The sequence below is a fragment of the Arenibacter sp. S6351L genome (genome assembly GCF_023016025.1).
Taxonomy (GTDB): domain Bacteria; phylum Bacteroidota; class Bacteroidia; order Flavobacteriales; family Flavobacteriaceae; genus Arenibacter; species Arenibacter algicola_B.
The window spans coordinates 1-57,671 of sequence record NZ_JALKBB010000019.1 but is presented as its reverse complement, the minus strand read 5'-3'; the positions used below and the strand labels follow the sequence as shown (position 1 = coordinate 57,671).

Annotated in this window: 46 protein-coding genes (1 of these 46 running past the window's edge); 22 read left to right on the top strand and 24 right to left on the bottom strand. The window is 38.2% G+C overall.

Annotated elements, in window-relative coordinates; genetic code table 11:
• From MWU82_RS15385 to MWU82_RS15335, 11 genes are all read right to left on the bottom strand, one after another.
• Positions 1-748, bottom strand: partial view of a hypothetical protein gene (locus MWU82_RS15385; protein WP_247097049.1) — the 5' portion only. The gene continues 92 nt to the left of window position 1, outside the view; 748 of the gene's 840 nt are visible here — the first part of the coding sequence; it begins with the start codon at positions 746-748; its stop codon lies off the left edge, out of view.
• An 80-nt stretch (positions 749-828) separates the two neighbouring features.
• Positions 829-1,776 carry an L-histidine N(alpha)-methyltransferase gene (egtD, locus tag MWU82_RS15380; RefSeq protein WP_215949056.1) on the bottom strand — a complete coding sequence of 316 codons (948 nt, stop codon included), beginning with the start codon at positions 1,774-1,776 and terminating at the stop codon, positions 829-831.
• Positions 1,773-2,924 (bottom strand): ergothioneine biosynthesis protein EgtB, encoded by a 1,152-nt coding sequence (egtB, locus tag MWU82_RS15375; RefSeq protein WP_247097048.1) that lies wholly within the window; start codon positions 2,922-2,924, stop codon positions 1,773-1,775. The genes egtD and egtB overlap by 4 nt, the downstream gene beginning before the upstream one ends.
• Entirely contained in the window at positions 2,924-3,652 is a 729-nt protein-coding gene (locus MWU82_RS15370; RefSeq protein ID WP_247097047.1) for an FAD-binding oxidoreductase, read from the bottom strand. The genes egtB and MWU82_RS15370 overlap by 1 nt, the downstream gene beginning before the upstream one ends.
• A 10-nt stretch (positions 3,653-3,662) precedes the next feature.
• Positions 3,663-4,517: an SDR family oxidoreductase gene (locus MWU82_RS15365; RefSeq protein WP_247097046.1), complete on the bottom strand. Its 855-nt coding sequence runs from the start codon at positions 4,515-4,517 to the stop codon at positions 3,663-3,665.
• A gap of 3 nt (positions 4,518-4,520) precedes the next feature.
• Positions 4,521-5,144 (bottom strand): ferric reductase-like transmembrane domain-containing protein, encoded by a 624-nt coding sequence (locus tag MWU82_RS15360; RefSeq protein ID WP_247097045.1) that lies wholly within the window; start codon positions 5,142-5,144, stop codon positions 4,521-4,523.
• A 1-nt stretch (position 5,145) separates the two neighbouring features.
• Entirely contained in the window at positions 5,146-5,343 is a 198-nt protein-coding gene (locus tag MWU82_RS15355; protein WP_215949061.1) for a hypothetical protein, read from the bottom strand.
• A 93-nt stretch (positions 5,344-5,436) separates the two neighbouring features.
• Positions 5,437-6,876: an alkyl/aryl-sulfatase gene (locus MWU82_RS15350; RefSeq protein ID WP_247097044.1), complete on the bottom strand. Its 1,440-nt coding sequence runs from the start codon at positions 6,874-6,876 to the stop codon at positions 5,437-5,439.
• A 255-nt stretch (positions 6,877-7,131) separates the two neighbouring features.
• Complete coding sequence (locus MWU82_RS15345; RefSeq protein ID WP_247097043.1) at positions 7,132-7,995, bottom strand: helix-turn-helix transcriptional regulator; 864 nt, start codon at positions 7,993-7,995, stop codon at positions 7,132-7,134.
• A gap of 148 nt (positions 7,996-8,143) precedes the next feature.
• Positions 8,144-8,734 carry a CPBP family intramembrane glutamic endopeptidase gene (locus tag MWU82_RS15340; RefSeq protein WP_247097042.1) on the bottom strand — a complete coding sequence of 197 codons (591 nt, stop codon included), beginning with the start codon at positions 8,732-8,734 and terminating at the stop codon, positions 8,144-8,146.
• A 296-nt stretch (positions 8,735-9,030) separates the two neighbouring features.
• A complete protein-coding gene (locus MWU82_RS15335) occupies positions 9,031-9,888 on the bottom strand; it encodes an alpha/beta fold hydrolase (RefSeq protein WP_215949065.1) in 858 nt (285 codons plus the stop codon).
• A 54-nt stretch (positions 9,889-9,942) separates the two neighbouring features.
• On the opposite strand from MWU82_RS15335, the gene MWU82_RS15330 reads away from it, so the two are divergent.
• Complete coding sequence (locus MWU82_RS15330; protein WP_247097041.1) at positions 9,943-10,572, top strand: TetR/AcrR family transcriptional regulator; 630 nt, start codon at positions 9,943-9,945, stop codon at positions 10,570-10,572.
• Here MWU82_RS15330 and MWU82_RS15325 read toward each other — a convergent pair.
• From MWU82_RS15325 to MWU82_RS15295, 7 genes are all read right to left on the bottom strand, one after another.
• Complete coding sequence (locus MWU82_RS15325; protein WP_247097040.1) at positions 10,542-11,150, bottom strand: hypothetical protein; 609 nt, start codon at positions 11,148-11,150, stop codon at positions 10,542-10,544. The genes MWU82_RS15330 and MWU82_RS15325 overlap by 31 nt on opposite strands.
• Before the next feature lie 70 nt (positions 11,151-11,220).
• Positions 11,221-11,790, bottom strand: a complete 570-nt coding sequence (locus MWU82_RS15320; RefSeq protein ID WP_247097039.1) for a Crp/Fnr family transcriptional regulator — start codon at positions 11,788-11,790, stop codon at positions 11,221-11,223.
• A 162-nt stretch (positions 11,791-11,952) separates the two neighbouring features.
• Entirely contained in the window at positions 11,953-12,603 is a 651-nt protein-coding gene (locus tag MWU82_RS15315) for a hypothetical protein (protein WP_247097038.1), read from the bottom strand.
• Positions 12,587-13,078, bottom strand: coding sequence for a sigma-70 family RNA polymerase sigma factor (locus MWU82_RS15310; RefSeq protein WP_215949070.1), 492 nt, complete (start codon positions 13,076-13,078; stop codon positions 12,587-12,589). Before MWU82_RS15310 ends, MWU82_RS15315 begins: the two co-directional genes overlap by 17 nt.
• A gap of 31 nt (positions 13,079-13,109) precedes the next feature.
• The gene (locus MWU82_RS15305; protein WP_247097037.1) at positions 13,110-13,550 is read right to left on the bottom strand and encodes a hypothetical protein; all 441 of its coding nucleotides are present in this window, start codon (positions 13,548-13,550) and stop codon (positions 13,110-13,112) included.
• 136 nt (positions 13,551-13,686) lie between these two features.
• The gene (locus tag MWU82_RS15300; protein ID WP_247097036.1) at positions 13,687-15,060 is read right to left on the bottom strand and encodes a Gfo/Idh/MocA family oxidoreductase; all 1,374 of its coding nucleotides are present in this window, start codon (positions 15,058-15,060) and stop codon (positions 13,687-13,689) included.
• 230 nt (positions 15,061-15,290) lie between these two features.
• On the bottom strand, positions 15,291-15,866 hold the full coding sequence (locus tag MWU82_RS15295) for an RNA polymerase sigma-70 factor (RefSeq protein ID WP_247097035.1): 576 nt from the start codon (positions 15,864-15,866) through the stop codon (positions 15,291-15,293).
• 134 nt (positions 15,867-16,000) lie between these two features.
• Between MWU82_RS15295 and MWU82_RS15290 the strand changes: the two genes are divergently transcribed.
• The 5 genes from MWU82_RS15290 (at position 16,001) to MWU82_RS15270 (ending at position 25,926) form a co-directional block, all read left to right on the top strand.
• Complete coding sequence (locus tag MWU82_RS15290) at positions 16,001-17,164, top strand: FecR family protein (protein WP_247097034.1); 1,164 nt, start codon at positions 16,001-16,003, stop codon at positions 17,162-17,164.
• 207 nt (positions 17,165-17,371) lie between these two features.
• Positions 17,372-20,725, top strand: a complete 3,354-nt coding sequence (locus tag MWU82_RS15285) for a TonB-dependent receptor (RefSeq protein WP_247097033.1) — start codon at positions 17,372-17,374, stop codon at positions 20,723-20,725.
• Positions 20,726-20,753: 28 nt separating this feature from the next.
• Positions 20,754-22,043 carry a RagB/SusD family nutrient uptake outer membrane protein gene (locus tag MWU82_RS15280; RefSeq protein WP_247097032.1) on the top strand — a complete coding sequence of 430 codons (1,290 nt, stop codon included), beginning with the start codon at positions 20,754-20,756 and terminating at the stop codon, positions 22,041-22,043.
• A 424-nt stretch (positions 22,044-22,467) separates the two neighbouring features.
• The gene (locus MWU82_RS15275; RefSeq protein WP_247097031.1) at positions 22,468-24,129 is read left to right on the top strand and encodes a sulfatase; all 1,662 of its coding nucleotides are present in this window, start codon (positions 22,468-22,470) and stop codon (positions 24,127-24,129) included.
• A gap of 315 nt (positions 24,130-24,444) precedes the next feature.
• The gene (locus MWU82_RS15270; RefSeq protein ID WP_247097030.1) at positions 24,445-25,926 is read left to right on the top strand and encodes a sulfatase; all 1,482 of its coding nucleotides are present in this window, start codon (positions 24,445-24,447) and stop codon (positions 25,924-25,926) included.
• Positions 25,927-26,453: 527 nt separating this feature from the next.
• Here the strand turns inward: MWU82_RS15270 and MWU82_RS15265 are convergent.
• Positions 26,454-27,419 (bottom strand): tRNA-dihydrouridine synthase family protein, encoded by a 966-nt coding sequence (locus MWU82_RS15265; RefSeq protein WP_247097029.1) that lies wholly within the window; start codon positions 27,417-27,419, stop codon positions 26,454-26,456.
• A 460-nt stretch (positions 27,420-27,879) separates the two neighbouring features.
• Between MWU82_RS15265 and MWU82_RS15260 the strand changes: the two genes are divergently transcribed.
• From MWU82_RS15260 to MWU82_RS15245, 4 genes are all read left to right on the top strand, one after another.
• Positions 27,880-29,601 (top strand): hypothetical protein, encoded by a 1,722-nt coding sequence (locus MWU82_RS15260; RefSeq protein ID WP_247097028.1) that lies wholly within the window; start codon positions 27,880-27,882, stop codon positions 29,599-29,601.
• Positions 29,601-31,085: a mannitol dehydrogenase family protein gene (locus MWU82_RS15255; RefSeq protein ID WP_247097027.1), complete on the top strand. Its 1,485-nt coding sequence runs from the start codon at positions 29,601-29,603 to the stop codon at positions 31,083-31,085. Before MWU82_RS15260 ends, MWU82_RS15255 begins: the two co-directional genes overlap by 1 nt.
• A gap of 528 nt (positions 31,086-31,613) precedes the next feature.
• The gene (locus MWU82_RS15250) at positions 31,614-32,261 is read left to right on the top strand and encodes an adenylate/guanylate cyclase domain-containing protein (RefSeq protein WP_247097026.1); all 648 of its coding nucleotides are present in this window, start codon (positions 31,614-31,616) and stop codon (positions 32,259-32,261) included.
• 41 nt (positions 32,262-32,302) lie between these two features.
• Positions 32,303-32,878, top strand: a complete 576-nt coding sequence (locus MWU82_RS15245; RefSeq protein WP_247097025.1) for a helix-turn-helix transcriptional regulator — start codon at positions 32,303-32,305, stop codon at positions 32,876-32,878.
• Between the two features lie 324 nt (positions 32,879-33,202).
• Here MWU82_RS15245 and MWU82_RS15240 read toward each other — a convergent pair whose 3' ends face one another.
• Positions 33,203-34,399 carry a HAMP domain-containing sensor histidine kinase gene (locus MWU82_RS15240; protein WP_247097024.1) on the bottom strand — a complete coding sequence of 399 codons (1,197 nt, stop codon included), beginning with the start codon at positions 34,397-34,399 and terminating at the stop codon, positions 33,203-33,205.
• A gap of 568 nt (positions 34,400-34,967) precedes the next feature.
• Here MWU82_RS15240 and MWU82_RS15235 point away from each other — a divergent pair.
• From MWU82_RS15235 to MWU82_RS15190, 10 genes are all read left to right on the top strand, one after another.
• A complete protein-coding gene (locus tag MWU82_RS15235; RefSeq protein ID WP_215949093.1) occupies positions 34,968-35,690 on the top strand; it encodes a FadR/GntR family transcriptional regulator in 723 nt (240 codons plus the stop codon).
• Positions 35,687-36,607: a dihydrodipicolinate synthase family protein gene (locus MWU82_RS15230; protein WP_247097023.1), complete on the top strand. Its 921-nt coding sequence runs from the start codon at positions 35,687-35,689 to the stop codon at positions 36,605-36,607. The genes MWU82_RS15235 and MWU82_RS15230 overlap by 4 nt, the downstream gene beginning before the upstream one ends.
• 131 nt (positions 36,608-36,738) lie before the next feature.
• Entirely contained in the window at positions 36,739-40,005 is a 3,267-nt protein-coding gene (locus MWU82_RS15225) for a SusC/RagA family TonB-linked outer membrane protein (protein WP_247097022.1), read from the top strand.
• 25 nt (positions 40,006-40,030) lie between these two features.
• A complete protein-coding gene (locus MWU82_RS15220) occupies positions 40,031-41,476 on the top strand; it encodes a RagB/SusD family nutrient uptake outer membrane protein (RefSeq protein WP_215949096.1) in 1,446 nt (481 codons plus the stop codon).
• Positions 41,477-41,558: 82 nt separating this feature from the next.
• Entirely contained in the window at positions 41,559-42,731 is a 1,173-nt protein-coding gene (locus MWU82_RS15215; RefSeq protein ID WP_247097021.1) for a sialidase family protein, read from the top strand.
• Between the two features lie 276 nt (positions 42,732-43,007).
• Positions 43,008-44,783: an arylsulfatase gene (locus MWU82_RS15210; protein WP_348646996.1), complete on the top strand. Its 1,776-nt coding sequence runs from the start codon at positions 43,008-43,010 to the stop codon at positions 44,781-44,783.
• 28 nt (positions 44,784-44,811) lie between these two features.
• Positions 44,812-46,476: a sialidase family protein gene (locus MWU82_RS15205; protein ID WP_247097019.1), complete on the top strand. Its 1,665-nt coding sequence runs from the start codon at positions 44,812-44,814 to the stop codon at positions 46,474-46,476.
• Positions 46,469-49,147, top strand: coding sequence for a sodium/solute symporter (locus MWU82_RS15200; RefSeq protein ID WP_247097018.1), 2,679 nt, complete (start codon positions 46,469-46,471; stop codon positions 49,145-49,147). Before MWU82_RS15205 ends, MWU82_RS15200 begins: the two co-directional genes overlap by 8 nt.
• A gap of 49 nt (positions 49,148-49,196) precedes the next feature.
• Positions 49,197-50,015 (top strand): aldolase/citrate lyase family protein, encoded by an 819-nt coding sequence (locus MWU82_RS15195; RefSeq protein WP_247097017.1) that lies wholly within the window; start codon positions 49,197-49,199, stop codon positions 50,013-50,015.
• Between the two features lie 120 nt (positions 50,016-50,135).
• A complete protein-coding gene (locus tag MWU82_RS15190; protein WP_247097016.1) occupies positions 50,136-51,347 on the top strand; it encodes a hypothetical protein in 1,212 nt (403 codons plus the stop codon).
• Positions 51,348-51,428: 81 nt separating this feature from the next.
• On the opposite strand, the gene MWU82_RS15185 is transcribed toward MWU82_RS15190, so the two are convergent.
• Together MWU82_RS15185 and MWU82_RS15180 are read right to left on the bottom strand one after the other, a co-directional pair.
• On the bottom strand, positions 51,429-52,196 hold the full coding sequence (locus MWU82_RS15185) for a polysaccharide deacetylase family protein (protein WP_247097015.1): 768 nt from the start codon (positions 52,194-52,196) through the stop codon (positions 51,429-51,431).
• A gap of 2 nt (positions 52,197-52,198) precedes the next feature.
• A complete protein-coding gene (locus MWU82_RS15180; protein ID WP_247097014.1) occupies positions 52,199-54,046 on the bottom strand; it encodes a hypothetical protein in 1,848 nt (615 codons plus the stop codon).
• A 548-nt stretch (positions 54,047-54,594) separates the two neighbouring features.
• Between MWU82_RS15180 and MWU82_RS15175 the strand changes: the two genes are divergently transcribed.
• Positions 54,595-55,914: a prolyl oligopeptidase family serine peptidase gene (locus MWU82_RS15175; protein WP_247097013.1), complete on the top strand. Its 1,320-nt coding sequence runs from the start codon at positions 54,595-54,597 to the stop codon at positions 55,912-55,914.
• Between the two features lie 111 nt (positions 55,915-56,025).
• On the opposite strand, the gene MWU82_RS15170 is transcribed toward MWU82_RS15175, so the two are convergent.
• Positions 56,026-56,397 (bottom strand): DUF3316 domain-containing protein, encoded by a 372-nt coding sequence (locus tag MWU82_RS15170; RefSeq protein WP_247097012.1) that lies wholly within the window; start codon positions 56,395-56,397, stop codon positions 56,026-56,028.
• A 198-nt stretch (positions 56,398-56,595) separates the two neighbouring features.
• Here MWU82_RS15170 and MWU82_RS15165 point away from each other — a divergent pair, with 198 nt between their 5' ends.
• Positions 56,596-57,087, top strand: a complete 492-nt coding sequence (locus MWU82_RS15165) for a heme-binding domain-containing protein (RefSeq protein ID WP_215950001.1) — start codon at positions 56,596-56,598, stop codon at positions 57,085-57,087.
• Between the two features lie 60 nt (positions 57,088-57,147).
• Here MWU82_RS15165 and MWU82_RS15160 read toward each other — a convergent pair whose 3' ends face one another.
• Entirely contained in the window at positions 57,148-57,450 is a 303-nt protein-coding gene (locus tag MWU82_RS15160; RefSeq protein ID WP_247097011.1) for a hypothetical protein, read from the bottom strand.
• Positions 57,451-57,671 lie beyond the last annotated feature (221 nt).

The following is a 57,671-nucleotide window of genomic DNA, read 5'->3' as shown; positions in this document are numbered from 1 at the left end:
TACCACCTTGTGAAATGGCCTTATTGTTGTAGCGCCCATCTTTTCCGTTATATTCATTTGAAATGTCAATAGCGAGTTCCCAAACTTCAATCAATTTTGGATTTGTGATTTTATCCTTCCACTGGGTGTATTCTGCTGACAGAAACCCAGGTGTCCCATTACCAACGACATTGCCGTCCGGTATTTTATGATAATCGGTGTTTTTCTTTACAAATTCAAGATCCTCTGGAGAGGTAGATTTTTCATTCCAATCAGAATGTTGTACCACATGTATATTTTCGGAGGTGTTTATTTCTGGTAAATTGGCTTGAATGGATTTAATAAGTTCTGCGGTAAAATCTGATTGGCCCGCCTCGGCTATCCATACATCACCTTTATTTAAAAGGGTTGCAGTAATTTTGGACTTTACTTGTTCCACTGCGGTTTGTGTATTATTATGTGCATCCGTCCAATTGTCTTTAAAAGCCAGTTCCATTAATGGATTGGGAGGAACGTATAAGCCACTCTGAATACCATAGGTGCCTGCAACGGCGTGATAATTAATTTTAGAAAAATTGGGATCGGACATGAGGGTAAAAAAGGCAGCTATAGTATGCAGGTCATCTACATCGGTTTTACAATCATACTGAACTAATAGGAAGTCTTTTTCTATATTGAAACTGCCCGATTGAAATGCGCCATTATCCAAGTCATTATTTTTGCAGGACAATAATATTATCGTTATAATAATTAATGTTCTTGATACCATTTTCAACCATTTTAATTAGTTCCAATTTACGTTTTTTTGACGAGGACAAGTTCTTGTAAGCCAAATTTTTATTGTTTAGATTATTGTTTCTCAATAATATAATCGGCAAAATAGTTTTGAGAATCTGTGATCTTACCAACAATTTTTAGCCCCGTATGTAAACAGATGGTCTGAATGACAGTGTCGTCGTATTTTCGTGAAATTTCGGTGTGTATCTTCTCTTCCTTTTTAAAAGTGACTTTCATGTCCAAAACTTTAATCTCCACCTCTTGATTCACAATACTTTTAATTGCGCTTTTGGCTACCCCTTCCTCTTCGTCATACATAGGAGTATGTTCAAACAAATCGGTGTTAAAATCGGCATCCAGTTCGCTGTTTATTCTGCTTAATAAATTTAGGTTAAATGCACTGGTTACACCCTGACTATCGTTGTAAGCAGGTAGCACAATGTCCTTACTTTTCTTTAGATCTACCCCAAGTATAATTTTATCGCCTTTGGATAAGTTTTCACTAAGATGGTTTAGGAAGGCATTGGCTTCAGTATTTTCCATGTTTCCAATATTAGAGCCAAGGAACAGTACGACTTTAGGAAGGGGAGAGGGCTTTAATTCATGAAGGATATGAAAATAGTCCCCTAGTTTGGGGCTTATTTTTTTCTTTGGAAATTGCCGTTGGATATTTTCTTCGATTTGATGTAGGGCTTTTGCGGAAATATCGATTGGGGTGTACAGGTATTGAAAATTGCAGGTGTCCAATGCTCTAAGCAATTCAATGGTTTTGTACCCATCACCAGCACCAAGCTCGATAAGGTCGAATTTTTTTTCAGTGGTGAGTCCTAATAGTTCAATAATTTCAGAAGCTTTCTTTTGAAAAATTTCAAACTCTGCATTAGTCAAATAATACTCGGGCAATTTCATTATTTCAGAAAACAGTGCAGAACCCTTTTCGTCATAAAAATATTTTGAGGACAGCCTTTTAGGGGTTTTACTTAGACCCTCTTTAACATCGATGGCGAATTGTTTGTTCATTTTGCTAATCGTATTCCGGTATATTGCCATTGGGCACTTGGGTAAAAAAAATTGCGATAAGTGGGCCTGCTATGTTTTGGTGAAGTAGCCATGGAGGCACCACGAAGCACCATTTGATTAATCATAAATTTGCCGTTGTACTCGCCAATAGCACCATCGGCTTTTTTAAAACCAGGGTAAGGCAAATATGCACTATTGGTCCATTCCCAGCGCTGCCCCCAATTAAGTTGGCCTGAAGCTATTTCCCACTCAAATTCTGTGGGCAACCGCATACCTTTCCATTCAGCAAAAGCCATGGCTTCATAAAAACTTACGTGTTTTAAAATGTCGTTTTCGTTTATTTTCTGAAATCCTTTTAAGGTATAATGCATCCATTGGCCATCTACCTCATGCCAATACAAAGGCATTGAAACTTGGTTTTGCTTTAACCATGTCCAACCTTCATCCAACCACAAATTAAAATCTGTATAGCCGCCAGCTTCAATAAACTCAAGGTACTCGCCGTTGGTTACCAAGCCTTTTTGAATCTCAAAATCGTGCAAAAATACTTTGTGGACTCCCAATTCATTATCAAAACAAAAACCTTCTCCCTGGTAACCAATGGTGTATACACCTTCTGGGATTTTCACGATACCTGTTTCTATATTCCTTTCTTGGCCCAGTAAACTAGTGTCGGAATCATAGGCAGGAAATAGTGGGTTTTGTCCAAACATGTATTTGATATCGCTCAGCAATAACTCTTGATGTTGTTGCTCGTGATGCAGGCCTAAAGTGACCAATTGAACCATGTCGGCATCCAACTTTTGATGCAATAATTGCCACATGGCAGTATCCACATATTGTCGGTAAGCATAAACTTCATCTATTGTCGGTCTGGTAAGGTTACCGCGTTTCGCCCTTAAGACCCTATCTCCTGCATTGTTGTAATAACTATTGAACAAGAAGGGAAAATCCTTATTGAAAAGCTTATAATTCGGGAGATGGGGAAGCAGCACAAAGGTTTCAAAAAACCAACTGCTATGTGCCAATTGCCATTTTGCCGGACTGGCGAATTCGGCAACCTGCACCACATAATCCTCGGTTTGGAGTGGTTTGCAGATCTGCTCCGTATAAGTACGAACTTCTTTGTACTGGTCCAATATATCCATTATTCAAGTCCTTTTTTATCTGGATTCCAGAAGGGTTTGGTTTTGATTTGTTTGGTTTCCCAATGCAGTTCCTGTCTAAAAAACCGGTTTAAGGCCACACAAAGTCTACTATCGCCTGCTATGTATGCCATTTTTTCACCTTTAAAAGTAGAGACTTTTTCTCTTACCATGGTAATAATATCTTCGGAAGGGTTTTCTGGCAATTCGTAAAAATCGAATGGGAGGGTACCGTCAACATCAGGAAATAGGTCCTGTTTGTCTTGGCTGTACAAAATGCTTTCCACCTGTTTGTCTTTGCCTATATTTCTACGAATCATATAAAGGTGTGATAGCGCAGAGAGGTCGCCTACCATCATGTAGCTATCTGCAGAATCTTCCGCTAAAAAGTTGCCCTTTTTGGTTTTAAAATAAATCTTTTCGCCCACATTGCATTCTTTTATCCATTGACTGCCAATACCATTGCTGTGGGTAGCAATGGCTACATCTATATACGACTTGTCTTTGTTGATATCCCAAATGCTATAGCTTCTCATTTTGTCCTTTAGCGACAATTCGTCTTTGCCAATACCGAGTCCCATACGTAGGAAAGAACCGGGTATAAAGTTGATCTTGCCTATGGTTTCGTTTTTTAGACGAATTTTAAAAGCCGCCTCGGAAAGTTTCACTTTTTCAGTGATTAGGGCATCTTTTAATACTACGGATTTTAATATGGACTCAATTAAACTCATGCTTTTGTTTTTATGAATGCTTTTTATGATAATTCTCTATCATGGCCAAAGGCGATTTATGTGGTCTTCCGACAGCTTTTTCATAATCTGAAACCACCTCGTTGGCACCATTTCTAATGCCTTCATAAATACCTGCAATGATAGTTCCTAGGAATTCTCCCAAGGCAGCCTGGCGTTCTTTTTTATAGTCTTCAACGGAAACTGTATTATACTTTAAATTGGTTTTATACACCTGATTGATATATTCCGCCAATTGAGTTTGGGTAATGGCTTCTCCAACAAGATTTAGGGTTTGTCCGTTAAGCCTATCATTTAAAAGTAGTTGTGCGTAGGCAAAACCCAATTCTTCACGACTGGTATATGTACATTTTCCGTCTGCCGCACAATTAGTAATGCTTCCTTCTTTTACATAGGTATCCATATATTCCAAGTCGGGTTCAATATAAATGCCGTTTCTGCCAATAATCCATTGTAAACCAGAGTTGCGCACATCTTCTTCCGTTTGGCGATTGCTTTGCACCACCGGACTAAATGCCGTATTTTTTTCATCGCCTACAATACTGGTGTACACTATTTTTTGAACTCCATTTAGCTTTGCGGCTTCAATCACGTTACGGTGTTGCTGAATTCTCTTTTGAGGATGGTCCATTCCCGAAACCAGTAACAATTTATCAACTCCTTTTAAGGCTGTATCAAAATCTTCACGACTATTGTAATCGCCTTTTCTCACTTCCACACCTAGGTACTTCGCCTTTTCAGGTGTGCGTGCAATGCCTATTACGTTTTCTTTACCAATTTCCTGAATCAATGCTTTTGCTATTGAAGCCCCTAATTGTCCGCTAACGGATGTTACTGCAATTTTCATGAGTTATATTTTTTTAATTTGTAATCGATATGCCATAATGCTTTCTTTAATAGGGGTTATTCTTATAATAAATCCCAAGCCAACAATTACCGCATAGATCAGCCAGGATTTATCTAAAAGAGCTACATGAAGTAAACTCAGAATTATGGCAACATACGCCAAACTTTGCAATTTTTTCCACTTCGCCTTTAATCGTTTCATGGATTTTCTATTGGATGTATACAACAATGGTAGCAATATAAGTACCGCTATAAAGCCAGCAATGTAGTTGGCTTGGGTAAATGTTTCCAAAAGACCTTCGCCCCATACAAAAATGATGAAGTGCAGGATGCTCCATACCGCTGTAGCTATACCCATGGCTTGGCGTACAAAAAGGTTATTGACCCCAAATAGTATAAAGAAGGGGGTACAAGTAAGAACAGCTGTCATCCAACGTATTGCAAATTCACCGGAAATATGATACAACATTTCCAAAGTGGATCTTCCTTCACTTCCAGCACCTTCAATCAAGCTAATGGACAACCCATTGGAAAATTCGATATTAAACATACCAAAAATGATAAATAGGGGCAAGATGGCCAAAACGGCTACAATCATCCACCCGTAGTTTCGTTTTATAAAATTCATTCTATTTGTTTGTCGTTAAAACTTCCAATTCCTTTTCTAAGGATTCGGCTTTTTCCTTAAATTTTTCCACTGCCTTTTTAAGCTGAGCTACTTTTTTAAAGACTTCGGCATCTTGAATGGCTTCAAAAGTAAGCTGGCCATCTATTTCTTTTATTTTGGATTTGCCCCCACAGCTTGGGCAATTGGCTACTTGACTCATAGTTGTTTTTTTACAAAATTGCCATCGATTTGGCTATTTAAAAAGGTGAATGTATAAAGGATAATGGTGATTCTGAAACCGCCTATAAAACTGTTATAAGGCGCTTTTTTCCAAACTCTTCTCCAATTCATAAGAATAGGATAGGTAATAGTTTCTTGCTGGGGCATTTATTTGCTCTGCTGCCAAAGCTCTTAAAAGCGCTATCTTAACTTTTGTGACTTTAACTTTTTCATAGTCTGTTTTTAGTAGATAGTCGGCCAACTCTAATCCCCACTGGTAATCACTTTTTTCTAATGCTTGGCTCAGTTTATGAAACATTTTTTCCTCTCCACCTGCCAATTCAACCATATGTTTGGCCTCTTGTGATGAAGAAAGGGGATAAAGGTTGGTAGGGTTACCATCAAACCAGCCTACATAGTGCAAAAATATAGAACGAACGCCCCATGGCACAGACCCGTAAAACTCCTGTAAGTTGGGTTGCTCTATTAACGAATCGGCCAACCTTACGCTGTCAACGGTTTGTTGTAGCGTATAGCCCTTGTTCATGGCATCTATGGTTTGTTGGTATACACTTAAAATAGCTGTTGAGTAGTTTTTTAAATTGCTATGGACAAGAGTTTTTCCTGAAACAGGACGGGTATGCCCCGGTACAAGGTATTCCACTGGGTAGGTACTCATTTTTTGAATGGATTCGCCCCATGATTTTACATCCCTATATTGCGAACCCCGAATAGCATAAAGGTTTGGAAATGATTTGTAGTAATTATCTCCGGCAAATAATGTTTTCAGATCGGGAATCCAAACAAAGAGCTCGTCATTTGTTTCCCCATCAGCGGCATGCAATTCAATATCTATGCCGGCCAGGTTAAGGGTTATAGAGTCTTGAAATGTAAGGTTAGGTGCAATATACCCTTTTCCGGCCCTATCAGTTGGAGTAATACCTGGGGCCACACCTCTGTTAATGATATCTTTAGCAGGTAAATCGCGCCCAAATTGACGTATGTTTCTCTGTTTTAATATGGGCTCTACCGGTGAATGCTCCTCTAACTCATCCTTAAATCCCTCCCGTGCAATGATCTTTACGTCTTTGTTATTGCCTGTAAAAGCTGATGTGCCCCCAGTATGATCCAGATGGCCATGGGTATAAATTAAAGCTTCCACAGGTTTATCGGTTATGTTCCGGAACTCTTCCGCTACCTTTTCCGCTGCACCCAAGGCACGTAGCGCATCAATGATCACTACCCCTTGTTCTCCAATAACCATAGAGGCATTGGAACCATCATAGCCTACGGCCACATATACCTTTTCGTTCAATTTGATGATTTCTGGAATAAATTCGGCATTCTGACTTTTTAATTTGGTGATATTCGGATGTTCTTCATCCTGCACTTGGGATGTATTTTGTTTGGGTGAATTTTGACATGCCTGCATCAAAATAATTCCCAAAATAAGCAAAGCACCTTTTATAATTGCTTGGTTCCTGACTGTTTTAAAGGAGTATGTAACCGCTATTTGACTTTTCAATTTGTTCATATTAATAGATTTAATTTGAAGACTTGTTTAATTCCTTACAAAATTCGCAATAATAGAAACCTTGGGAAAGGTGAATGTTTTGATAAAAATGGTAAATGTGAAACCAGAGTTTTAGCGGCTTCATAAATGGAATAGGAGCAGGGTTGTTTTTTTTTGGAATAGTGTAAATGAGAGTCGACAAAAATTTATCTTACTAAATCAAAGTAACAACGCGGAAAATCTTAGGGTAAGAATGGTAAATACGGAACCACATTTTTATATTCCCGCTTTAAATTGTTTGGGCGTAGTGCCAGTATGTTTTTTAAAGAATTTGGTAAAATTGGTCACTTCATCAAAACCTATGGCATATCCTATTTCCTTTAAACTCGAACTTGTACTGGCTATGGCCCTTTTTGTTTCAAGCGTTACAAAATCATCAATAAAATGTTTGGCCGTGTTCAAGGTAAATTCCTTTACGATCAGGTTCAAATGTTTGGTAGAAACCTGTAGCATTTTTGCATAGTCCTTTACATTCCGGGTTAGGGTATATTGTTTTTCTACCAAATTCTTAAAATCAAGAAACATAGAATAATGCTGATGGTTCTGCTTTGGCAGTTGGGCAGAATCTGTAAGTCTTTCCAATCTTAGCAGATATAACTCTAGAATGGCGCCTACAATGTTCCTTTGGGCGTAGGTGTTTTCTGCCTCCAATTCAACCAGTGTCTCCTCTATGAAGGCTTCATTTAAATTTCCCCCATGCACTAGTGGTCTGGAAATATGATAATTATACAGATGGGAAATAAACTCGATAGAAGATTTGGAAAAATAATTCAGGACAAATTCCTCGGTAAACAAAATAAGGAATCCATCATAATTAGGGTTTTCCTGAAAGGCATGTACTTGAACTTTGGCTATTTTTAAAACCGTCCCTTTTTTTAACGGATACTCCTTCAGGTCAATTTGATGACTTCCTACGCCGTTGGTAACAATCAACAAGGCAAAAAAGCTGACCCTATGTGGCAAGTGGGGATTATGTTCCAAACCTGCCTTAATTTTGGCAAACAACTTGGATAGATGAAGGAACTCGAATTCTTTTTCGTTTTCTTCGCTCTCGAATGATATGTTGGGGATTGTATTCACAGGGTTGAGTAAATGATGGATTTGGTATTAATGATTCCCAATATAGGAAATATTCATAATTGCTCAATTATGGCCTTGAACTCTCTTGCCATATCCGGGGGCGGGTAATGCTTTGATACATGGTATTGGTATAAATCGCAATTGTATTTTAACCAAATGGTGTCCCAATGACGTGAAAGACTAGATCAAAGGTAATATGTGACATAATAGCGATCAATAATCCCCGTTTCCAAAATATCCACCCGAATGTTGACCCTGTTATTAAGTTTCCTATCATTGTTGTACCAATAGTAAAAGGCGTTGGCACCACAAAATTCTTTGACAATGGTAGATGAACAAGGCCAAATACTATTGCTGAAATTATAATGCCAGTCCATATCATTTTATTCGACGGATTTTCTGCCTTTTTCAAATATTGAATGACCGTAATTATTAAAGACATCAAACCTAACCTAAATATTATTTCTTCGCTAATTCCGGCGGAGAAGGACACAAGGGCATAAAAGGGTTTGGATGGGCGTGTTAGTTTATGCGAAACTGGATAAAACTCTTTTTGCACTTCAAATAATATCAATAGGAGTAAGGCTACTATTGTTGCTAATAGAATACTTGAAAGTAAGGCTTTCCAATGTAATGTTTTGTGTGTAGGTTCCTTGGAAAAATAACTGGCCAGAAGAGGAGCTCCCAGATTGGCTCTTGATGAAACCCATAAACCAATAAAAATCAATATTGTACCCAAAACAAGACTACTAATGCCAATGGTCAACAGTTCATCATAAATTGATCCCTTCAGATTAAGGTTTGCCAAACCGGCCTCCAATTTCAATCGTTTGACTTCCCTACTAAAAGGTATGTTTATCAAGGAACCAAGTATGAAGAGAATTAGTAAGGTTATTGCAATTTGCCACCGATACCTTTTCTTCCCTTCCTTGCCCTGGACGATTGATAATGTAAAAAAATCCTTCAATTAACTTTGGTTGCCCTAATACAGGTTTATGTTAAATATGAGTGTTATGTAAATATACATGCAGCACTCTAATTTTTCAATATTATATTTTCAATGGCATAATTATCCGTCCTGTTTTGCACATGTTTGGAGTTTTCCAGCATTACTACTTTTTTTAACGAAGGAAAAATCTTTTTGGCGCGTTTTAGCATTTTCGCACCTGGAAACATAATATCCTTTTTAGCGGCAAACAGGGTGATCGGAGTACTTATTTGTAAGGCCTCTTCTTTAGTTATAACGGGAACAGGAGTAAAATCCATTCTAAATTGAATAAAGACTTTTGCCAAATATTTAAGAGCAAAATTATCTGGCTCGGTAAATAGGGTTTTTAAAAAGTTTTCAAGGTATTTGACCTTTTGGGTTTTTATATAAAGCTTCATAGGAAGAAACACCCTGAATAATAAAATTAGTGGATTTCCATTGACTATAAAAGCAGGGGCCGACAAAAATACTTCTTTGATATTTTTTTCATTCTGAATCAATGTTTTAAGTATGATCAGTCCCCCAAAGGAAAAACCGGCCATGGTAACATTATTAAGCTTTAGCTGATTTATAATATCATTGATCCATACGCCATAGCTATTGTCTTTCATACTCAATCTAGTTTCTGCGCTTTTATTTGGTTGGGCAAGAACATCTATGGCAAATACTTGAAAATCTTTATACAGATTGGGATAAGTTTCCAATGCTATGGGAGCACAGCCATTGGAACCGTGTATCAACAAAATAGGGGGTTTTGTTGAATCTCCTGTGACGATAATATTGGTTTTCCCAAATTCAGTATTAATAATTTTGTAATTATAATCTATGTCTAAATCCTTTATTTTTTGCTCATAAAGATTTATGATCTCTTTTTGACCTATTTCGGATTTGTATAATGATTTCATTTTGTAATTTTAGGACAAATTTACTAATAATATATTTTTAGGACAAGTTTACTAATGAGTAAAAAAAAGAAATCGATTTTGGAAGCCGCCAGGACTTTATTTAACGAAAACGGCTATCATGATGTCACTATAAGAATGATTGCTTTAAAAATGAATATGAGTTCAGGAAACTTAAATTATCATTATAAAAAGCGGGAGGATATTTTTGAAGCTTTATATTTTGAAATGGTTTCTGAATTCGATCAAAGGGTTGATGTATTGCCCAATATAGACGTATCCATGGAACAGCTAAGAAATGATGTTGAGAGCAGTATGAAGAGAATGTTGGATTATACCTTCTTTTGGACCGATTTATACAATCTTCTGTCCATAAGCGATAGGGTGAGGGAACATTTCCAAGAAGTTTACAAAAAAAGGATAAGTGGGTGTTTTTTGTTATTCCAAAAATTGAAACAAAAAAACTTGATGAGGGAAGCATCATTTGAAAAGGAGTATAACTTTCTAGCAGAAAGAATGATTAATTATGGTAATACTTGGCTGTACTCCAGTCGACTTTACTCAAATAAGTTGGATACCCATAATATAGATTATTACGTGAATGCCTACTTAAGTATATTATTTCCCTTTCTTACATCTCAAGGGAAAAGCGAATTTCAAAATTTATTGCCAGAGCTTTTTGGGTGATGTGCTGTTGCTAGTTCTTTGTTCCGCTCAATAATTTTTATTCCTAACCATTTAATAGTATAAATTAAAATGGCTATCCAGGCAATTGAAGTCAGTACTCCTTTTAAAACGGTAAAGGTACTTGATATAAGGACTATGGTTTCGGATGTCTCGATTGATTTCGTAATCATTAATATGACACATATATTTTCCGCGTAATCAAAGATCATCGCCAGGAATGGAACAACCAACAGTATTGATGTTACCTTACTAGTTGTTTTGGTTATTTTAAATAGTCGAAACAAAAGGCTACTTAAGAATAGTGCCAATAAAAAAGGATACAATACATCCAATAGTGTTAATTGCGGGAAAAGGTAAAGTGCAGTAGTCTCATCATTTAAATTGTTCACAATAGATTCTGCTACGGAAACATCATATCCAAAGGTTTGGAGATCGAAAACTTGGGTTCCAATTTGATCATTGATCACCGGCAAAGTAAATACCATCATCAGGAGCAGGACCAAGTGACTTGCAACGAATGAAATACACATTTTCTTTACCGAGGAAGTCTTTAGAAGCAAGGAATTTAAAATTGACATAAGGAATGTTTTTGATTAGAAAACAAAGGTTAGCAATTCAATATTATATTCCATTAACAAATGATAAGCGTTAAGATTGTGTTCTTAATCTACTTAAAGAAATAGTGGTTACCCCTAAATATGAAGCTATGTCAGAATGTGGTATGAGGTTTTCTATATTCGGAAAATTATCTCTCAGTAGCTGTAACCTGTCCTTACCTTTAAGGGAAGCCAATGCTATTTCTTTTTGAACTTTGCCCATTAATTCATTTCTTAATACAGTATTGCCGAAATGTCTGATTTCCAGATCTTCCAGCATTAATTGTTCAAACTCTTCTGCATTGATAGTTGCTATTTTTGTATCGGTCAAAGCGCGTATATTGATAATGGATTTCCCGTCTTTATGTCTTGTTGTATAAGGGGATATTATTGAGCCCGACATAAAGAATGAAATTGTTACATCATCTCCTTCCGGAGTGTATAGAAAACTTTTACAGATTCCCTCAAGGATAAAATACTCCAGATTATTATTTTGTCCCACGGCGGTTATTAGTTCTCCTTTTTTTACATCAATGAATTCCACCAACTCTTGGATTTTTGCCAATGATTTACTCGAAATAGGGGATACAGAGTTAATAATTGCACTAAGCTTTTGATACATCTCTAAAAGTTAAAATAATGGCCTTACACCTTAATAATATAATTTGAGGGGGTTTTAACGTCTGAACTGGTAAGTTGTAAGATAGCATTATTTAAAAAACTAACCCCTGAAAACCCTTTATTTTCTCATTAATTGTATTCAGTGTATTCCGCATTTCTCTCCTTAGGATAGGGGGTGTTCATCTCTCAATTCCTCCATTTCAGCAAGGGCCAAGTCGAGCTTTCTCAATATTCCCCCATAAATCGTTTTTACATCCTTACTATGAATTGCCTTACTGAAAATGCCCATCAGAACAGCCGCAATTATAATGATAATCGTGGTGTAGATATGTAGCCCGAACACCATATCATTTGAGTTGGCTGCGACCATTTCCCGCTTGCCAGCAAATATATCGGAAAACCAGATTCCAAAGTAGAAAACAAGTATTAGGACAGGATATACTACCCTATACATTTTTCCATACCTATCTATAGATTTGGATATCCAATCCTTAAAGGATTTTAAAAAAGTATAACTGCTTTGCCCTTTATCTATCTTTTCCAAAGCCTTTAATTCATGGTAAGCGGTGTATGCAACCCAGAGCATCATTATTAGTACAATACTGCCGGCAAGCAAAGCTCCTGCAAAATAGGACGCAATAAATAGCAGGGAAGAGCCAATGATAATTCCCCATATATTGATCAAGAACAATTTTTGGAATTTATCGATGATATGAATCGACTTCATGTTGTAAATGTCGTTTACCTTGGGAGCAATTAATGCATCCCTATTTAGGAAACCTTCTTTCCAAATGGTTTCAATTGATTTTTCCATCTAAGATTTTTTTTAATCGTACTTTAATTCGTTTTATCCGCACCCCAATATTATTTGGGTTGGTGCCAATGATATCTGCAATTTCTTGGTAGGTTTTTTCTTCCAGATAAAGCAAAATCACCCCTCTGTCCACCTCGGACAGCTGCCGAATTGCAGCATAAAGCTGCTCAAGGGAATCGTCGATAAAAATACGGGGCTCATCCGATATATCTGAGGGTAGCTTATCCGAGGCTATACGCTGACGGTTGTTTTTCTGTTTCTTCAACAAGGTCATGCATACATTAAGAGATAGTCTATATACCCATGTAGACCACTCGGAACGTGCCTGAAAGTTATTTCTGCTTTTCCAAATTTGTAAGCACACCTCTTGATAATAATCCTCGAAATCTTGCTGGGTATTGGTATATGCCCTGCATATCTTTATGATAATTGCGGCATACGGCAAAATGGAAGATGTATAAAAATCGTTGCTCACTCTTCTAGTTTATTGGCTTGGTTAAAGGGTATTATATCATCTTCCCTGCATCCTTGGCCCGCGAATCCAAATTACGTCCTACGACTAGGCCGATTAGCATTCCGAGGGCAATGCCGAACGATATACCCAGAGACCGCTCAAAATTCGAAAGTACTGCTATTCCAAAAATAATTCCAAATGATGATCCCAATCCTATACCAAGGTTGGTGTAATAGCCTTTAGGGGTTAAGGAAAAAGTATCCTTCAAATATTTTAGAAACTGTTTTAGTGCTTTTTTATTTTTTGTTGTAGTTGCATTTAAATGAAGAACATCTAGTTGCTGTTCAATAGATTGAATTTCAGAGTCCAACAAGTCACTGTTCTCTAAACTCGTCAATATCTGAATGAACTTTCGGTAAATCTTAATTTCAGACTTTTTAGTCGATTTGGATTCCAAATTTTTGAAATGGTCAAGTGCATTTTTTAGTGTCATAATTTTAATCTTTTCTTGGTTAGTGGCTAAAGACAAAGATTATTACACCCTATGGATATTTTTTTTTTAAAAGATGCGTTCCAAGGGCCGTAATATTATTTTACTTCCTTTTAAAACAATCGATTTGTCAGACCCATTAAAATCCAGCCACACTCCAGCCTTTACGATACTTACGTTGAAGATATTTGTTGGCCTCTGGATTATTTGGGAACAACATATTGGCCGGATCCCATTCCAAGACAGTGCCTGGCAGTCGTATGGCAACCGTACCCAATAGGATGGCTTCGGTCATGGGGCCAGACTGAGCAAAATGTGATTCTGTTTTTTCACTACCCAAACAGGCATCCACAAAATGGTGGTAGTGATTGCGGTCATCCAATTTTGGCATTTCGTAATCCATATATTTATTTTCTGGCAATAGAACTGGCATTTCACGGTGGGGAATGAGCAAGGCTCCTTCGGTTCCAATGAGAATGGCCGATTCTGCTGGATATGGTTTCCCATGAAATAAAGCTTGTATTTCCCAAGGCGGGTAAAACTCCCCGTCAAACCATTCCACAGGTAGAACATCCAATTCGGTAAACTCGTTGCCAGGGAACATCCAAGTGATATGGTCGCCCTGCGGCCATGTATCCCCGTTTCGTTCCGAAGATTTCTGCCACGACTCTTGAACCTTGGCCACGACCGACGTAGGTGCTTGTAGTCCAAGGCCTTTCCAAACGGCGTCAAATATATGACATCCGATATCTCCGGACCACCCAGTTCCAAAGTCTTGCCACGCTCTCCATATGGCCGGATGATAGATTTTGGGAGCATAGGGGCGCATAGGAGCGGTTCCGGTCCAAAGGTCCCAATTTAAATGGGGAGGCACTTCCTGACCTTTAGGTGGGCGCGGGCCTGGCAGCCTATAGGTCTCTATCGCTGCTGGACGGTTGGAGCAGAGATAGGCGTGCTTGATTTTTCCTATAACACCATCCTTAATGATTTGAACTGCCGAACGATCACCTTTGCCAGAGGCATGGTGGGTGCCCAGTTGGGTTATTACCCCGACCTTTATTGATGCTTCGGTAAGTTTGCGAACTTCTGCCACATCATGACACAAAGGCTTTTGACAATAGACATGTTTTCCATTTTGAATCGCCTGATAGGCAATGACAAAATGATTATGGTCCGGTACCGTTACATTCACCGAGTCAATAATATCGTCCTCCTTTTTAAGAAGTTCACGCCAATCGGAATATGTACGGGCATCCGGAAAAAGTTCCGCTGCCTTTTGCAAGTTTTTTGCGTCTACATCACATAGAGCTACGATTTGCACGTTGGGATGTTGCTTAAAATTTTGGAGGTCGTGCCAGCCCATTCCACCGACACCTATACAGGCATGTTTTAGTTTGTTCTTTGGTGATGCCAAACTTATGGCGGAAGTTCCTAAAAAAGGAACTGCGAGTGCTGCTGTAGTAATTGAATCCAAGAATCTTCGTCGCGATACCGATTTTTGTTGATTTGTCATAGAAATATGAATTTTGGGATCGACTTATTTTAATCCCATGGTTGATTGGCTGAAAATTTATAAAAGGTAATAACTAAAATCCAAAATAGACCTATTAACTGCAGTTTTCTATTTCTATAATGGCAAGGATATCACCACCTTATTCATTTATCCAAAATTTATCCAAAAAAGGCATTTCGATCATACCATGACCTACTATTTTTCCCAGACCTGACAAACATCTTTCAATATTAGGTCCTAAAACGCAAGAATAATAGCACCAAACTATTTTTCTTGTCCTTGAGCCATTTCTTAATAGATTGGGTAGCTCGACTTATATGTTTTTCCACGGCCTTTTCCGAAATATCCAATTGGGCAGCTATTTCCTTGTGCTTGTACCCAGATTTCTTGCTGAGCAAAAAGACTTCCCTATTTTTCTTAGGAAGTTGATCTATTGCCGATTCCAGTAGTTTCATTCTCTCTTCAAGAATGGATTCATCCTTTTCTACAAAATCCATCAGGACAGTATTTTTCAGATCTGCCAATACCACCTCTTCCTTTTTAAGCTTTTTGTATTCCTTTAAAAAGGTATTATAGACGGATCTATATAGGTAACTCTTTAATGAAGATCTAATATGTAGGGTGTCCCTTTTAATCCAAATTTTCACTAAGGTCTGTTGCACTATGTCCTCCGCACGGTCCTGATCCTTAGTTAAATTAAAGCAATACACTACAAGTCCAGAATAATACAGATCGTAGAGGTTTTTATAAGCCCTTTCGTCTCCCTTCTTTAAGCTATCTAATAATAGAACGTCTTTGTTTTGCAAAATGAGAATTTGGTTGGTTGCTGATTAATCTAGGTAAAACTCGTTAAAAATTAGTGAAAAATAAAAAAAAGTTAAAAATTATGTAGGGATTGGGAAAAAACTGGGGTCATACTTATGTAATTGATAATGGAAATATGAAAAACAGCACATTGGAACGTCTTGTTCAGGATTACTTTGAAGGAAAAATTGAGGAATCCAAGATGTATGAAAGTATTCAGGATTATCCTTTGGAAGAGGTGAAAAAATGTTTTTTGGATTCTATGGAAGTGGAATATCTGTTGTCCAAGAAATACTTAAAAGTAGATAGAGAAAGTGCCTTTAAGGATTTTTTGGAACAAATCGCTTTGGATTCCGTTCAACATCAGGAACCGAAAAGAAGAATCCGAGCATATTGGAAATTTGCTGCAATCTTTATTGGTATTGTAGGTTTAGGCTTGGGATTGATTTTAATGTCTAGGTCCAATAAAGGGCACGAAATTATAACCATAGCCAATGAAGAAGTAAATCTGCAATTAGGGAATGGTAAGTTGGAGATCATCAAGGAGACAGGTAGTGGCAATATTTTGGATGCGGAAGGTAATGTAATCGCTGTTCAAACAGGAGATAAAATTAAGTATGTCCCAGCAAGTCAATCTAAAGAATTAGTTTATAATGAATTAAATGTACCATACGGAAAGAAATTTGAATTGGAACTGGCTGATGGTACCATAGTATATGTTAATTCAGGCTCCGTTTTAAGATACCCTACGAGTTTTGCAACAAGTAATAACAGACAGGTTTCCCTAAAGGGAGAGGCTTTTTTTAAGGTGGCCGAGGACAGGGATCATCCCTTTATAGTGAATTTGGGATCTATTAACGTACAAGTGCTGGGTACGGAATTTAATGTATCCGCTTATGACGAAGATCTGGAAACCAGCACAGTACTAGTTTCCGGAAGTGTTGAATTGTCCGATTCCTTATCGGAGGAGAAGCAACAAACAAACGTTCAATTAGTGCCTGGAGAAAGGGGAACATGGAACAGGGAGCAAAAGAATTTTAAAATGGATAAGGTAGATACTTCCATCTATACCTCTTGGGTGCAAGGGAAACTCATTTTTAGGGATACGCCCTTCAAGCAAATTCGACAGCAATTGGAACGGCGATATAATGTTACCATTATCAATAGCGATACGGCTTTGGATGATAATACCTTCAGTTCCAATTTTGAGGAAGAAACTATAGAAGAGATTTTGGAAATATTAGATAGAACCTACGGAATAGAATATTCCATTAAGGATAATCAAATAATTATTAAATAAACCACTAAAACCAACATGGCCTATGACATAAAAACGTAAAATTAATAATAGACCAATCTAAAAAAAAATCGGAAAATGCTCGCAACATTTCCCGACTTAAAGGTTTGGTCAAAAATAGAGTTACCAATTAATAACCATAACAAAAGTATGAAAAAACTGATTATAATCGGGTGTTCCTCCATGTGCACTCTAAAGTGGGATCTTAAAATGAAGCTGACTGCCTTTTTTCTTTTAGTATGTATGCTGCAGATCAATGCCACCACCTATTCCCAAAAAACAAGGATATCCTTAGAAATGAACGATGTACAGTTAAGTGAGGTACTTAACAGAATCGAGACTATTTCAGAATTTAAATTTTTTGTGGATACACAGAAAATAGATGTAAAAAGAGCGGTAGATATAAAGGCGGATAAGGAAAAGATTTTTGATATTCTAGATAAGCTTTTTAAAGGAACAAATATTACTTATGAAGTTTATAAAAAGCAGATACTACTCAAAAAGGTAGAAATAGCTCCAACTGCTCCTAAGTCCTTTGGTATTGACCAAAGCTTTATTGAACTTGATAAATATCAGCAGACAATTACGGGTACCATAACTGATGAAAATGGAACTCCTTTGCCAGGAGCCAATATTATTGAAAAAGGTACCACGAATGGAACGCAGGCCGATTTTGACGGGAATTTTGCTATAACATTAGCTGAGAATAACGCGATTTTACTCATTTCCTATATCGGTTTTTCAACCAAGGAAATAGGGCTCAATGGACAAACTATACTAAATGTTCAGCTAGAGGAAAGTGCTTCGGCATTGGATGAAATTGTAGTAGTAGGATATGGAACAGTCAAAAAAAGTGATATTACTGGATCGGTGTCATCTATTTCTGATAAGGATTTTAATCCGGGTGTTAATGCGTCGGTGGATCAACTTATTCAAGGAAAGGCTTCAGGTGTACAGATAGCACAGACAAGTGGTGAACCAGGTGGGGGCGTTTCTGTAAGAATAAGAGGTTCAAGCTCAATTAATGCAGGAAATCAACCTCTATATGTTATTGATGGTCTACCAATTGATAATGGCACGCTGCTCTCTTCAGGTGGATCAGCCGGGGTTGGTTCAAATCAAAATCCAAGGAACCCGTTGAACAGTCTAAACCCTAGTGACATATCTTCTATAGAAATTCTTAAAGATGCATCTGCAACAGCCATCTATGGTTCAAGAGGTGCAAATGGTGTAGTTTTAATAACAACCAAACAAGGAAATTCAGGAAAGATTAAAGTTGATTATGAAGGGTATTCTGGCATGCAAACTATAGCCAAGCGTATTGATATATTATCTACCCAGGAATATATAAGTTCAATAAATGACATATCTGTTGAAGGAGGTCAAGGCCCTGTTTTTAATTCGTCTGACATTTCTAATATTGGAGCAGGAACAGATTGGCAAGACCAAATCTACATCTCTGCTCCAGTTGCAAGCCATAACCTCTCTATGTCCGGAGGAAATGAAAATACTACATTTAGAACTTCCCTAAATTATTTTAATCAAGATGGGATTGTAAAAAACTCAGGAATTGAGAAATATATAGCTAGGGTAAATATAAATTCTAAGATTGGGGAGAATATTAATGTTGGAATAAATATTAATTCAAGTGTCATTAAAAATAACAACCAAATTGATGGTGTAAATACAAATGAACAGGCTGGTCCCATTTATTCATCACTGTTGTACGATCCTACCGAGAGTGTTTTTAATGAAGATGGAAGTTTCTCCAGATCTTCTAATCTTACAATTAATAACCCATTAAGTTTGATAGAGGGGATTTCAAATACAGATAAAATTAATAGAACATTTGGTAACGTTTTTATTGATTATGAAATTTTAAAAGGATTATCAACAAAACTTAATTTTGGTTATGACAATCAAAACGTAATCAGAGAAATCTATAATTCTCGATTAACAATTAGGGGACAATCAGAAAATGGTATAGCTAGCATAACCACATTAAATCGATCTAATCAATTGGTTGAATTTACAATGAATTATGTTAAAGAATTTAACGAAAAGAGCACTCTAAATATATTGGGTGGTACAACGTACCAGAATTTTTTAGATTCACAATTTTCAGGTACGATTTCTGGTTTTCCATCGGATGCAACAGGTGTTGATAATCTTAACTTAGGTGACGATAATTTTGACGGTCTAGGTAGTAATAAGGCAGGGAACAGTTTGTTATCTTATATAGGTCGGATAAATTATAATTATTTAAATAAGTATCTTTTGACAGGTACTTTACGAGCAGATGGTTCTTCCAGGTTCGGGGAGAATAATAAGTTTGGTTATTTTCCTTCATTTGCCTTTGGGTGGAAATTGGATAAGGAATCATTTGTTCCGGATATTTTTGATGAATTAAAACTAAGAGCTAGTTGGGGTATTACTGGTAATCAGGATATTGGGAATTATAATTCTATTTCTACATATTCTTCGGGCCTAAGTGCCATTCTCGATGATCAGTTAGCAACAAGTTTGAGGCCATCCAGAATAGCGAATCCAAATTTGAAATGGGAATCTACAGCACAAATCGATATAGGAATCGATGCTCGTATTTTGGGAGGAAGAGTTAGTGCTACGTTAGATTATTTTAATAAAGAAACCAGAGATTTATTGATTAATAAACCATTGCCTACTGCGTCTGGATACGAGTCAATTTTATCAAATGTTGGAAAAATGAGAAATAGTGGAATGGAAATTCTCCTAAATTCTATAAATATCAGTCAAGAGAATTTTATGTGGAGTACTACTTTGAATTTTTCTTCTATAAAAAATAAGATAACGGATTTAGGGAATTCAAGTGATATAATTACCGGCTTTGTACAAAATGTAGGTAATACTTCGATTTATCGTGTTGGTGAACCTGCAGCTTCTTATTATGGATATATCGTGTCAGGGATATTTCAATCCCAAAGTGAAGTCGAAGCCTCAGCACAACCGGATTCACAGCCGGGTTATCCTGTATTTAAGGATGTCAATGGTGACAGAAAAATATCACCAGCTGATCAAGTTGTAATAGGAAACCCTTATCCTGAATTTACATATGGAATTCAAAATACTATTTCATATAAAGATCTCAGTTTTGATTTCTTTATTCAAGGACAACAGGGGGCTGATTTAATAAATATTAACCGGATTGAGAGCATGTATCCTGCAAATTTCAGAAGGAATAGAATTGCAGAACAAGCTCTAAATAGGTGGACTCCAGATAATCCAGATACTAAATGGCCTTCTGGTATAAACCCCAATGCCTATGGAGGAGGGAAGGTTAACTCCTTAATGGTCGATGATGCATCATACCTTCGGCTACAGTCCATAAGGTTGGCCTACAATATTCCTGTAAAATTTGCTCGTTTAATGGAGGTATATGTGACGGGGCAAAATCTAATTACTCTAACCAACTATATTGGGGCTAATCCAGAATCAAATTCCTTCGGTAGAAGCAATGTGAAATTGGACTATAACGGATATCCTTTGGCTCGAACTTGGGTCTTGGGTTTAAAGATTGGTCTATAAATTAATTATCTAACAAATTATATGTATCATGGAATTTAAGAACTTAATACGAGTATATATTTATTTCTCAATGATTTTTGTAGCAATTAGTTGTGACAAGGTTCTTGAAGAAAAGGTTTATTCTGAAATGTCTAACGAGGAAGCACTCAACTCAAAAAGTGGTTTGTCAAGTATACTTAACTCTGGATATAATCAGATTCAGTTGAGGGAATATTGGTATTATTTTTTCTCAGCTATGAGTTCTGGAGAAACTTATAATCAAGGTGGAAGTATCTCTGCACAATTAACTCCACTTTTTGATTTTACTTGGACCAGTAATTTGGATTGGTTTCAAAGCGCATGGACTAAAAGTTATGGAGCTATTAGAGATGCGAATATTGTTTTAGATAATGTTGATAATGACAATTTTGATATTGCCTTTAAAAAGGAAATAACCGCTGAAGCCAAATTTATTAGAGGTCGCGCCTATTCGCTTTTGTACGATTGGTTTGGGCCAGTACCTTTATATTTAACATCTTCTACTGATTCTCTTGATATTTCGCGCCCTACAATTGAAAAAATACATGTACAAATTGAAAATGATTTAATTGAGGCTAGCATTGATTTACCGGTAGACGCCCAAAGTTATGGAAGGGCAACGAAGGGTGCTGCACTTGGATTGTTGTGTAAATTTTATTTAAACACAAAACAATGGACTAAAAGCGCAGATATTGCAGAACAAATAATTAATATGAACAAATATGATCTTCTACCAAATTATGGCAATTTATTTAGCGTAACAAATGAAGGGAATATAGAAATGATTTGGGTGAATGCCTGTACACCTCAGGGCAATACCAATCAAATAAATGCGGTTACTTTTCCAAACGATTTCCCGTTGCCAAATCCTAATAATGCTGTATTTGCTGCGCGCGCATATTTGTTTGATCAGTTTGTTAATTCGTTCAATGATAATGATTCAAGAAAAAGTTTAATTGTTACGGAATACACGAATACCTCTGGAAAACATGTACAGCTTTTGGGCAATAATCAATCTTTGCCTTTAAAGTATGACTGGGACCCTAATGCTTCTGGACCAAGCGCAGGGAATGATATACCTGTAATCCGTTATGCAGATATATTAATTTCAAGAGCAGAGGCGTTGAATGAAATTAATGGACCTACTCAGGAATCAATAGATTTAATTAACAAAGTACGAAACAGGGCAGGTGTTTCAGGATTGAATGTTGCTGATTTTGATAAGGAATCATTTCGAAATGAAATATTCAAAGAAAGGGAATGGGAATTTTATTATGAAATGAAGAGTCGTGAAGATTAAATTCGTCAAGGAACATTTATAAGTAAAGCAATAGAACGAGGAAAAAATGCGCAACCTTATCATAAATTATTTCCCATCCCGCAAGGCGAAATTGATGCTAGCTTAATATTGGAGCAAAATACGGGTTATTGATTTTTTATTGGCCAACTATGGCTTGAAGATGTGTGTTTTAGGAGAATGGTTTTGGTGAAATTTTTGCTGACATTCTCCGTAACACACTTCGATTATAATTGTTAAAATTCATAATAAAGTTTTATGAATTGTACAAAAATCGAAATAGGCAATTACATATCATAATAGTTTCACAGAGTATATTGTAATACTTCTTAAAATCTACATAAGGAAACCATTTATGTTGAATCCTCATTTTGTTCATATTTCCTAATTACGAGAACTGGTTTTACCTACAACTAAATTATAAATTATGAATAATTTTTTACAAAAGTTTACTAAGCCCTTATTGGCCAAATGTTTTTTGGTTATATGTTTATCAAATCCATTACTATTTTTTGGTCAAAAGAAAAATATCAAAACAAATTTGAATGCTTCACCTCCAAATATTGTTTGGTTCGTTACAGAAGATCAATCACCTGAGTTTTTTCCAATGTACGGAGATTCTACAATATCTTTACCCAATTTAGAAGCACTAGCATTGGAGGGTGTAATTTTTAATAATGCCTACACTCCGGTACCAGTATGTGCCCCAACAAGAAGTAGCCTTATTACCGGTATGTACCCAACCACCTTGGGAACACATAATATGCGTACGTATAATGGTAATAGTATTGAAAATCGACCTGAGTTAGGCATTCCCAATTATTCTCCAGTCGTTCCGGAAAACACTCATATGTTCACTGAGTACTTAAGAGAAAAGGGCTACTACTGCACTAACAACTATAAGGAAGACTATAATTTTAGGACCTTGGAATCTGTTTGGGACGATAGTAGTGACAAGGCTACTTGGCGAAATAGGCCAGATAAGAATAAGCCTTTCTTTTCGGTTTTTAATTTTAACATGACACATGAAGGTGCGATATGGAGGTTTACGGAAGATGAATTATTTGTTTTGCCAGAATCTGTGCCCGTTCCGCCTATTTTCCCCGACAACAATATTGTACGAAAAGATTTGGCCATTAACTATAGTAATCTCAAACGTATGGATGATGCTATAGGCAAGCTTATTGTACAGCTTAAAGAAGACGGACTTTATGAGAATACAATTATATTTTTCTACGGGGACCATGGCGGACCGTTTCCCAGATATAAAAGGGCCCTTTACGAAACAGGTACAAAAGTGCCTTTGGTAATAAAGTTCCAAGGAAATGAAAAAGAATCGGATTATAACGATGATTTAGTAAGTTTTATTGATTTTGCACCAACCTTATTGTCTTGGGCAGGGATAAAGCCTCCGGAAAATATGCAGGGCAAGGCTTTGTTCGGTATGTACCAGGATACAATCGCACGAAAATCTATTTTTACAACTGCGGATCGCTTTGGTGAAGGAGTGGATAGGTTAAGAGCAGTAAGGTCGAAAGATTATAAGTACATCCGGAACTTTAACGTTAATCAAAGTAATGCTCTAGCACTAAAATACAGGGACGAGATGCCTTTGATGCGAAACCTAAAAGAAATGCATAAAAACGCAACTTTAGATTCTGTGCAAGAACTATGGTTTCGAGTACCTAAGCCCGAGGAAGAACTTTACAATTTAGAAAAAGACCCCTACGAACTGATAAATTTGGCTAATAGAAAAGAACATAAGGATACTTTGGTATACTTGAGAAACTTATTGGACAATTGGATAGAGGAAACAGGCGATCTGGGACGAATCCCTGAAAAAGAGTTGATAGCAAAATGGTTGGTCGACGGTCAAAATCCTCAATTGGAACCCTTAAAGGTAATGGAGCAAAATCAACATGTTTATTTAACTTCCAATGTCCACGATGCTACTATCATCTGGAAGTTTCCAGATGCTATCTCTTGGAACATTTACAATGAGCCTCTTTTGTCAAAGCAGGAATTCGAAGCTAAGGTAGTACGCATAGGTTTTAAAGACAGCCCAATTTTGCGATATCGTAAAAAATAAAATTGCTATTATGATTTGTCTTTAACCGCTAATTAGAAAGACATTACCTACGCAATCATTTAATAAATATGAAGAAAAATTGTTTTGTGTGTAAGGTTAGCTCAATTATACCAATCAATGTTAGATTTTTTGGAAAACAACCCAGGACTGTTGTCCCATTATTAGATGAAAAAGGTGTAATCGAAAATAAACTGAATACATCGATGAAACAGAAGAAAGATTAGGGATTTCAATGGGCAATATATGCCATATACTGAAATGTCAAATCTAACCAAGACTATATCCAAGATTAATGAAATAATAAAAAAATTTACAATGAAACTTATCGCCGTAATTAGAGTATCAAGAATTACATTCCCTTCAATCTTTATTTTGCTTTTTGTGATGAACTTTTCAGTTCTAGCCCAAGATGGACTGTTAAAGAAACCTAACATTATTCTAATATTTATGGATGATATAGGTTATGGGGACCTCACTGCCTATGGAGGTATTGGATATAAAATGCCCAATATTGACAAATTGGCTGATGAAGGTATGCGCTTCACTAATTTTTATTCAGCACAGGCTATTTGTAGTGCCTCACGAGCAGGTATACTTACTGGTTGTTATCCTAACCGCATAGGAATTTCGGGAGCGTTGTTCCCTTATTCCAAAATTGGTATTAGTAGTGAGGAAGAGACAATCCCAGAAATACTTAAGACAAAGGGCTACGCTACTGGTATGGTAGGGAAGTGGCATTTAGGGGAGGCAGAGCAATTTCTACCATTACAGCATGGTTTCGACGAATATTTCGGTCTTCCCTATTCCAATGATATGTGGCCAGTAGGATTTGATGGAAAGCCTATTACGGATCCATTAATCCGCAGAGGTAAACTGCCTCCCTTGCCACTAATAGAAGGGAATAAAACTATCGAATATGTTCGTGATTTGGACGATCAGTCAAAATTGACCACACGTTATACAGAAAGAGCTATCGATTTTATTAAAAAAAACAAACAACAGCCTTTTTTCTTGTATTTCGCACATTCGATGCCCCATGTCCCTTTGGCTGTATCCGACAAATTTAAGGGAAAGAGTCAACAAGGATTATATGGAGATGTAATGATGGAGATCGATTGGTCCGTTGGGCAAGTGATGAATACATTAAGGGAAAATGGCCTAGAAAAGAATACTTTGGTCATATTCACTAGTGACAATGGACCTTGGCTTCCTTTTGGCAATCATGCTGGTTCCTCAGGAGGATTTAGGGAGGGTAAATTGACGACTTGGGAAGGGGGGCAACGGGAACCTGCAATCATACGTTGGCCGGGCATAGTGCCCGCTGGATCGGTAAATAATGAATTGGCCTGTACCATTGATTTGTTACCAACATTTGCGGCCATTACAGGCGCTGCATTACCCAATAAGAAAATAGATGGAATAAATATATTGCCCTTACTGCAAGGAAAAGACGTTTCGCCACGGAAAAATCTATATTATTATTATAACAAAAACAGTTTACAGGGCGTTCGAAAAGGTCCCTGGAAACTTGTACTGCCCCATATCTATGGATCTTTTGAAGGTGAATTACCGGGAAATGACGGCTACCAAGGAGGGAAACATCCTGATACAACAGGGCTGGCATTATATGATTTACGACGTGATCCCGGTGAACGATACGATGTTAAAGATCAAAATCCAGAAGTGGTTCGGGATCTCCAAAATTTGGTAGAGCAGGCTCGTGAAGATCTTGGAGATGATCTTACTGGCAAAGATGGGAAGAATCGTAGAGAACCTGGTAAATTGAATTCCAATTGAATTAGGTGTTACTGTTTAAGCCAAAATTGGCAGCAATATCTTCAATTACCCCACAAGACTGCATGTTGAAGAATTTTTAGTGATAGTTATTAAGTTGGTTGAGAGCAGAAGGGTTTAGATCTAAGGGCAGCATTTACTTGCAATTTTTATGACCATGGTTCGCATAACCTACATTTTAATTGCTCCAAAAGTGTTTAATTTAACTAATACTTTGGCATATAGTTGGTGCAATTATTACTCATGGTGCAAGTATTCTATTTTAGATTTATCCATCCATAAGAGAAAAATATTTTAGGGTTTTGCCCGACAGTTAAAAATTTTATTTGAGTTAGTTTAGTTGTAAAAGGAACAATGGGAGACTATTGTTCCTTTTTTTTGGTTTCAAGATAAATTAGGTCTTATGGTCATTTCGTTCAGGATTTTCCGGGAGGTGTACTCATTAATTTGAAAAGCTCTACCAATTCCAAATTCAAATAAATCGATTGCTTAAGAACCGCTTCTATGGACAAACCCAAACACAAACCCTTCTAAAAAGCGCTCTTAACTTTCATTTCCGTATTTATAATTTGATCCACGGCCAATCTGTATTTTACAGGATTTGAAGCCTTTTTTATGGCTTTGTAAGTTTTTTGTGGATTGGAGGTAGATTGGGAAAAGAACTCCCAAAAACCCAGCATTTTCATTTTTATAGGGGTTGGCCCGGACAGGTACTCATCATATTGCCGGTAAATGGTGTCATGAAATTCTGAAAAAATGGACCATCGATTGGAGGGATATTCCGTACTGTTATTTTTTATCATACTGGGTAAAAAAGGGTCGGCAATTAAGCCACGCCCGATCATAAAATGATCAATACTGGGAAACCTTTTTTCAATTTCTTTATATGCGGATACGCTGGTAATGTCCCCGTTGTAGTACAGCCTATGTTTGGTGCTGCCAATGCATTTTTCGAATGCCTCCAGATCTACAGGTCCTTTGTAGAGTTGCTTTCCTATTCTGGCATGAATAGCAATGTTTTTAAGCGGGTATTCATCTAAAATACGAAAGGCGTCCAGAATTTCCTCAGGGTTTTCGTATCCCATTCTCATTTTCATAGACACCAAAATGTCTGTTTCGTTATGTGCTCTATGCAAAACCTCGTTTATTCTTGCAGGATTGCAAATAAGACCAGAGCCCATTCCAGATTTGGCCACCATGGGGTAGGGGCAACCTAAATTCCAATTTAATTCCTTATAGCCTAAACTCTGAACGTATTTGGCAACATAAACAAACTCCTCGGGATCGTTGGTGATTATTTGAGGAATCACCTCTAAAGTGGTGTTGTTTTCCGGTAATATATCGTCCTGATAGGATTGTTTAATTTTCAACTTTCCATTTAGTCTAATGTAGGGCGAATAAAAAGTATCTATACCCCCAAAGTAATGGTTGAAGGCATTGCGAAACCTGAAATCGGTAAAACCTTGTAAGGGTGATGAAAGTAGGGTAGAAGCCATCTTTTTGTTTAGCTGGGCAAAGATAGGATAATTGGTTGAAGGTTTTTACTTAGGAATTGAAACCATAAGACTTATGTCTGGAATAAGACCAATGGGGGTAAAGTAAGGAGTTGCAGGGGGCAGTGTTGTTCATGTAAAGTTTGAAATAGAATGAAAGATGTGAAATAATTCAATTGGTAGATTATTAGTGTAGAGGATAGAAGCCAATAGTGCTGGAATAAAGTTGGGATAAAATCCATTTTAGTCAGAAAATGGGTCGCGCAATAACCGAATAAGTAAAAAAATTACAGTTAGTTGCTGAGTTCGTTTTATGAAGAAGGGTACCAATCTATGGGAGCCCTTATATTTTTTATATATTGGTGGAATTTAAAAGTGCATCCAAACAAAATATTTTTAATTTCATAGGAAACCCTTGCATCAATATATATCAAGAACTCAATTACCATAGCCAACATAAAATATGAATACGACCGACGATTTTCAACAGTTCAAAGACTTAAACGAGGAACAATTACCCGTTGCCAAACATAAATTACATGATTGGACGCATTTTGCCGGACTATATGCCGCGGAACATGTTGCGGCGACAGAGTTCGTAATCGGAGCGACCTTTGTAGCCTTGGGAGCGAGAACAATGGACATCTTATTGGGGTTATTGATCGGGAATATTTTGGCCGTTCTTAGTTGGACATTCATTACTTCCCCAATTGCTGTGGATACCCGTTTAAGCCTTTACACCTATCTCAATAAGATTGCCGGGGATTCCATGACCAAACTCTATAATTGGGCCAATGTCATTATATTTTCGGTGATATCCGCAGCTATGGTTACGGTTTCCGCGACTGCAGTTAGATTTGCCTTTGATATCCCTGCCCAGCTTAATTGGTACCCTACCAACATGTGGTTTATTTTGATAGTGTTATGTGTAGGTATCGTAGTGGTATCCATTGCGCTTTACGGTTTTAATGCTGTTTCCGAATTTTCCGGCCTCTGTGCCCCGTGGTTGTTCGTAATGTTTACCAGCGGTGCCATGGTGCTTTTACCTGCATTATCCTTGGACGTTTTGGATAAAACCTTACCCACTGGTTGGACCGATTTTATTAGCTTGGGCGATCAATCTATATGGACGGGAACCGATAGCAACGGGGAACCGGGCATTGGATTGATAGAAGTTATCGGCTTTGCCTGGGCTGCGAATACCATTACACATTTTGGACTTATAGATATGGCTCTATTACGTTTCGCCAAGAAAAAATCCTATGGTCTGGCTACCAGCACTGGAATGATGTTCGGGCATTATGTGGCTTGGATCGCTGCCGGTATTATGGGTGCCGGAACTGCGGTAATCTTGGGAAAAGCAATTGTAGAACTGGATCCAGGTGATGTTGCCTATTATGCCCTGGGTTGGTCCGGATTTGTTATTGTTATTGTTGCGGGATGGACCACGGCCATTACAAATCTTTACCGGGCAGGTTTGGCTGCTCAGGCTATTTTCTATAACCATTCCCGAAAAAAAACTACCATAGTGGTGGGATTGGTAACCATCGCCATTGCCTGCTTTCCTTTTGTATTTTCTCAAATACTTCCATTACTTACCTATGCAGGTCTGTTGGTGGTTCCGGTAGGGGCCATTGTATTTGCAGAACATCAAATCTTCCCTAGGATAGGATATACCCGTTATTGGTCTTCCTATCGTCAACTAACCTTTAGTACTCCCGCAGTGGCCTCTTGGGGCTTAGGCTTGGTATTTGGTTTTGGGCTGAATGCACTTAATGTAATGTCCTTCTTTTACCTATTTATTCCCACTTGGATTTTCACTATCTTGGTGTATACATTTTTAGCGGGCCGGTACGGTGCCAAGAATAAATATCCAGAAGCGGAACAACAGGAAGAAATACGCAACCAAGAAATTGCCAAGTTTCAAGAGCAACAGGCCAAAACAGAGGCCAAGCCTGTTGTAGTCATATCCATATTTTCCAAGGTACTTAAAACCATTGCGATTATCGCCCTAGTTATTACCTTGGTTCTGGCCTCTGTGGTATTATTTGGCAGTGAAGATGAAAATATGTACCTGGAAAATCGGGAAATATTTTATAGATATGCATTTATTTGCACCATCATTTATTTCGTGACGGCCTATTGGGCATTGCTACGTATAAAATCAAAAAAAGCAAAACTTTAATGAAAAATACTTTACTACTTAATCAAAAGAATTTGGCTCAGTTGGGCAATCGTATTCCAGTCCCCACTTATAATCGCGATGCACAAAAAGTAGGAATGGTCCATATTGGAGTAGGGGGTTTTCATAGAGCCCATCAAGCTTATTATACGCATAAACTTATGGAAGGTTTCAGTGCCAGTGGGTGGAGTATTTGCGGAGTTGGTTTAAGAGAAGGGGATCGGAAAATACATGACGTACTTAATAAACAAGACGGACTTTACACCCTTATCGTAAAGCATCCCGATGGCAAGATAGAACCTCAAATCATAGGTTCCATAATCGATTTTAAACTGGGGGTGGATGAAGCCGAGAGCGTTCTGGAAATTATGGCAAGTCCCGACACAAAAATTGTCTCCCTTACCATTACCGAAGGAGGTTATAATTTTAACCCTACCACTGGAGAATTTGATTTTGGCAATCCCGACATACAACATGAATTGAAACATCCCGATAGCCCTAAAACCGTATATGGCTATTTAACGGCCGCCTTAAAAAAGCGTCGTGATGCAGGACTAGCAGCCTTCACCATTATGTCTTGCGATAATATTCAGCACAACGGGGATGTGGCACAAAAGATGTTGTTGACGTTTGCCCGCAAACAAGATATGACCTTGGCGGAATGGATTGAAAAAGAAGTGTGCTTTCCGAATAGTATGGTAGACCGTATAACCCCAGTTACCAGTCAATCGGACATTGAATATTTAGAGAAAACCTATGGTATAACGGATGAGTGGCCGGTAACCTGCGAGCCTTTTATACAATGGGTAATTGAAGATAAATTTTCGAATGGGCGACCTGATTTCGAAAAGGTAGGGGTGCAATTCGTGCCAGATGTGAAACCATATGAGGAAATGAAACTCCGCCTATTGAATGCTGGCCATTCCGTACTGGGTATTTTGGGCGCTATTCACGGACATAAAACCATTAATGCCTGTATGGAAGACGAAACTTTCGTTACCTACTTAAGGGCATTTATGGATAAAGAAGTAAGTCCTGTATTGGGTGAAGTGAAAGGTATTGATCTCAATAAATACAAAGACAGTTTGCAGGAACGCTTTGCCAATCCCAATATAAAGGACAGTGTTAGCCGTATTTGTTCGGAAAGCTCAGCCAAATTACCAAAATTTATGATCCCGACCCTTCAGGATAATTTGATGGGTAAGGGAAGCATCAAGTTCGCCACCTTGGTGATTGCCGCTTGGTGTTACTATAGTGATAAGGGGATGGATAAAAATGGACAACCCCTCGAGATAATAGACGCTATGAGTGTCCAGCTACAACAGGCTGCCCAACAGACCCAAACCGACCCGCTTGCCTTTATACGGCAGGAATCCCTTTTTGGTGATCTTGTCCAGAACAAGCAATTCACTGAGCTCTATGCGGATATGGTACAGAAAATCTATGAAAATGGCAATATTAAAAAGTTGATGCAAAGTATGCTGTAGAAGAAGATTTTGATGGAATGGGTGGTAATTGAATGGACTTGAACTTTTTCAAAGATTTCTTTGCGCTGTATGGTAACCTAAACTACCGTAACCTTTTAATAATATTGATGCTTTCGGTCTCTGATCAAGAATTCAGCTGTAGGTCTATAGAGTGGGAATGGCTGGGTTGAATTATCGGCGAAGTGCCAATGTGTTCACAACAAGAACCGTAGCAGTCCCAACTACAACTGCAATAAGTCCAAGGCTCAGATTTTAATTAATAAAACCCGTGGATTTTAGGGGATTATTGAGAACGGATTTCATAGAAATTAAGTAGTGAAGTTTAAAATAGGGAATTAAAATATTTGTAACTTTATTAGTGAAACTCTATTTTGAGAAGTGAGTAAGACGCACTTAAAATTGCAAGTTGAACTAATCCCGCCTTTTTCGGCGGGATCTAGGTTCAATACCTCGACCCTTGGGTCGATTCCTATTATTGGCTTCAGGGCTTGCCCTGAGGGTTAATACTTTTTATTTAAATTAATTAGTATGGAAGAGGATATCTGCATTCTAATTTCCGACTTGTCCGGTTATACCGCTCTAACAGAAACACATGGTGCTGTTTCGGCGGCAGACTTAATTGACAAGTATATAGCAATTGTGGAAGATTGTATTGTTGGAGATAGTCATCTGAAGGAGCGTATTGGAGATGAATTGATGATTGTTTCAACAACTTCCGATGCTTTACTTGCAACAGCAACCAATATTTTAAACACTACATCCCAAGAACATAATTTTCTTCAGGTTCATGGTGGGCTGCATTATGGAAAGCTTCTTAAAAGGCGCGACAGCTATTTTGGTTCGGCCATAAACCTGACTTCAAGAATTGCGGCCAAAGCAAGCCCTGGTACTTTTTGGTGTTCAGAAGAGTTTGTCCAGTCGCTTTCCGATAAGTCCGTTAGTAATTTAAAATCAATGGGGAAGCACAGCTTCAAAAATATAACAGGCTTTGTGGAATTATATGAATTAAGAAGCGAAAATATAAATTCAGTTTTTATCGATAGCGTTTGCAGAATGCTGATTTTGGATACGAACCAAGCCATAAAGCATCCAACACGGGACGATATTTTCTTTTGTTCGTCCAACTGTTTGGATATTTATTTAAGAAATCAATTGACCAATCATGAAGTCAATTAAGGTCGACTATTTATTGAAGTATCTTAATCCTGTTTTAAATTATGGCTTCTAATATATTGTTTGTAAAAAACATGGTTTGTCATCGCTGCATACTTGCAGTTAGGGATATTTTAATGGATTTATCCATACCGTTTCAACAAGTTGATATTGGAGAAATTCATTTATCGGAAAGTATTACCAAGGAGCAAAGTAATCTGTTACGCACCGAGCTCGTTCAAATAGGGCTCGAATTGATTGATAATCGCATGCATGGGTTGGTTGAAAAAATAAAACAATTGGTACTCATGAAGGCGAGGAAGGAAGTTGGTCCAAATGAACAAAAAATGAAGCTCTCTGTTTTTCTCTCGGAACACCTGCACCACGAATATACCTATTTAAGCAGTTTTTTTTCATCAGTAGAAGGCCGTACTATTGAAAATTATTTCATTGATCAAAGGATCGAAAAAGTAAAGGAACTACTGGTATATAATGAAATGACTTTGTCCGAAATAGCTTTTGAAATGGAGTATAGCAGCGTTGCCCATCTTTCCAACCAGTTTAAAAAAATTAGTGGACTAACTCCTTCCCATTTCAAACGAGTGGGTTCAAACAAGCGAAAATTGCTCGACCAAATATAATCCCAAAATTCTGTAAGTCTTTCCCAAAGTGATGTAAAACTGAACAGCCATCCTGATTCTATCTTTGGCCTATAAAATTATTTAAAAACAAAAATCATGAAATCAGAATTAAAATTGAACAGCACTAGTCAAAACATTAAACAGAGTTGCGGCAAACCAAATTGTACTTGTGAAAACTGCAACTGCGGTAGTTCTTGTGCTTGCAAGGGTTGTAATTAACATTATTTGCATTTAAACGGTAAAGGCCGCCTATGGGTATTAGGCGGTTTTTTTATTTATAATGTTTTGTCATTTTAATTAAAAGGCATTTCATAGGAAAAGTTATTAAGCACTTTTTGCTAATTCAGGTTTTGAAATATTTAAAGGCAATGTAAATTTAAAATTACTCCCTTTTCCTAATTCACTTTCAACCCAAAGATGCCCACCCAATTTTTCCACAAATTCCTTGCAAAGGACCAAGCCCAGACCGGAACCATTTTCGTTGGCAGTACCCGGCAAGGTAACATTGGTGGTTAGGTCAAAAATTTTGCGAATGGTATCCTCTGTCATACCAACGCCATTGTCGTTAATAGAAATTTCAACCCGGTGCTCATCAGTAGTAGTTACCAATTCTATATGTCCTCCAGGATTTGTGAATTTTATGGCGTTCGAAATTAAATTCCTTAAAATAGTTCCTAGAATATTTTTATCAGTACTTAATTCAATTTCGTCTATAGGAGAAAAATGCAAGGAAATGTTCTTAGCTTTTGCCTGGGACATTTTAAGTTCAATAATATGGTGTATCACTTTGGACAGCTTAATTTTTTCAGGGCTAAAACCAAGTTCTCCGGTTTGCGACTTTGCCCAGTTTAATAAATTGTCCAGCAAACTGAGGGTGTTTTTTGCAGTTGTATTTATTAGATCAACAAACTCTTCAGATTCAGAATTTTCGGTGACAGCTACCTTTTCTGAGAGTAGTTCAGAAAGGCATAATATGTTGTTGAACGGACTTCTTAAATCGTGCGCTATAATTGAAAACAATTTATTTTGGGTTTGGTTCAACGCTTCCAGTTTATGTTTATCCTGTTCAATGATTTTATTTTTTCGAAGTATTGTTTTTTGATCTACTTCTTTTAAAAGCATTATGTAACCTATACTAATAGCACTAATTACAAGAACAGAAATTATTAGAAACCAGTTATTGAAAGTAGAATTCTGGAGGAAAACATAAGACTCTCCCAATTGGTATATATTAACCGCTCGAAAGAGTTGGAATATGGAATACAATAGTAGTACCCCACTTAATATGATGGAGAACTTGTATTTATTTTTATTGAAAAATAGATAATAAGCACCTATAGCATAGAAAATAGAGCAGGACGCTATGCGTATAATACTAAGAATGACGTTGTTTTCTTCAGCAAACAAAATGGCGGAGTAAAATATAAAAGCAAAACCCGCGAAAATCCATAACAGTTTTTTTCGCATTTTACCATCAAAAGAGATAAGGCCAAATGATGTAAAGGCAAAACAGGAAATCATAAGGAAATTATTAATGCGCAAAGCAAATAAAGGAGCTAATAACTCCCTATTGGCATACATAAGAATAGCACTGGTTTGAAACATAATACCCAATGCAACCAACAACAAATACCATTGTTTGTGTTGATAAAAATATTGATAGATGAACAGTGCAATTATAAATAAATTATTCAGGGCTAAAAAAAACAATATCGAGGGATAATCTAAGGTCATTTTTTTTGTTCAATTTATTTTGATAAAGATTAAAAAAAATCGTGCAATAATCTGGTTTTTTAATGTTTTTTGGAAACTTAAATGGGTTTTTGTTGAAATATAATCATAGTACACTGGGTATAAGTAAGGTAGATGATTTTGGGCTTTACGATTGGTTATGAATTCCTGTTCGGTTTATCAAAACTTACTAAATACGGGAATTCCCAGATATTAGTTTGTAATAATTTGTTCCAAAACCTGTGCAGTTTTGTGTTCTCTTGCGACAATATTACCTTAATTCAGTTTACAATAATTTTCAATAAATATTTTGCCATATTGTGTGTTTTGTTATATTTGTAGGACAAAAGGGATTTATATGAGTAATATGGAATCGAAATTTATAGTTACTACCCTCACCGACCAGGTAGAGGCAAAAATCATCGAATATATAAAGGAGAACAAACTAGTTCCGGGAGATTCCCTTCCGAATGAAAAGGAATTTGTCGAAATGTTTAGTGTGGGGCGTAATGTAGTACGGGAAGCCATGAGTCGCTTAAGAATGTTAGGAATTTTGGAATCTCGTACAAAAAGAGGAATAATTGTTAAGGAGCCTCCATTACTGAATGGATTTAGAAAAGTCTTGGATCCTCAGCTCCTTAGTGTTCCTACTATAAAAGAATTAATGGGTATGAGAATAGCCATGGAGGTTGGGATAGCCGAATTTCTATTTACTAATGTTACTGAAAAAGATATTGAAGATTTGGAACAGATTATTTCAAGGCAACAGGCCATTGGAATAAACAACTTGTCAATTGAAGATGAAATGCAATTTCATAAGCGAATCTATGAAGTCGCAGGAAACAAATTTATCCTAAATTTTTATGAGCTGATGCAACCTGTTTTTGTTTTTGCCAAACATAATTATGAAAGTTATTTTGAACCTATAAATAAGAAGCTGCAAGAAAGTGATGAGCTTGTAACGCATAGTGATTTATTACAGGCAATAAAGGATAATGACAAAAATTTATATCAAGAAAAAATTAGAAAACACTTAAGACCGTATTGGGAGTTCTTATACAATTTTAATAATAAAAAATGACAATAAAGAAAACAAAAGGATTGATTGCCGCTCCATTTACTGGAATGGATTTAAATGGCAAAATTAATGTAAAAAATGTGTCTTCTTATGCTGACCATTTGAAAAATATTGGGCTCAAGGGTGTTTTTGTTGCCGGTACCACGGGAGAAGGAATGTTGATGACTGACACGGAAAGGTTGGAGGTTATCGAAGCCTGGGTTTCCCAAAAATCGGAAGATTTTAGGGTTATAGCCCATGCTGGGAGCACAAGTATATCCAGTGCCAAATTATTGGCCTCGGAATCCGCGCGATTGGGAGCTGAGGCAATTGCTATAATGGGGCCTCCGTTTTTGGCCCCAAAGGGAGTGAATGAGTTGGTTGAGTTTAGTAAGGATGTGGCACTGTCAGCTCCGGAATTGCCGTTTTATTATTATCATATCCCGGCGCTTTCAGGGGTTGACTTTCCCATGTCTGAATATCTAAATGAAGCAAAAAGTAAAATACCAAATCTTGCCGGAATCAAATTCACCGATAACAACTTTATGGAAATGTCCAAGTGCATATCTATGGATAATGGAAAATGGGATATTCTCCATGGTTATGATGAATTGTTGCTGGCAGGATTATCATTTGGAGCGGTCGGGGCGGTAGGAAGTACTTACAATTTTATGGCGCCTTTGTATTATGGAATCATTGAGGATTTTACAAATGGCAATATCGAAAAGGCCAGGGAAAAACAAAGGAAATCCATTGAAGTGATCAATATTCTTATCAAGTATAAAGGTGCCTTGGTATCAGGAAAAGCAATTATGGGACTCATAGGAATAGATTGTGGGCCATGTCGTAAACCATTGCAATCTCTTTCTTCTAATGAGATGAAGGCATTCGAAAATGAATTAAAGGATTGTGGTTTTTTTGAGATGGTCAATTCATATTAAAACATTAATCAAAAAACATGAACCCCATAGGCGTAAACACAACCCGATTAGACTAAAAAGCCCCGCGTGGCAGCGCAGGGCAAGTAATTAACCCAAAAATATGTATGAATTAATTTAAACACTTCAAAATTATGAAAAAAATAACTGAATTCTCTTTGAAAGGGAATATTGTTTCTATGCTTAGAAAAACGATATTTTCCTGCTTTCCCCTAATTTTCCTTTTCCTATCGGCACAAAATGCAATAGCACAGAACTTGATTAATGTAAAGGGAACTGTGTCTGATAGCCAAGGTGTACCTCTGCCTGGAGTAAGTATTGTGGAAAAAGGAACAACAAATGGCGTTACAACGGATTTTGATGGTCTTTATAGTGTTAATGTGCCTTCCAATGCTATTTTGGTTTATACTTATATAGGGATGTCTCCCCAGGAAATACCACTGAATGGACGGCAAGCCATTGATGTTCGTTTACAGGAATCGGCCGAAAGTCTTGATGAAGTAGTAGTTGTTGGTTTTGGTACTCAATCCAGGTCATTGATGTCAAGCTCGGTATCCAAAATCAAGCAAACTGAAATTCAAAACAGCCCAGCAGTTAATCCTGTTCAACTGTTGCAAGGAAAAGTTGCAGGACTAAGTGTGAATGTCGATTCAGGCCAACCAGGGTCAGGGGCAGCTGTTTATATTAGAGGAGGAACTCAAACAGATCCGCGCTCCAGTGCCAATGAACCTCTTTATATAATTGATGGGGTTTTTAGAGAAGATCTTAATGGTGTTAGCCCTAGTGACATCAAATCAATTGAAGTTCTAAAAGATGCGGCCTCTACAGCTATATATGGTGCCCGAGCCGCTAATGGTGTTATCTTGGTTACAACCGTAACTGGGAAGGATTCCGGAAAAGGGCGTATTAACATACGTTATTCAACAGGAGTTGATCAACAAGCTAAAGACTATAATTGGACCAGTGTAGAGGATTATCTTAGAGTATCTAGACTTGCTGCGGAGAAAGGTGTGAGCCTAAACAGTCCGGGAGCTAGGCTGACAAATGCAAACTTTGGGTATTCTGTTCAGGAACTAACGGAAAAAGGAGAATTTGGTTTTGAGCGCATTGCATTAACCTATTTGGATGAGCTGACCTCTTTAGAAGGGCAGGCCTATGTAGATGGTTTGTTAAACAATGGTTATAGAACCATGACAGATCCAGTCACTGGCAGAGAGTTAATATTTATTGATAATAAGCTCAATGAAATAAGGGTCCAATCTGCAATTACACACGATATAAATGTTGGTATGTCCGGTTCTTCTGAAATGGGCAACTATAATATTAGTGCAGGCTATTTAGACCAGGAAGGTGTGGTTATTGGAACAGGTGCAACTCGATTCAATACCTTAATGAATGGTACTTTTAATGTTAATGATAAACTAAGGGTAAACGGCCAATTCACCTATCAATTCAATGATATTGATCAGCCTAGGAGTACTAATAATACTATTAACAGATCTTCTAGGTTACCCCACACTTATAGAATTTGGAATGATGATGGCACCCCAGCATTAGGAGAAACCACTAGTTCACCAAGAAATATTTTTCATGAATTATACTATCAGGATGATGAACGAAAACAGTTTAGGACAAGTAGTAAAATTGGCCTTGATTGGAATATTGTAAAAGGACTTTCCTTTTCTCCCAGCGCTTCTGTATATAGACTGGAAAGCAATGGCAATTTTTTTGAGCGGGCTTCTCCCGAGATTAGCAATAGGGCAATGTCAAGGTTTAATGATACTCAAAACCAGGTAATGTTGGATGGTTTGTTGAAGTATACAAATACATTTAAAGAAAAGCATAATTTAGATATTTTGTTAGGAAGCCAATATGTTAAAAATCATTATGAAAATTTTAGTGGTAGTGGTAGTAATGCCCCTACTGATTTAATTTCGACCTTGAACGCCTCCGAGACTGAGAGAGAAAGGGTTAGCTCTGATATTTCTACCAATAAGTTGATGAGCTTTTTTGGAAAGTTGGATTATAATTTTTCAAGGAAATATCTTTTAGGTTTTAGTATTAGACGTGATGGATCTTCGAGATTCTCGGAAAATAATAGATTTGGTATTTTCCCGGCAGTATCTGCAGGTTGGAATATACATCAAGAGGAATTCTGGAAATCCGATCTAATCAGTAAAGTCAAATTTAGAGGAAGTTGGGGTAAAGCAGGAAATGACAATTTGGCCCTTTCGGATACTCAAGGTGGGTTTTCGTCTACCTCCTATGCTTTGGGAAGTGCTGTAAGAATTTCAAAACTGCCAAATTATAATTTAAAGTGGGAAACGACCACCCAAACCAATATAGGATTGGACTTAGGTATAGCTAATGACCGCTTCAATATTCTGTTTGATTATTATAATAAAGTAACCTCAGACAGACTTTTGAATATGCCGCTTCCAGCACAAACAGGATTTAGTAGTATCAGAAGTAATTTTGGATCCTTAACCAACCAAGGGGTGGAAATGGAGCTCAGTGGGACCCTTATTGCAAAAGAGAATTTTTCATGGAATTTGGCAGCAAATTTAGCATATAATAAGAGCGAAGTTACTGAGTTGCCAGATAATGAGTTCGACAAAAACCGAAGTGGTGGTCTAATAATTTGGGATGAAAATGGTAACGAAACGCGGGTTGGTGGCCTTGCAGAGGGAGAAAGGCCCAACGGAGTATGGGCCTATGAGATGATTGGAGTTTACGCAACGGATGAAGAAGCGGCAAATGCACCTGATGACCAAGGAATGTCCGGGTATTACAGATCACAATATGGTGGAGCAAAGAAGGGTGGCGATGCTATTTGGAAAGATGTAAATGGAGACAACATTATAGATTCTAGGGATCAGGTATTTATGGGCTATATCGATCCAAATTTTCGTGGAGGCATGGTGAATACAATTTCTTTTAAAGGGCTTTCACTGCGATTGGTACAGGATTGGGCGACGGGTCATGTAATATGGAATAATTTTAGAGCAAGATCAAACGCAAATTCGAGGAATAATGTGGTAACTAATACAGATGTTTTAAGTGATGCCATGTGGAAAGAACAAGGCGATATTGCTACTTTACCTAGATATGATAACGCATCCGGTGCTGATAATGGACCGAGAAATCATCATAGACAATCCAATATATACACGAAAAAAGGAGATTATTTATCCTTTAGGGAGGTATCCCTTAGCTATTTATTCCCTCAAGATATTAGTGGAAAATTGGGAATGAGTAATACAAGTCTTGGATTGGAATTTTACAATTTAGGCTACATAACCCAGTATGATGGGTTAACACCGGAACAATTTGATGGCACCGATGAAGGTATATACCCTAGGCCATTTCAGATAAGACTTAGGTTAACCGCTTCTTTTTAAGTAAAACAAAAATTAAATTTTGATTATGAAACAATTATATAAAATTTTTATGTTTCCTATTTTCCTTGGCCTTGTATTTGGTCTTACAGGATGTGAGGATGTTTTGGACACAGAAGTACCTTCCGATATTGTATTTGGGAATTTTCCTGCCAACGGACAAGAGGCCCAAGCTTTATTACAAGGAATTTACAGGGATTTAAAGGACGATTACAATAGCACTTATTATCATGAAGATAGAGGGGAAGGCTTTGATGTTGGTGTGATTGGTACCGTTTCCAATGCTTGGAGTCAAAATATTACTTCTACAAACGGAACCTCTTGGACCGGTTACTATGGGGCCTTGAATAATATCAATTTCTTATTATCGGTAGCAGATGACCTTTCTTTTTCAAATGAAGACGATAGGGATAAATTAAAAGCTGAAGCCTTATTTTTAAGGGCGACATATTATTTTTATATGGCCAGAATTTGGGGTGATGTCCCTCTGCTTACTGAGCCTGTTTTGTCCCCCGATGCCGAGGTGATCGGAAGAACACCTGTTGCACAGGTATTTGTCCAGATAAATGCAGATATTTCCGATGCCATATCACTCTTTCCCAACGATGGATTTAAAGATAAAAACTTTGCATCCAAACCAGCGGCATATGCCCTACTGGCGGATGTGAAAATGTGGACGGGAAAAGTTTTGGGAGGTGGTGTCCCTGATTATGATGCAGCTTTGGCGGCTATACAAAAAATTCAAGACCAAGGGGTAACGTTGTTGGATTCTTTCGAGGATGTTTTTGATACTAAAAAGAACGATGAAATAATTTTCTCAATTTTCAATCATCGTGATGAGGTCAATAATCATTATGCCAGTACCTTATCGGTAAGGGATGTTAATTATGATCCTGTAGCCAGTCCCGATATTCCTGGTAGCAGTGCTAATGTTAGGCACAATTATTCACCCAGTGAGAGAACAAGGAATCTGTTTAGTAGTATTACGGATGTAAGAGCGGATAGAACCTTTCTGCCATTTTATTTGGAAGTTGATGGACCAATAATTTCTTATTCTCAAACTAGGTATTATGGAGAGATTATTGACGGGGTTCGTTTGTTTACAAATGATTTTATCATATACAGATGGGCCGATATGTTATTGTTGCGTGCCGAAGCCTATGCCGCAAAAAACGATTTGGAAAATGCGGTTATCGCATTGGATTTAGTTCGGAATAGGGCTAATACCGATGATTATTCTGGTTTAATGGACCAAACCTCCATAAATCTTGAAATATTAGCAGAAAGAGGTAGGGAACTTTTTTTGGAACCAAAAAGATGGTGGGACCTCAGAAGATTCCATGCAGACGGCACCATTGACGTATATAATTTTGTGCCCAATTTACAAGGTCAGACAACTCCACTTTATTGGTCAGTTAGTCAATCAGTTATGGCTGAGAATGCTTTAATAGAACAAACTGAAGGTTATGAATAATTATATTTTCCTTCCAATATTCTCTAAAATGTTTAAGACTATGAATTGTTGTATAAATTCAGAAAGAATAAAAAAAATTCTAATGTTTGTCTCTTTAGCTTTTTTGGTAACCACAAGTGGATTTTCACAAGTGTTTGGCAAACTGGGATTTGATTTACCCATAATCGATTTGGATGGAGAAGAGGACATCCAAATTGTCATAGATAAGGAAAAAGACCAATATCTTGGACATCCAACAACAGTGCTATTAGAAGATGGTAAAACCATTATCTGCGTTTACCCCAAAGGTCATGGCAAAGGTGGGATAGTGATGAAAAAATCTATTGACGGTGGCAAAACATGGTCTGATCGTTTAAAGACACCTGAAAGCTGGGCAACTAGCAAGGAAGTTCCTACAATTTATCCAACAACTGACGCTAAAGGAATAGATAGGTTAATTATGTTCAGTGGAGCGCAACATCGTTTTCAGGAAGTCATAAGAATGGCCGTATCAGAGGATCAAGGAGAAACTTGGAGCGAATTGAAAGGGATTGGAGATTACACAGGAATCGTGGCTATGGCGGATTGTATACCTTTAAAAAATGCTGGACATTATTTGGCTACCTTCCATACCCAGGGTCCAGAAAAAACCATGATTTTATACCAAGTAGAAAGTTTGGACGGGGGACTCTCTTGGGGTGAACCGAAGGAATTGTATAGGGCTAGCAGCCACCATTTATGCGAGGCAGGCCTAATATACAGTCCAGACAAGAGTGAAATAGCAATGTTATTAAGGGAGAATGCCAGAAATTATAACAGTCAGATTATGTTTAGTTCCGATGAAGGTAAGACCTGGAGCAAACCCAAACCTATGCCTGGATCTCTTAACGGTGACAGGCACCAAGGAATATATATGCCTGATGGAAGATTGTTGATACAGTTTAGAGATAATACCCCTCGTAATAGACCTGGTAATGTGATGAGTCCCACAGAAGGTGATTGGGTTGGATGGGTTGGCAGCTGGGATGATTTGAAAAATGGTTATGAAGGCCAATTTCGAATTCGGTTTAAGGATAACACGAAAGATTGGGATTCCACTTACCCAACAGCAGAACTATTACCTGACGGTACTCTGTTATGTACCACTTATGGGCATTGGGATGAGGGTGAACAACCCTATATACTATCCTTTAGGTTCAAAACTGACCTATTGAACAATAAACTAACGGAGCAAAGGAAGAAGGCACTTGAAAAAATCCAAAATATTATGGAATAGACCAGATTTCGCTTTTAGGAGCTGGAGACGTAATCAAAATATTAGAATAGCGCGCCAAGTTTTGTAGGAAATATGAACATCTTACAGGTAATTCGAGTGATTTTGGTAATTATAGATTTGAGGTTTCAGAACTGAATTAAACAATTTGAGTTGAGTTAGGTTAGTTTGTTATATTGAAGCAGAGGGCAACCTTTGCTTCAATACTCATTAACTGGACTTATTGTTTCAAAGTTTTCTATTGGACACCTTTATTTAATCGAGGATGAACTAGTCGCCATGAATAGGCATTTCTTCATGAATTTATTAGTTGTGCAAATATTACCAATGAGAAATATCTACAATATAAAAAAAAAGGTAAGGTTTCTGAATTTAATCATAGGGTCACTTGTGCTAATTTTTTCATCCTGTCGATCCAAAAATTCTGAAAATAAAAAAAAAAAAGATTTAAGGCCCAATATATTAATAGTGATGTTGGATGATCTTGGGTTTTCGGATATCAGTTGTTATGGAAGTGAAATACCAACGCCTAATATTGACCGTCTTGCCAAAAATGGGCTATTATATACACATTTCAGAAATGCGGCAAGATGTTGCCCTTCAAGGGCAAGTTTAATGACCGGGCTGTATCCACATCGGGCCGGTTTAGGACATATGATGAACGATTTGGGGCATGAAGGGTATAAGGGGGATTTGAGTTTAAGTACGGTAACCATTGCCGAAGCACTGAAAATGGTCGGATATAATACCTATATGGCAGGAAAATGGCACCTGACTCGATTTACGGATCCAAATGCTTCCAACCATAATTGGCCGCTTCAGAGGGGATTCGATGAATTTTTTGGAACATTGCCGGGATATGGTAGTCAATATAAACCTGCAGGACTTATGGAGGGCAATAAGTTTATAGATCCCCAGGAGGACTTCTTTTACACAGAGGCCCTTACGGACAAATCCATTTCTTATATAGAGAAAGCAAGTGAATCTGAAAATCCTTTTTTTTTGTATTTGTCCTATACAGCCCCTCATTATCCACTGCATGCCAAAGAAGGGTTTATCGCAAAACATAGGGGGAGATTTTCGAAAGGTTGGGACAGTTTGCGCATTCAACGGTTCAATAGATTAAAAGGCCTCGGTATAATTCCTTTAACCACAGAATTATCGGATCGGGATGGCATGGGAATCCCTTGGGAAGAAGAACCCAATAAGGCCTGGCAAGAATCTAGAATGGAAGCATACTCGGGTATGATTGAGCATGTAGATCAAGGTATTGGTAGAATTCTTTCAGCACTTATAAAAAATGAACAATTGGATAATACTCTTATTTTTTTTCTATCGGACAATGGAGGTTCAGCTGAGGGTCATTTGAACAATACGGTGGAACGTTGGGGAACTCCATGGAGAAGTAAGTTGATACCCGAAAAAACAAAGGATGGGCAAAAGGTTACCTCCGGTGATTTTGTTGGTTTGGAATTGGGCCCTGAAAATACATTTGGAAGTTATGGTCCCCAATGGTCCAATTTATCCAATGCACCTTTTAGAATGCATAAGAACTGGGTCCATGAAGGGGGTATATCCACTCCCTTTATAGTTCATTGGCCAAACGGAATAATTGATCGGGGAAAATTACGTCATCAGTCCGGACATATCATGGATATTATGGCTACTTGCCTGGAGGTTTCTGGAGGAACATATCCTACTGAGTATAATGGACATGCTATAAAACCGTTGCAAGGAGTAAGTCTAGTACCATCCTTTGAGGATAATCCCCTGAACAGAAATGAGCCTTTATTCTGGGAACATGAAGGAAATAGGGCAGTTATCAAAGGAAAATGGAAATTGGTTTCAGCTTATCCTGGTAGTTGGTCCAACATGATGGAATTTAAAAATAAAGGAAATTGGGAGTTGTACAATTTGGATACAGATCGAACAGAAACCAATAACCTATCCAAGTTTTATCCTGAACTTGTAGAGGAGCTAACTAATGCCTGGCAGCATTGGGCCGATAAGAAAGGTGTTGTAGATTATAAGGAACTGGACTTGGAGATTTATTAAAAACAATTCAAACTAAACAATGATATTGATGAAACTAAAAATTAAGACAATGGTAAAGAAAATAATGCTACTATTTCTTCTTATTATCTCCTGGGCTTGTAAAGATGAAGTACAAATAAGTGAAAGGATTGTCGCAAAAACGTTCAACTATCCAATCTTAGTGGGTAAAGAAGATAACCCATTCATAAGATTGCAATTGGATAGTGAGACCAATGATGAAATTGTAAATGCCATTCAGGTATCGATTGATGGAATAAAAAAAGACTTCATTAAGAATATTCGGGTTTACTATACCGAGAACGATTCCCTTTTCAGTAATAAAATTTTGTTCGGGATGGTAAATAATCCGAAAACCGTATCCTTGATTAACGGAAAACAAAACTTAAAATCAGGAACCAACTATTTCTGGGTCTCCTACGAGTTGACCGATAATGTTGATCTTACTGATAAAGTTTATACCGATATAGATTATGTCACTATAGGGGACAAAAAATTCGTAGTATCAAATCATACAGGAACTAAGGCCTTACGTCTTGGAGTAGCCGTGAGACAGCACCAAGAAGATAATGTACACACATATCGCATTCCCGGTCTTACCACAACCAAAGATGGTTCTTTGTTAGCTGTTTATGATGTACGCAGGGAGTCAGGGAGGGATTTACAAGGGCACATGGATATTGGAGTTAGTAGATCCATAGATAACGGAAATACCTGGGAGCCAATGCGCATAGCCTTGGATATGGGGGAATGGGGTGGACTGCCTCAAAAATTTAATGGCGTAAGTGATGCCAATATTTTGGTGGACAAGAATACAGGAACCATTTATTTGGCCGGACTATGGATGCATGGCGTTATCAACGCTGAAGGCATTTGGCAAGAAAACTTGACTGAAGAAAGTGATGCATGGAACCATCAGTGGAGAACCAAGGGTTCCCAATCAGGTTTTGGTGTTAAACAGACAAGTCAATTTCTTATCACTAAAAGTTCTGATGATGGAAGGACATGGAGTGATCCCATTAATCTAACGGAGATGTGTAAAGACCCCAAATGGTGGCTTTGGGCACCAGCACCCGGTCATGGAATAACCCTAAAAGATGGAACCTTGGTTATTCCAACCCAAGGAAGGGATGAGAACGGAATACCATTTTCCAACATAACATATAGTAAGGATGGGGGCAATACGTGGACAACCAGTAATCCGGCATCACAAAATACCACAGAATGCATGGCGGTCGAATTAAGCAATGGGCACATCATGCTAAACATACGTGACAACAAGAATAGGGAGGACAAATCAGAAACTAACGGTAGAAAAATAATGATTACAGAAGATTTGGGAGAAACGTGGACAGAACACCCTACCTCTAACGGTGCGCTTATAGAACCTACCTGTATGGCCAGTATCCATCGCCATGATTATACGGATAATGAAGGGGCTTCTAAGAGTATTATGGTGTTTTCAAATCCTAATTCCAAGTACAAAAGAATAAAACAGACCATAAAGGTCAGTTTAGATGATGGAAATACTTGGCCTAGGGAGTACTGGATGGAACTGGATGAAGGTCGTGGTGCAGGATATTCCTGTATTACTTCCGTAGATAATGACCATATTGGAATACTTTATGAAGGTAGTCAAGCCCATATGACCTTCCAAAAGATCAATATTAATGAGCTAATCAAAAAACATGACTAGAGCAGTCGTTTTGAAAAACATTAAAGATTTCAAGTTTTGGGGCTTAATATTGTCTATTACATTCTGTTTCATTTATTCGAAAGCCAATGCACAGGATAAATATTTTGAGTATACCAATCTTCCAGATCTTCCGCCGAACGTTCGGCAAAATGTTCAACCGGGTCTTGCAGGGCCATATACGGGCATAGACGATGATGTATTGATTGTGGCAGGTGGGGCCAATTTTCCGGATAAACTACCTTGGGAAGGTGGAATAAAAACCTATTATGACGGGATTTTTATACTCAAGAAAAATGCGAATGGTACAGTTCAGTGGGAAGTAGCCTCAACAAAGATACCTTTTGCTGCTGGGTATGGAGGGGCTATATCCACTAATAAAGGGTTGCTTTGTTTTGGCGGGAACACCTCAGACACCAATATATCTAATACTTGGTTTATTGACTATATCCCAGAAACGGGGGAAATAGAAATAAATCAAGGTCCTGATCTACCACAGCCACTTACCAATTTTGCCTTTTCCAAAGTCGATAATGCGATTTATGTGGCTGGTGGTATTTCGGATTTTGGTGGTGCATCTACCAATAGTTTTTATAAGTTGTCCTTGGTTGGTGATAATCCAAAGAATTGGGAATGGGAGTTACTGCCATCATGGGATGGCGACCCAAGAGCCTTCTCGGTCAGTGTTAGTCAAAGTAACGGTTTGGAGAACTGTTTTTACCTTTTTTCCGGTAGGAATATTACTCCTCAAGGAGATTGGAAGGTACTTTCTGATGCACATGTGTTCAATCCTACGACCAATAAATGGCAGGTCATTTCAAATGATAGAATTCAAGAATTTAAGGTTATGGCAGGCACTGCTTTTCCACTTGGTGCAAGTTCGATAATTTTTACTTCTGGATCTAATGGTAATCTGGCCATGCAAGAGATCGACATCAAGAAAAGAATAGAACAATTGGAAAGTCAATTGGTAAATGGCAAGGATGCGGGTAGAATGTTGGAATTAGCCAAAATGGAACTGACCGCTCATCTTAACGAGCACCCTGGATTCGGAAATAAAATATACAGTTTTAATACAATTTCTAAAGAGTTTTATGAAATAGGTGAGATACCGCAAACTGGGCAGGTAACTACTACTGCGGTTACCTGGAACGGCGATATTGTTGTCCCCACAGGTGAGGTTAGGCCTGGTGTAAGAACTCCAAGAGTACTGAAAATTATTATTAACAAGGATGCAAAGCATCTTGGAATAATAGATATGTTGGTCATTGGCCTTTATTTTTTTATTCTAGCCTGGATGGGCTATTTCTTTTCTAAACGCCAGAAAAGTACTGAGGATTATTTTAAAGGCGGAGGTCGTATTCCTTGGTGGGCAGCGGGACTAAGTATTTTTGGGACCGCCTTAAGTGCGATAACGTTTATGGCCGTACCGGCAAAGACCTTTGCTACAGATTGGTCTTATTTTATGCTCAATATGACCATTTTTTTAGTGGCACCTGTCATTGTGTTCTGGTTTATACCATTTTTTAGAAAGCTTAATGTTACAACAGCATATGAATTTCTGGAATCTAGATTTAATCTAACTATAAGGCTTCTAGGCAGTCTGTCATTTATATTGTTTCAAATTGGACGTATGGGAGTAGTAATGTTCCTGCCTTCCATTGCATTGAATGTAGTGACTGGTATAGATATTTTTGTCTGTATTGCATTGATGGGAGTAGTGAGTATGATCTACACTATTTACGGTGGAATAGAAGCCGTAATTTGGACAGATGTTGTTCAGGTTATCGTGTTGCTTGGAGGAGCTATATTGTCTTTGGTTTTAATGACTTCTTCCATTGAAGGAGGGGTTACCGGCATACTTGAAATGGCAAGGGCAAATGATAAATTCAATATAATAGATCTGGATTTGTCTTTAAAACGGCCAACAGTTTGGGTTATGTTATTAGGCGGGATATTTGCAAATATCACCACTTATGGCTCAGATCAGACCATGGTACAGCGTTATTTGACCACCAAGACCCAAAAAGAAGCCCAAAAAAGTGTTTGGACCAATGCCATATTGACCATACCGGCCACCCTGATATTCTTTTTTGTGGGCACCACTTTATTCGCATTCTTTAAAAATTATCCAACAGAACTCAATCCAACTTTTGAAAATAATGATGCCATATTTCCTTGGTATATTGTTTCAGAGTTGCCTACTGGCGTTTCCGGATTATTGATTGCGGCAATATTTGCAGCGGCCATGAGTAGTTTGAGCAGTAGTATGAATTCAGCTGCAACGTCTTATGCTACGGATATTCATTTTCGGTTTGGATGGAACAAAAAGACTAATGAATTGAAACTGGCTAGAAAAGCAACTTTGATTATCGGAATAATTGGGACCCTTTTCGCAATCATGATGGCCACCATGGACGTAAAATCACTTTGGGATGAATTTCAAAAGGTCTTAGGCCTGGTAATAGGGAGTTTGGGTGGTGTTTTTCTACTTGGAATTTTTACAAAAACAGCAAATTCGATGGGTGTTTTGATCGGTATAGTTGTCAGTATCATGGTTCAGGTTTATGTTGGGATTACTGAACCGGTTCATATATTGGTGTATTCTGCCACAGGTGTTGTTTCTTGTTTTTTGGTAGGATACCTGGCTAGTTTATTTTTTGCCAAAGATTAATGTATCTGCTTTTTTAAAATGGTTCCCCAAATAATAAATCTATAAAACTATGAAAGGAAGTGAAATTATATCAAGATTAAGATCTGGGAAAAGGGTATATGGGACCCTAACAGTGTCCACCTCGCCAATGTGGCCGGATGTAGTAAAATCATTAGGGGTGGATTTTGTATTCATTGATACGGAACATACACCTATCGACAGGGATAAGCTAAGTTGGATGTGTAAGGCTTATCGTAATATGAATATAGCCCCTATAGTACGCATTCCAAGTCCGGATCCATATTGGGCAACAATGGCTTTGGACGGTGGCGCCTGCGGCCTAATTGCTCCGTATGTTGAGTCTGTAGACCAGGTAAAAGAATTGGTTGGAGCGGTGAAGCACAAGCCTGTCAAAGGAAAATATTTAAAGGAGCATTTGGTGTCATCCAATTCTTTCGGGAACACTTTATCCAATTATGTAGATGACATCAATAAAGAAAATGTTTTGATTATAAACATAGAAAGTCGAGAAGGAATTAGGTCATTACCTGAAATTTTGAAGGTGAAAGAGCTTGATGGGGTGCTGATAGGGCCACATGATTTATCCTGTAGTTTGGGAATACCTGAGAATTATCAATCACAAGAATTCATTCAGGCAGTGGACACTATAATTACGAAAGTGAGGGATTCCGGTAAGGGAGCTGGAATTCATATGATATACGAGGATATCGAAAGTGAAATCAATTGGTTGAAAAAAGGCGCTAACATATTGTTACATGGGGCAGATTTGATTTCATTTAAGGTTCATATGTCCGACGCCATAGATAAATTAAAAAAAGCCGCAGGTGACCAAGTAATGGACAATACTTCTGAAAATATAAACATATAGCAGATTGGCTGTAGGAAGGGCGGAGGTTGTCCCTAAGGGTTAGTTACATTTGAATTTGAATATATATTATCATAAGTCATGGTATTAAAATCTAATTTGATTTACAAAAAATTATTAGTGATGTTGTTTGCTTGGGGGGTTCTTGGAGCCTGTAAAAGTGAACAACACAATAAGAGGGGAACAACATTGCAAGTGAAGCTTGATACTATCATTACAGGTCTAAACTCGGATTTTGTTTGGAGTCAAGCTTTTGCAACGGCCTTCGGAAAAAATCAAAACCAGTATTTGGTAACGATGAGTAAGCAATATACCGAAGGCTCTGACAACTATGGCAACCTGTTCTTTAGTTCAACTTTAGATGGTGAATCCTGGTCTATGCCTACGGCTGTGCAAACCTTGGCCAATCATCATAAATCTAAACGGTTCGATTCTATTTTCAGCGATGTTTATCCCATGTGGCATGGTAGAAGTAAAAAAGTGCTTTGTACAGGTAAGATTTTCTATTATAATAGGGAACAAATGCCGGATCCGGAAGTAGGAAGGGGTGCTGGTTACGTAACCTATGACCCAAATAGTCTTAAATGGTCCAAATTGGAAACATTGGAGTTTCCAATGAACACTTCCAATGGGGATACCATTTATCGGCCATCAGCCGGATGCTCCCAAAGGTTTGATCTGGAAAATGGGGAGATACTGCTGCCAATAATGTTCGAAAAGGGCTGGGATGATGGTAATGAACGCAACGCTTCATTTGTGGCAAGGTGCAATTTTGATGGACAGAAAATATCGGTTATTGAGGTAGGGAATTCGATTGTCATGAATTCCGGTCGAGGAATATATGAACCATCCATTACAAAATATAAAGACACTTATTACCTAACTCTGAGAACCGATCATTCGGCCTATGTAGCCGTTAGCAAAGATGGGATAAATTATGACGACCCGGTTGAATGGAAATTTACGGACGGTAGGGTTTTAGGAAGTTACAATACGCAACAACATTGGGTTTCCAATTCACATGGTCTATTTTTGGTATATACCAGAAGGGGAGCGGGCAACGATCATGTCTTTAGACATAGGGCACCCTTGTTCATGGCACAAGTAGATCCTGAATTACTCAGGGTGATGCCGGAAACCGAAACTATAATTATTCCCGAAAGAGGTGCTAGATTGGGAAATTTTAGCACCTATGGCATAGATGGTTCAAAAGCTATTATTGCCACAGCGGAACGCATAGAAACCAACGTAACAAAAGATAGTACCGAATTCCCTAAAGTGAAAAAGCTAGGATATAATAATACTTTGTTCCTAAGTACAGTAAGCTTTGAGTAGGCTAAGGGTTATTGAGATGTTAAATGGATACAAGTAAGACTAGTTTAGAATCACGGAATATATACTTGTTACGGACAATTATTATCGGTAATATTCCTGTATCGCTAAGTCTGAAGTAAGTACTATGCATTCGCCATTAATCACTTTGGATTTCAAATATTTTAGGATGGCCCTTAGATCATTGGCAGTAACCCTTGGTTTACCCAAATCGTCCAAGTAAGTAGAAGGCAAGGCATGCCCATATAACACCAAAAGTTCCTTATTCGTTATGGCTTGGTCTATGCGCGATACTATTTTTTCAATACTGTGGTCGGAGGTGGATATATTGCTTTCTATTCCATAGCGTGCAAGCTGTTTTTTGTCTACCGATATATCATACAAATCATTGTGATTATTGGTAAAGGCATAATCATACTCCGTATCCAATAGGGACAAAAATTCTGGGCGCATATATGAATTGGGAGTAACAAATCCACGAACGGGAATTCCATAGTTTTCAATCCTTTCCTTGGAATCCTTTAATTCCATTAATACGGTTTCCCTATCAATATCCGATGAATTGTTCATCTTGGGATGTGTGTGTGAATGCGATAAAATACTTATTCCCTCCTCAGCATAAGACTTGTACAGAGGAGCTGTTTTAGGGTTGAGTTTCTTTGTGGTGATGGCAAATGAAGGCTGAAAACCAAATTCATCAAAAACGGATTTAACAAGCGAGTCGGTCGTATTTAGATCATCAAAAATGAAGCTAAATACAGCTTGCTTAGCTCCTGCAACCTTCTTAAGCGTGGGTTGTTGGGCATTAGATCCAATAAAAATAAGGAGGAGAAGAAAGGGATAAATTCTCATGGCTAATGGGTTTTGCTAAGCCAAAGCCGCGACCTTGGTTTCATTTTCAATGTTCCTGATGCCGAATCCAATTTTTGACCCGTAAAAGCATCCAAAAGTCCATCACCTTCCAATCCGTTTAATTGAAGTTCTACTTCCTCCTTGTTGTAATTGTGCAATATGAGGTCTCCATTTTCCAAGGGTTGCATAGTGATTCTGGTGGGTGCATTGAGTTCTATCTGTAATTGTTCGTTAAAAACAGCGCGAATTTCATTGGCCCAGGAAGTTGGCAGATCCAGCAGACCCAGTGGGCGAGGGCAGAGCAACACCTCCCCAACAGCTTTAAAATCAGCCTCGGAAAAGGTATGGGAATTTAAAACATATACCTGTCCATCTTTGCTTTTGGTCAGGAATGGAATACTGCCGTTGCCCGATTTGACTTCCAGCAACGCAATGGCTTTTTTGACCTCCAATGTGGCCTCCAAATCCAACGGCATTTCCAAAGTAGTTTCACTGCCATCCAGGATTATTTTCTCCGCACTTATTACCCCAACCTCCGGCTTTAGGATACCGGCCAATTTGGACAGTTTCCCCTTGTCCTCTACGTTTGCCAAAAATCCGGCCGTCATAATAATTCTTTTTCCCTGCTTCTGCGATGCCATTACCTTGCCCACAATATTGGGATCGGCGGCAGCTTGTGTGGGCAAAAAAATGGTTGTTGCATTTTCGGGATAGTATGCCGTTGGCATCAAGGGAATCCCAAACATGCCTATAAAGTCCATAATGTAAAGATCGCCACCTGCGTCACTATGTGGTGGTTTATATCCGGCTACTCCATGAATTGGAGAGGTCTTTAAGGCTTTTGCTAGCCTTGCCAATTTTTCAAAATCCATTCGCAACAGATGGTGTCCCGCATGGCCGTTTACAAAACTCCCATAGTTAAACATAACCAATTCGTTGGCCCCGGCAAGGACGGACTGATACGCCTGCTCTACAAAATCCAAAGCATCGCAATCGCCATGATCAAACCAAGCTCCCCCGATTTTATTGCCGGCCATAGACTTTATCCAACTATAGTTCACAAAGCCTTCATAAGGCTGTACAAATCCAAACCGCTGGGTGTATTGTCCCCGTGTTTCCGTTCCTACCCAAACTTCGTCGAATAGTTTTGGACCGGTTTCCACATCATAACCGAACATATGAAAACGATCGTACCACTGTGGATATTTAATAATCATATGGATATCTGGATTAACGGACTTGGCCGGATCAATGAAGAGAGCACTTGCCAATTCCGTCATCAATTGTCTGCGGTATTCGGACCAACTACGGTCTCCTTTGGCGGCCTTGGATTCCAAGCTGATATCTCCCGTACATAAAAAATCATCCACAATAAAGGTGTCAAAAATAGGGGCCGCGTCCAATATCACTTTCTTCATATCCTGTTGGGTCTTTGGATTCTGCCAATTGAACCAACCTAGTTCGCTCTCTTGCTTTACCCCAATATCACCTCCCGGGACAGTGGCAATTCCGCCAACCACTTCAAATCCGTTTTGGGTAAAATATGTTGTGGTCTCGGTCAACAGGCTTGGCGCGACAACCAAACCGCCACGGTACACCTCCAAATACACTTTGGTGATTCCGTTGGCCATCATGAGCGAAGTGGCTTCCCTTCTTCCTTCAGGGGTAGAAAGCAAACGTTCCACAGAATGCGCGGTGATGTATACGCTTAGTGTTAGATCGTCCTGATGTTGTTTGGCAAATTGGAAATTGTCATCCATTCCGCTCGATTGGGAAAATCCGGAAACGGATAGGGCTAGCATTAATCCGGAAATAAGTAGATTTTTTAAAAAGTGCTTGGTTGTGGTCATGGGTAAAATTAGGTCTGAATTAAAAAATTCAATTTATGTAATAAATGGCTGCTATAATTGGTAAATATTGCCGAAACCTGACTTATGGTTACCCCAATAGGGGAGAGTAAGGAGTTAATTAATAATAAACCAACAAAGAAGGTTCATGAATACCTTTTTCCAAAATAAGGTGGGTTGGAGCGATTTTTAATTGTTAATGAATTGTTTAGGGTAATGTTGTCCGGTCGAGCCTGCCCGTTCCGTTCAGGCGGGTGCAGTCGAGACCTCATTTTAGTGTTATTAGCGTCCAATACCTCTCGACTGCGCGAACCGACAAAACAGTCACTTCGATATAAGCCTTTTTTTCGGGCGATTGAGAAGGCGCACATACGAGTAAAAAGCCTAATAATCTGTTATTTGAGTTTTGCCCAGTACTAGGGGCAGTCTTACCCAGCAAAATGTTTAGAATTGATTGAAGCTTGCCACCCCTCCAACATCCCTAAACCAACAGTAGCGAATAATTAAAAATAAGTACTAACTTTAAATGTCCTGCTAATTATCCTAATAACATGAAAAAATCTAAAAATACGGATGCCGAAATCCGGGGTTCCAGAAGAACCTTTATATCCAAGACCGCGCTGGCAGCCGTGGGCTTGCCACTCTTGCCCAGTACCATGACCGCCGCTTTTGAAAATATGGTTCCAACCTCAAAACCTATCCCTATGAATCAAGAACTCCCGAAAAGCCAGATAGGCCAATACGGCCCCTGGTTGGCTTCGCAAATGCAAGATCCGCCCAAGTTGTCCTTCCGGAACGACCTCTGGTCCAAAATTGAAGATTGGAAACCAAGTGCCCATGCCAAGGCCCAGGAACAGATAGCAGAGCCTTTGATAAAAGAGACTATTACAGTTACCCTAAAAAGGAAATACAGTTTCGACGGACTTCACATAGAGGAACTAACATGGAAATTGCCCTACGGAAGACCTGTAGAGGCCATTTTTTTAAAGCCCGAGAACAGTACCGAAAAGTTGCCCGCCATTTTGGCCCTGCACGACCATGGCGGTAATAAATACTTTGGCAAGAGAAAGATCAGCAAGACCTCGGATACTCAGCATCTGCTTATGGAACCGCACCAAAACAGTTATTATGAGGGTAGGGCATGGGCCAATGAGATTGCCAAAAGGGGCTATGCCGTTTTGGTACATGACGCCTTTTCCTTTGCTAGCCGGCGGGTTTTCTATGAAGATATGGCCGGTATAGAATGGGGACCGTTGAAAGCGGAAGGCCGCACGGATGAAAATGCCGAGGATGTCAGAAACATAGAAGCCTATAACGAATGGGCCGGCCACCATGAACACCTTATGGCTAAATCCCTTTTGTCCGCCGGCACCTCCTACACCGGTATGGTGTTGGCCGAAGACCGTATCGCCTTGGATATTCTAAGCGCCAGAAAGGACGTGGATCCAGAGCGTATTGGTTGCGGGGGACTCTCGGGTGGTGGACTCCGGACTGTTTTTTTGGGGGGCATGGATGCTCGGATAAAATGTGCCGTTTGCGTAGGGTTTATGACCACTTGGAAAGATTTTTTACTGAACAAGGCCTACACCCACACCTGGATGACATACGCGCCGGGCCTGGCGAATTATTTGGATTTCCCTGAGATTTTAGGGCTTCGTGTACCACTGCCTACCATGGTGCAGAGCAATAACCATGACCAATTGTATACCCTGCCCGAAATGAAGAAAGCCGATGACATTCTCGCTACTGTATTTTCAAAAGCGGGCCATCCGGAGAGGTATAGCGGTAAATTCTATGATGGCGGACATAAGTTTGATATACAGATGCAGACCGAGGCGTTTAATTGGTTCGATGCCTGGTTGGGGAAATAAGGGGTTTATTAAAAATAACATGCCTCAAATTAAACAATGGAAAAATATGACTATAAAAAAAGCAGTTCTGAGAAAGAACTGCTTTTGAATAAGTTTAAAAACATTTGCGGTCTATCCTTTTACCGTAACTTTTTCTACGACCAAAGATTTTACGCCATTTTTATCGATCACTTTTCCGGTTACTTCAACCTTTTCAGCAGCGTGTGCAATTACTTCTTTATAGGCATCAGCTGCACTGTGGTCTTCTACCAAAAGATAAACATTTCCGTCTTCACCGAGAATTCCGGCAGGTAATCCTTTATCCAAACAGGCTTGGGCACATTTTTTGTGGCCCTGTCCAATAGCATCTTGCGTAACATAACAAGACATGTCCAAAACTTCTCCTTTTATAGTTTTACTGCTTTGAGCAAAAGCATTGGTTGAAAAAATAAAAAGGAAAGCCGTCAATAATAATCCGAAATAAGGAGTTTTTGTATGTTTCATAGTATATGATTTTGTTAAACGGTCTACCTCTAAAAGTACGATTAAAATGGCAGAAATTGGAATAATTGTACAGAAATTATGGGGCTATGGCCGGAAATGTTTCCCAGAAAGTTTAAAAAAAATTATTAGCTTAGTTCAACGGTAAAGGCACTTGTGACTATTTTTCTTAAAAACCGCATCTTTTTTGAACATGATATTATGAATACTTGGTTAAAGATTGTCCTTGCGTTATTTATAGTCTTCCTGATTCTCCAACTTCCTGTGTTTAATCCTGAAAAAAATTATGTCGATGCCGATACCCATGTGGACATAACGGATAAGTATGAAGTGCCTATGGATATCCAAATGGATCTGTATGTGGCTTGTTATAATTGCCATTCCAATTATACTGAAGATTATCCGTGGTATTATAATATACAACCCATAAGTTGGTGGATGAACAGCCATATTAGGAATGCCAAACAGGCTTTGAATTTTTCCGAATTCGCCACTAATCCACCTGATATTGCGGTCAAGAAATTTGAATCACTTCATACGGTCATGAAAGAGCAGAGTATGCCGCTTAAATCTTACCTTTTGTTGCATGAGGAAGCCAAACTGACCAACGAACAATACCAGCGTATAGCCGACTGGGCAAAGGAGACACAGCAAAAAGTGGTGAAAGAAATAGATACCACCGAAACCTTTTAAAAAGGCCCTGTTTTTATGATGTGCCCCCTTTGTAAGTTAAAAGGGGGAATTAAACAGCTACTATAATTTTGTTCCCTGGATTATTATGGAGGATTTGATCGACTTCTCCTTTAAGTGCAGGAACTTTCTTCGCTCCTCGTCTTGTTTAAAATTATCAAAATCTTCTTGGGAATTAAATTCCACCAAATGAATTTCATAAGGTTTCTCCATATTATTTTCAATTATGGATTCCTCTGTGGGTCTTATTCTTAGTGTAAGTCTACCATTATATTTTAAAATGGTGGGAATAGCAATATCCTCAAACTGATGAAATATTTCTTCCTGTCCGGATATAACGTAAATAAGTTGTGTTATGTAGATCATAGTATGAGTGAATTTATTCAGTGTTGACTTTTGAATAGGGGAGAACGAGCAATGAATAGGGCACGCTGTTAAATGCTAGTTTTCTGTTATTTGGGTTAACTCAATATTTAGTTTTTGGCCTCCATAGGTTATGTTCATTTAAGTGTGTCATTGTTATTCCAGACCCAGTCTTTCTGGATAGGTCAAGGCCAGAATAGAAATAACTTTGGTCCAACTTCTTG

Bases quoted from the DNA above. Each gene is read 5' to 3' on its own strand.
- MWU82_RS15215 (WP_247097021.1), top strand. From the start codon at position 41,559: ATGTTTGTCTCTTTAGCTTTTTTGGTAACCACAAGTGGATTTTCACAA.
- MWU82_RS15370 (WP_247097047.1), bottom strand. From the start codon at position 3,652: ATGAGTTTAATTGAGTCCATATTAAAATCCGTAGTATTAAAAGATGCC.
- MWU82_RS15305 (WP_247097037.1), bottom strand. From the start codon at position 13,550: ATGACACTAAAAAATGCACTTGACCATTTCAAAAATTTGGAATCCAAA.
- MWU82_RS15180 (WP_247097014.1), bottom strand. From the start codon at position 54,046: ATGACCACAACCAAGCACTTTTTAAAAAATCTACTTATTTCCGGATTA.
- MWU82_RS15250 (WP_247097026.1), top strand. From the start codon at position 31,614: ATGGAAGAGGATATCTGCATTCTAATTTCCGACTTGTCCGGTTATACC.
- MWU82_RS15195 (WP_247097017.1), top strand. From the start codon at position 49,197: ATGAAAGGAAGTGAAATTATATCAAGATTAAGATCTGGGAAAAGGGTA.
- egtB (WP_247097048.1), bottom strand. From the start codon at position 2,924: ATGGATATATTGGACCAGTACAAAGAAGTTCGTACTTATACGGAGCAG.
- MWU82_RS15235 (WP_215949093.1), top strand. From the start codon at position 34,968: ATGAGTAATATGGAATCGAAATTTATAGTTACTACCCTCACCGACCAG.
- MWU82_RS15300 (WP_247097036.1), bottom strand. From the start codon at position 15,060: ATGACAAATCAACAAAAATCGGTATCGCGACGAAGATTCTTGGATTCA.
- MWU82_RS15245 (WP_247097025.1), top strand. From the start codon at position 32,303: ATGGCTTCTAATATATTGTTTGTAAAAAACATGGTTTGTCATCGCTGC.
- MWU82_RS15350 (WP_247097044.1), bottom strand. From the start codon at position 6,876: ATGAACAAATTGAAAAGTCAAATAGCGGTTACATACTCCTTTAAAACA.
- MWU82_RS15220 (WP_215949096.1), top strand. From the start codon at position 40,031: ATGAAACAATTATATAAAATTTTTATGTTTCCTATTTTCCTTGGCCTT.
- MWU82_RS15365 (WP_247097046.1), bottom strand. From the start codon at position 4,517: ATGAAAATTGCAGTAACATCCGTTAGCGGACAATTAGGGGCTTCAATA.
- MWU82_RS15325 (WP_247097040.1), bottom strand. From the start codon at position 11,150: ATGTCAATTTTAAATTCCTTGCTTCTAAAGACTTCCTCGGTAAAGAAA.
- egtD (WP_215949056.1), bottom strand. From the start codon at position 1,776: ATGAACAAACAATTCGCCATCGATGTTAAAGAGGGTCTAAGTAAAACC.
- MWU82_RS15270 (WP_247097030.1), top strand. From the start codon at position 24,445: ATGAAACTTATCGCCGTAATTAGAGTATCAAGAATTACATTCCCTTCA.
- MWU82_RS15210 (WP_348646996.1), top strand. From the start codon at position 43,008: ATGAATAGGCATTTCTTCATGAATTTATTAGTTGTGCAAATATTACCA.
- MWU82_RS15205 (WP_247097019.1), top strand. From the start codon at position 44,812: ATGAAACTAAAAATTAAGACAATGGTAAAGAAAATAATGCTACTATTT.
- MWU82_RS15290 (WP_247097034.1), top strand. From the start codon at position 16,001: ATGAAAAACAGCACATTGGAACGTCTTGTTCAGGATTACTTTGAAGGA.
- MWU82_RS15265 (WP_247097029.1), bottom strand. From the start codon at position 27,419: ATGGCTTCTACCCTACTTTCATCACCCTTACAAGGTTTTACCGATTTC.
- MWU82_RS15165 (WP_215950001.1), top strand. From the start codon at position 56,596: ATGAATACTTGGTTAAAGATTGTCCTTGCGTTATTTATAGTCTTCCTG.
- MWU82_RS15190 (WP_247097016.1), top strand. From the start codon at position 50,136: ATGTTGTTTGCTTGGGGGGTTCTTGGAGCCTGTAAAAGTGAACAACAC.
- MWU82_RS15240 (WP_247097024.1), bottom strand. From the start codon at position 34,399: ATGATTTCCTGTTTTGCCTTTACATCATTTGGCCTTATCTCTTTTGAT.
- MWU82_RS15315 (WP_247097038.1), bottom strand. From the start codon at position 12,603: ATGGAAAAATCAATTGAAACCATTTGGAAAGAAGGTTTCCTAAATAGG.
- MWU82_RS15330 (WP_247097041.1), top strand. From the start codon at position 9,943: ATGAGTAAAAAAAAGAAATCGATTTTGGAAGCCGCCAGGACTTTATTT.
- MWU82_RS15275 (WP_247097031.1), top strand. From the start codon at position 22,468: ATGAATAATTTTTTACAAAAGTTTACTAAGCCCTTATTGGCCAAATGT.
- MWU82_RS15170 (WP_247097012.1), bottom strand. From the start codon at position 56,397: ATGAAACATACAAAAACTCCTTATTTCGGATTATTATTGACGGCTTTC.
- MWU82_RS15200 (WP_247097018.1), top strand. From the start codon at position 46,469: ATGACTAGAGCAGTCGTTTTGAAAAACATTAAAGATTTCAAGTTTTGG.
- MWU82_RS15360 (WP_247097045.1), bottom strand. From the start codon at position 5,144: ATGAATTTTATAAAACGAAACTACGGGTGGATGATTGTAGCCGTTTTG.
- MWU82_RS15355 (WP_215949061.1), bottom strand. From the start codon at position 5,343: ATGAGTCAAGTAGCCAATTGCCCAAGCTGTGGGGGCAAATCCAAAATA.
- MWU82_RS15255 (WP_247097027.1), top strand. From the start codon at position 29,601: ATGAAAAATACTTTACTACTTAATCAAAAGAATTTGGCTCAGTTGGGC.
- MWU82_RS15335 (WP_215949065.1), bottom strand. From the start codon at position 9,888: ATGAAATCATTATACAAATCCGAAATAGGTCAAAAAGAGATCATAAAT.
- MWU82_RS15175 (WP_247097013.1), top strand. From the start codon at position 54,595: ATGAAAAAATCTAAAAATACGGATGCCGAAATCCGGGGTTCCAGAAGA.
- MWU82_RS15260 (WP_247097028.1), top strand. From the start codon at position 27,880: ATGAATACGACCGACGATTTTCAACAGTTCAAAGACTTAAACGAGGAA.
- MWU82_RS15225 (WP_247097022.1), top strand. From the start codon at position 36,739: ATGAAAAAAATAACTGAATTCTCTTTGAAAGGGAATATTGTTTCTATG.
- MWU82_RS15160 (WP_247097011.1), bottom strand. From the start codon at position 57,450: ATGATCTACATAACACAACTTATTTACGTTATATCCGGACAGGAAGAA.
- MWU82_RS15230 (WP_247097023.1), top strand. From the start codon at position 35,687: ATGACAATAAAGAAAACAAAAGGATTGATTGCCGCTCCATTTACTGGA.
- MWU82_RS15280 (WP_247097032.1), top strand. From the start codon at position 20,754: ATGGAATTTAAGAACTTAATACGAGTATATATTTATTTCTCAATGATT.
- MWU82_RS15285 (WP_247097033.1), top strand. From the start codon at position 17,372: ATGAAGCTGACTGCCTTTTTTCTTTTAGTATGTATGCTGCAGATCAAT.
- MWU82_RS15185 (WP_247097015.1), bottom strand. From the start codon at position 52,196: ATGAGAATTTATCCCTTTCTTCTCCTCCTTATTTTTATTGGATCTAAT.
- MWU82_RS15320 (WP_247097039.1), bottom strand. From the start codon at position 11,790: ATGTATCAAAAGCTTAGTGCAATTATTAACTCTGTATCCCCTATTTCG.